At 45.9% G+C, this 57,671-nt stretch carries 52 protein-coding genes, 1 pseudogene and 1 other annotated feature (1 of these 54 running past the window's edge); of the genes and pseudogenes, 10 read left to right on the top strand and 43 right to left on the bottom strand.

Translation table 11 applies throughout. From position 1 onward, the window contains the following. The first annotated feature begins 174 nt into the window (after window positions 1-174). Both GPK58_RS00005 and GPK58_RS00010 read left to right on the top strand, forming a co-directional pair. Window positions 175-2,946 carry a heavy metal translocating P-type ATPase gene (locus tag GPK58_RS00005; RefSeq protein ID WP_256443677.1) on the top strand — a complete coding sequence of 924 codons (2,772 nt, stop codon included), beginning with the start codon at window positions 175-177 and terminating at the stop codon, window positions 2,944-2,946. A gap of 134 nt (window positions 2,947-3,080) precedes the next feature. Further along, window positions 3,081-3,392: an ArsR/SmtB family transcription factor gene (locus GPK58_RS00010; RefSeq protein WP_022427364.1), complete on the top strand. Its 312-nt coding sequence runs from the start codon at window positions 3,081-3,083 to the stop codon at window positions 3,390-3,392. Between the two features lie 80 nt (window positions 3,393-3,472). Here GPK58_RS00010 and GPK58_RS00015 read toward each other — a convergent pair whose 3' ends face one another. The 16 genes from GPK58_RS00015 to GPK58_RS00095 form a co-directional block, all read right to left on the bottom strand. Further along, window positions 3,473-5,590 carry a glycoside hydrolase family 13 protein gene (locus GPK58_RS00015; RefSeq protein ID WP_215637978.1) on the bottom strand — a complete coding sequence of 706 codons (2,118 nt, stop codon included), beginning with the start codon at window positions 5,588-5,590 and terminating at the stop codon, window positions 3,473-3,475. 286 nt (window positions 5,591-5,876) lie between these two features. Further along, window positions 5,877-7,724 carry an ATP-dependent zinc metalloprotease FtsH gene (ftsH, locus tag GPK58_RS00020; RefSeq protein WP_022427362.1) on the bottom strand — a complete coding sequence of 616 codons (1,848 nt, stop codon included), beginning with the start codon at window positions 7,722-7,724 and terminating at the stop codon, window positions 5,877-5,879. A gap of 16 nt (window positions 7,725-7,740) precedes the next feature. After that, entirely contained in the window at window positions 7,741-8,268 is a 528-nt protein-coding gene (hpt, locus tag GPK58_RS00025; RefSeq protein ID WP_015527123.1) for a hypoxanthine phosphoribosyltransferase, read from the bottom strand. Continuing rightward, complete coding sequence (tilS, locus tag GPK58_RS00030) at window positions 8,265-9,707, bottom strand: tRNA lysidine(34) synthetase TilS (RefSeq protein ID WP_215637980.1); 1,443 nt, start codon at window positions 9,705-9,707, stop codon at window positions 8,265-8,267. Before tilS ends, hpt begins: the two co-directional genes overlap by 4 nt. A 25-nt stretch (window positions 9,708-9,732) precedes the next feature. Next, on the bottom strand, window positions 9,733-11,226 hold the full coding sequence (locus GPK58_RS00035; RefSeq protein WP_044960946.1) for a SpoIIE family protein phosphatase: 1,494 nt from the start codon (window positions 11,224-11,226) through the stop codon (window positions 9,733-9,735). Between the two features lie 119 nt (window positions 11,227-11,345). Beyond that, window positions 11,346-11,660, bottom strand: a complete 315-nt coding sequence (locus GPK58_RS00040; RefSeq protein ID WP_021650636.1) for an FtsB family cell division protein — start codon at window positions 11,658-11,660, stop codon at window positions 11,346-11,348. Between the two features lie 111 nt (window positions 11,661-11,771). After that, window positions 11,772-12,053, bottom strand: coding sequence for a sporulation protein YabP (yabP, locus tag GPK58_RS00045; protein WP_044960948.1), 282 nt, complete (start codon window positions 12,051-12,053; stop codon window positions 11,772-11,774). Between the two features lie 90 nt (window positions 12,054-12,143). Next, window positions 12,144-12,383 (bottom strand): RNA-binding S4 domain-containing protein, encoded by a 240-nt coding sequence (locus GPK58_RS00050; RefSeq protein ID WP_015527118.1) that lies wholly within the window; start codon window positions 12,381-12,383, stop codon window positions 12,144-12,146. A gap of 73 nt (window positions 12,384-12,456) precedes the next feature. Continuing rightward, on the bottom strand, window positions 12,457-12,750 hold the full coding sequence (locus GPK58_RS00055; RefSeq protein WP_227573730.1) for an HU family DNA-binding protein: 294 nt from the start codon (window positions 12,748-12,750) through the stop codon (window positions 12,457-12,459). 119 nt (window positions 12,751-12,869) lie between these two features. Further along, a complete protein-coding gene (locus GPK58_RS00060; RefSeq protein ID WP_015527116.1) occupies window positions 12,870-14,603 on the bottom strand; it encodes a phospho-sugar mutase in 1,734 nt (577 codons plus the stop codon). Between the two features lie 101 nt (window positions 14,604-14,704). Beyond that, on the bottom strand, window positions 14,705-15,676 hold the full coding sequence (locus GPK58_RS00065; protein WP_173741780.1) for a hypothetical protein: 972 nt from the start codon (window positions 15,674-15,676) through the stop codon (window positions 14,705-14,707). Between the two features lie 59 nt (window positions 15,677-15,735). Further along, a complete protein-coding gene (locus GPK58_RS00070) occupies window positions 15,736-17,076 on the bottom strand; it encodes a CCA tRNA nucleotidyltransferase (RefSeq protein WP_215637981.1) in 1,341 nt (446 codons plus the stop codon). A 364-nt stretch (window positions 17,077-17,440) separates the two neighbouring features. After that, window positions 17,441-18,880: a proline--tRNA ligase gene (proS, locus tag GPK58_RS00075; protein ID WP_015527114.1), complete on the bottom strand. Its 1,440-nt coding sequence runs from the start codon at window positions 18,878-18,880 to the stop codon at window positions 17,441-17,443. A 158-nt stretch (window positions 18,881-19,038) separates the two neighbouring features. Then, window positions 19,039-19,248 (bottom strand) — a binding site (T-box leader). Window positions 19,249-19,479: 231 nt separating this feature from the next. Next, complete coding sequence (locus GPK58_RS00080) at window positions 19,480-20,637, bottom strand: alpha-L-rhamnosidase-related protein (RefSeq protein WP_252195729.1); 1,158 nt, start codon at window positions 20,635-20,637, stop codon at window positions 19,480-19,482. Window positions 20,638-20,677: 40 nt separating this feature from the next. Next, window positions 20,678-21,403, bottom strand: a complete 726-nt coding sequence (gene sigE / locus GPK58_RS00090; protein WP_015527110.1) for an RNA polymerase sporulation sigma factor SigE — start codon at window positions 21,401-21,403, stop codon at window positions 20,678-20,680. A gap of 16 nt (window positions 21,404-21,419) precedes the next feature. Next, complete coding sequence (locus tag GPK58_RS00095; protein ID WP_059085399.1) at window positions 21,420-22,271, bottom strand: sigma-E processing peptidase SpoIIGA; 852 nt, start codon at window positions 22,269-22,271, stop codon at window positions 21,420-21,422. Window positions 22,272-22,568: 297 nt separating this feature from the next. On the opposite strand from GPK58_RS00095, the gene GPK58_RS00100 reads away from it, so the two are divergent. Further along, a complete protein-coding gene (locus GPK58_RS00100; protein WP_022427354.1) occupies window positions 22,569-23,435 on the top strand; it encodes a shikimate dehydrogenase in 867 nt (288 codons plus the stop codon). A gap of 126 nt (window positions 23,436-23,561) precedes the next feature. Here GPK58_RS00100 and thrS read toward each other — a convergent pair whose 3' ends face one another. The 3 genes from thrS to GPK58_RS00115 form a co-directional block, all read right to left on the bottom strand. Next, window positions 23,562-25,523, bottom strand: coding sequence for a threonine--tRNA ligase (gene thrS, locus GPK58_RS00105; protein ID WP_215637983.1), 1,962 nt, complete (start codon window positions 25,521-25,523; stop codon window positions 23,562-23,564). 421 nt (window positions 25,524-25,944) lie between these two features. Next, complete coding sequence (locus GPK58_RS00110; protein ID WP_215637986.1) at window positions 25,945-26,427, bottom strand: YdcF family protein; 483 nt, start codon at window positions 26,425-26,427, stop codon at window positions 25,945-25,947. Further along, the gene (locus GPK58_RS00115; RefSeq protein WP_015527105.1) at window positions 26,427-26,936 is read right to left on the bottom strand and encodes an SEC-C metal-binding domain-containing protein; all 510 of its coding nucleotides are present in this window, start codon (window positions 26,934-26,936) and stop codon (window positions 26,427-26,429) included. The genes GPK58_RS00110 and GPK58_RS00115 overlap by 1 nt, the downstream gene beginning before the upstream one ends. 431 nt (window positions 26,937-27,367) lie before the next feature. Between GPK58_RS00115 and GPK58_RS00120 the strand changes: the two are divergent. The 4 genes and pseudogenes from GPK58_RS00120 to GPK58_RS00135 form a co-directional block, all read left to right on the top strand. Beyond that, window positions 27,368-28,445: pseudogene (locus GPK58_RS00120) on the top strand (IS1380 family transposase); the annotation flags it as partial. Window positions 28,446-28,662: 217 nt separating this feature from the next. Continuing rightward, window positions 28,663-28,950, top strand: a complete 288-nt coding sequence (locus tag GPK58_RS00125) for a hypothetical protein (protein ID WP_022426145.1) — start codon at window positions 28,663-28,665, stop codon at window positions 28,948-28,950. A 343-nt stretch (window positions 28,951-29,293) separates the two neighbouring features. Further along, entirely contained in the window at window positions 29,294-29,491 is a 198-nt protein-coding gene (locus GPK58_RS00130) for a hypothetical protein (RefSeq protein ID WP_173741609.1), read from the top strand. After that, entirely contained in the window at window positions 29,466-29,840 is a 375-nt protein-coding gene (locus GPK58_RS00135; RefSeq protein WP_215637987.1) for a helix-turn-helix transcriptional regulator, read from the top strand. Before GPK58_RS00130 ends, GPK58_RS00135 begins: the two co-directional genes overlap by 26 nt. Window positions 29,841-29,974: 134 nt before the next feature. On the opposite strand, the gene GPK58_RS00140 is transcribed toward GPK58_RS00135, so the two are convergent. The 7 genes from GPK58_RS00140 to GPK58_RS00170 all read right to left on the bottom strand — a co-directional run bounded on the left by GPK58_RS00140 (window position 29,975) and on the right by GPK58_RS00170 (window position 37,181). Beyond that, window positions 29,975-30,796 carry an HAD-IA family hydrolase gene (locus tag GPK58_RS00140; RefSeq protein WP_015527102.1) on the bottom strand — a complete coding sequence of 274 codons (822 nt, stop codon included), beginning with the start codon at window positions 30,794-30,796 and terminating at the stop codon, window positions 29,975-29,977. Between the two features lie 134 nt (window positions 30,797-30,930). Next, the gene (locus tag GPK58_RS00145; protein WP_022426147.1) at window positions 30,931-32,205 is read right to left on the bottom strand and encodes an adenylosuccinate synthase; all 1,275 of its coding nucleotides are present in this window, start codon (window positions 32,203-32,205) and stop codon (window positions 30,931-30,933) included. A gap of 120 nt (window positions 32,206-32,325) precedes the next feature. Further along, window positions 32,326-33,759: an adenylosuccinate lyase gene (gene purB / locus GPK58_RS00150; RefSeq protein ID WP_173740406.1), complete on the bottom strand. Its 1,434-nt coding sequence runs from the start codon at window positions 33,757-33,759 to the stop codon at window positions 32,326-32,328. Between the two features lie 122 nt (window positions 33,760-33,881). Next, window positions 33,882-34,574 carry an amino acid ABC transporter ATP-binding protein gene (locus tag GPK58_RS00155; RefSeq protein ID WP_021652351.1) on the bottom strand — a complete coding sequence of 231 codons (693 nt, stop codon included), beginning with the start codon at window positions 34,572-34,574 and terminating at the stop codon, window positions 33,882-33,884. 21 nt (window positions 34,575-34,595) lie between these two features. Beyond that, window positions 34,596-35,246, bottom strand: a complete 651-nt coding sequence (locus tag GPK58_RS00160; protein WP_022426149.1) for an amino acid ABC transporter permease — start codon at window positions 35,244-35,246, stop codon at window positions 34,596-34,598. Between the two features lie 229 nt (window positions 35,247-35,475). After that, on the bottom strand, window positions 35,476-36,366 hold the full coding sequence (locus GPK58_RS00165; protein WP_215637989.1) for an amino acid ABC transporter substrate-binding protein: 891 nt from the start codon (window positions 36,364-36,366) through the stop codon (window positions 35,476-35,478). A gap of 92 nt (window positions 36,367-36,458) precedes the next feature. After that, window positions 36,459-37,181 carry a LytR/AlgR family response regulator transcription factor gene (locus GPK58_RS00170; protein ID WP_059085394.1) on the bottom strand — a complete coding sequence of 241 codons (723 nt, stop codon included), beginning with the start codon at window positions 37,179-37,181 and terminating at the stop codon, window positions 36,459-36,461. 167 nt (window positions 37,182-37,348) lie between these two features. Here GPK58_RS00170 and GPK58_RS00175 point away from each other — a divergent pair, with 167 nt between their 5' ends. Further along, window positions 37,349-38,788, top strand: a complete 1,440-nt coding sequence (locus GPK58_RS00175; protein WP_118752549.1) for a helix-turn-helix domain-containing protein — start codon at window positions 37,349-37,351, stop codon at window positions 38,786-38,788. Here the strand turns inward: GPK58_RS00175 and GPK58_RS00180 are convergent. From GPK58_RS00180 to GPK58_RS13010, 3 genes are read right to left on the bottom strand one after another with little or no spacing between them, the layout of a single operon-like run. Next, window positions 38,785-39,564: a hypothetical protein gene (locus GPK58_RS00180; RefSeq protein ID WP_215637991.1), complete on the bottom strand. Its 780-nt coding sequence runs from the start codon at window positions 39,562-39,564 to the stop codon at window positions 38,785-38,787. The two genes, GPK58_RS00175 and GPK58_RS00180, sit on opposite strands and share 4 nt — an antisense overlap. After that, window positions 39,561-40,835, bottom strand: a complete 1,275-nt coding sequence (locus GPK58_RS00185; RefSeq protein ID WP_015527093.1) for a DUF5716 family protein — start codon at window positions 40,833-40,835, stop codon at window positions 39,561-39,563. Before GPK58_RS00185 ends, GPK58_RS00180 begins: the two co-directional genes overlap by 4 nt. Further along, the gene (locus tag GPK58_RS13010; protein ID WP_252195730.1) at window positions 40,832-44,371 is read right to left on the bottom strand and encodes a DUF5717 family protein; all 3,540 of its coding nucleotides are present in this window, start codon (window positions 44,369-44,371) and stop codon (window positions 40,832-40,834) included. Before GPK58_RS13010 ends, GPK58_RS00185 begins: the two co-directional genes overlap by 4 nt. A 181-nt stretch (window positions 44,372-44,552) precedes the next feature. On the opposite strand from GPK58_RS13010, the gene sigK reads away from it, so the two are divergent. Continuing rightward, the gene (sigK, locus tag GPK58_RS00195) at window positions 44,553-45,182 is read left to right on the top strand and encodes an RNA polymerase sporulation sigma factor SigK (RefSeq protein ID WP_059085391.1); all 630 of its coding nucleotides are present in this window, start codon (window positions 44,553-44,555) and stop codon (window positions 45,180-45,182) included. A gap of 54 nt (window positions 45,183-45,236) precedes the next feature. Here the strand turns inward: sigK and GPK58_RS00200 are convergent, their stop codons facing one another. The 9 genes from GPK58_RS00200 to mtaB form a co-directional block, all read right to left on the bottom strand. Beyond that, the gene (locus GPK58_RS00200) at window positions 45,237-46,460 is read right to left on the bottom strand and encodes a peptidase U32 family protein (protein WP_215637992.1); all 1,224 of its coding nucleotides are present in this window, start codon (window positions 46,458-46,460) and stop codon (window positions 45,237-45,239) included. Continuing rightward, window positions 46,420-47,112 (bottom strand): O-methyltransferase, encoded by a 693-nt coding sequence (locus tag GPK58_RS00205; protein WP_021652340.1) that lies wholly within the window; start codon window positions 47,110-47,112, stop codon window positions 46,420-46,422. The genes GPK58_RS00200 and GPK58_RS00205 overlap by 41 nt, the downstream gene beginning before the upstream one ends. Next, window positions 47,109-47,513, bottom strand: coding sequence for an endolytic transglycosylase MltG (locus GPK58_RS00210; RefSeq protein WP_015527091.1), 405 nt, complete (start codon window positions 47,511-47,513; stop codon window positions 47,109-47,111). The genes GPK58_RS00205 and GPK58_RS00210 overlap by 4 nt, the downstream gene beginning before the upstream one ends. A gap of 11 nt (window positions 47,514-47,524) precedes the next feature. After that, entirely contained in the window at window positions 47,525-47,863 is a 339-nt protein-coding gene (locus GPK58_RS00215; RefSeq protein ID WP_015527090.1) for a YlbF family regulator, read from the bottom strand. Window positions 47,864-47,867: 4 nt separating this feature from the next. Next, the gene (locus GPK58_RS00220; RefSeq protein WP_044962008.1) at window positions 47,868-49,502 is read right to left on the bottom strand and encodes a ribonuclease J; all 1,635 of its coding nucleotides are present in this window, start codon (window positions 49,500-49,502) and stop codon (window positions 47,868-47,870) included. Window positions 49,503-49,783: 281 nt separating this feature from the next. Next, the gene (locus tag GPK58_RS00225; protein WP_059086846.1) at window positions 49,784-50,053 is read right to left on the bottom strand and encodes a DUF1292 domain-containing protein; all 270 of its coding nucleotides are present in this window, start codon (window positions 50,051-50,053) and stop codon (window positions 49,784-49,786) included. A 92-nt stretch (window positions 50,054-50,145) separates the two neighbouring features. After that, window positions 50,146-50,598, bottom strand: coding sequence for a Holliday junction resolvase RuvX (ruvX, locus tag GPK58_RS00230; protein WP_092071282.1), 453 nt, complete (start codon window positions 50,596-50,598; stop codon window positions 50,146-50,148). Window position 50,599: 1 nt separating this feature from the next. Beyond that, window positions 50,600-50,872 carry an IreB family regulatory phosphoprotein gene (locus GPK58_RS00235; protein WP_015527087.1) on the bottom strand — a complete coding sequence of 91 codons (273 nt, stop codon included), beginning with the start codon at window positions 50,870-50,872 and terminating at the stop codon, window positions 50,600-50,602. Between the two features lie 185 nt (window positions 50,873-51,057). Further along, window positions 51,058-52,386, bottom strand: a complete 1,329-nt coding sequence (gene mtaB, locus GPK58_RS00240) for a tRNA (N(6)-L-threonylcarbamoyladenosine(37)-C(2))-methylthiotransferase MtaB (RefSeq protein WP_021652336.1) — start codon at window positions 52,384-52,386, stop codon at window positions 51,058-51,060. Between the two features lie 133 nt (window positions 52,387-52,519). Here mtaB and GPK58_RS00245 point away from each other — a divergent pair, with 133 nt between their 5' ends. Further along, the gene (locus GPK58_RS00245; RefSeq protein ID WP_015527084.1) at window positions 52,520-52,756 is read left to right on the top strand and encodes an HPr family phosphocarrier protein; all 237 of its coding nucleotides are present in this window, start codon (window positions 52,520-52,522) and stop codon (window positions 52,754-52,756) included. A gap of 165 nt (window positions 52,757-52,921) precedes the next feature. Here the strand turns inward: GPK58_RS00245 and thiI are convergent, their stop codons facing one another. The 5 genes from thiI to dnaJ all read right to left on the bottom strand — a co-directional run. Then, window positions 52,922-54,103 (bottom strand): tRNA uracil 4-sulfurtransferase ThiI, encoded by a 1,182-nt coding sequence (gene thiI / locus GPK58_RS00250; protein WP_015527083.1) that lies wholly within the window; start codon window positions 54,101-54,103, stop codon window positions 52,922-52,924. A 24-nt stretch (window positions 54,104-54,127) separates the two neighbouring features. Continuing rightward, window positions 54,128-55,282, bottom strand: coding sequence for a cysteine desulfurase family protein (locus tag GPK58_RS00255; RefSeq protein WP_173760390.1), 1,155 nt, complete (start codon window positions 55,280-55,282; stop codon window positions 54,128-54,130). A 3-nt stretch (window positions 55,283-55,285) separates the two neighbouring features. Further along, the gene (locus tag GPK58_RS00260; RefSeq protein ID WP_021652333.1) at window positions 55,286-56,029 is read right to left on the bottom strand and encodes a 16S rRNA (uracil(1498)-N(3))-methyltransferase; all 744 of its coding nucleotides are present in this window, start codon (window positions 56,027-56,029) and stop codon (window positions 55,286-55,288) included. A 4-nt stretch (window positions 56,030-56,033) separates the two neighbouring features. Beyond that, window positions 56,034-56,987 (bottom strand): 50S ribosomal protein L11 methyltransferase, encoded by a 954-nt coding sequence (gene prmA, locus GPK58_RS00265; protein WP_015527080.1) that lies wholly within the window; start codon window positions 56,985-56,987, stop codon window positions 56,034-56,036. 158 nt (window positions 56,988-57,145) lie between these two features. Next, window positions 57,146-57,671, bottom strand: the final stretch of a protein-coding gene (dnaJ, locus tag GPK58_RS00270) for a molecular chaperone DnaJ (RefSeq protein WP_215637993.1). The gene runs 665 nt beyond the window's last position; only the last 526 of its 1,191 coding nucleotides appear in the window; its start codon lies off the right edge, out of view; its stop codon occupies window positions 57,146-57,148.

Raw genomic sequence — 57,671 nt, forward strand, 5'->3', positions numbered from 1 at the left:
ATTTTTTCAGAATATATTAATATTTTCTATATTTCTTTTGCAATAAATTTTACTTTTCTTTGATCCGTTCTTTGAAAAGCTGTTGACAAAGATTTTTATATATGATTAAATAGTCATATGAACATTAATTCATATATTCATATAAAAACAAACGAATCAGCAAGGAGAGTTCATATGGAAGAAAAATTAAAGAAAGATTCCATGAAGTCCGCAGATTCCTGCGGCTGCGGTCACGAGCATGCGCATCACAGCCATGATGAGCATGAAGAACATCACGATCATGAGCACCATCACCATGATGAGCACTGCGTCTGTGGTTGCGAGAATCATGACCATGAAGATCATGAACATGAGCATCATCACCACCATGACGAGCACTGCGTCTGTGGTTGTGAGGATCATGAACATGAAGATCATGAACATGAGCATCATCACCACCATGACGAGCACTGTGGTTGTGGCTGCGAGGATCACGAGCACGAACATCATGCTCACGAGCACCTTCACCACCATGACGAGCACTGTGGTTGTGGTTGCGGAGATCATGAGCACCACGATCACTCCCACAATGCTCTCACCGCAAAGCGTGTCTACATTCTGGAGAACCTCGGCTGCGCTCACTGTGCTTCCAAAATGGAGGAACGGATCCAGGCTCTTGAAGGCGTCGAAAGCGCTACCATTACTTTTGCAACAAAACAGCTTCGCTTAGGGGCTGCAGATCCAGACGCTCTGCTTCCGCAGATCCGCAAGATCTGCACATCCATTGAGTCTGAAGTTAAAGTTGTTCCGAGAAATCCAGCTCCGGCAGCTTCCACTGACACAACAACTAAGACCTATCTTCTGGAGAATCTAGGCTGCGCTCACTGCGCTTCCAAAATGGAGGAACAAATTGCAAACCTTGAAGGCATTTCCGAAGCAACCATCACTTTTGCAACAAAACAGCTTCGCTTAACTGCAAAGAATCCGGATCGATACCTGGAGCAGATCCGTAAGATTTGTACATCCATTGAATCCGAAGTTCTTGTAAAAGAAAAGGATCCGAAGCCAAAGACTCAGTCCCCAACAACAGCGACTCACCAAACCGCTTCCAGGAAGAAATTTTTCTCCAAGGAAAACGTAGATATCATCTGCATTATCATCGGTGCAGTACTCTTCGTTGCCGGAGAGATCATGGAACACAAAGGCTTTGGTACCAGTGCCACTCTTCCTGTATTTGTGATCGCATACCTGGCGCTTGGGGGTGTTATCGTTGTAAAAGCTGCCAAAAACATCTCTCACGGACAGATTTTTGACGAAAACTTTCTCATGAGCATTGCAACACTTGCCGCTTTTGCCATCAATGATTCTGCTGAGGCCGTAGGCGTTATGCTCTTTTACCGCATCGGCGAGCTTTTTGAGGAAAAAGCCGTTGAACGAAGCCGCGGGCAGATCATGGATGCCGTAGACCTTCGTCCGGAAGTTGTAAACCTGGTCACAGGCGATGATATCCAGGTAATTCCCTCTGAAGAGGCTCAGATCGGAGACATTCTTCTGGTCCGTCCCGGAGACCGCATCCCTCTTGATGGTATCGTAATTGAGGGAAACAGCCGTATCGACACTTCTCCGATCACAGGAGAGCCTGTACCGGTTGCTGTAAATGAAGGTGATGAGATCACTTCTGGTTGCGTCAACACTTCCGGCCAGCTTAAGATCCGCGTGGAAAAACCTCTGGAAGAATCCATGGTCACTCGTATTCTGGATTCCGTAGAAAACGCGGCAGCAAGCAAACCGAAGATCGACCGCTTTATCACACGTTTTGCCAGGGTTTATACTCCTTGTGTTGTAGGAATCGCAGTGGCAACTGCCATACTCCCATCCCTTGTTACCGGAAACTGGCATTACTGGATCTACACAGCCATTACTTTCCTGGTAATGAGCTGCCCTTGTGCTCTTGTACTTAGTATCCCGCTGGCCTTCTTCTCTGGGATTGGTGCCGGTTCCAAAAAGGGTATCCTTTTCAAGGGTGGCCTTTCCATCGAAGGATTAAGTAAGCTCGGCGCTGTGATCATGGATAAGACCGGTACTATCACAGAGGGTAACTTCCAGCTTCAGAAGGTTGTTGCCACCGGTAAATACACGGAAAATGAACTCCTTTCCATGTGTGCAGGCTGTGAACAGAACTCCACACATCCTATTGCGAACAGCATCGTTGCTGCCGCAAAGGAACGTGAGATCCAATTTGAAAAACCGATCTCCCTGGAAGAAATTTCCGGTCACGGGATCGTTGCGGAAATGCCGGAGGGAAAAGTTCTCTGCGGAAATCGCAAGCTGATGGATAAATTCGGAGTTACAATCGGAGAATTAAAGGAAGCCGCTTACGGCTCTGAAGTATTTATGGCAGTAAACGGAACCTTCGCAGGATATATGCTGATCTCCGATACCATCAAACCTGACGCAAAGGAAGCCATTGCTTCTCTGAAAAAGCTTGGTCTCCACACCGTTATGCTCACTGGAGACTCCGAAGACAGTGCACAGGCTGTAGGAAAAGATGCCGGGATCGATGAGATCTATGCAAAGCTTCTTCCGGAGGATAAGCTCAATGCCCTGAAAAAGGTCCGCCAGGCACATGGAACGGTTATGTTTGTCGGTGACGGTATCAACGACGCTCCTGTTCTTGCAGGTGCTGATGTAGGTGCTGCCATGGGAAGCGGTGCAGATGCTGCCATTGAAGCCGCAGATGCCGTATTTATGAATTCCAATGTAGATGCGATCCCTCAGTCCATTGCCATTGCACGAAGCACAAACCGTATTGCATGGCAGAACGTAATATTTGCCCTGGTGATCAAGATCGCAGTTATGATCCTTGGTCTTGCCGGACATGCCAACATGTGGATGGCCGTATTTGCAGACACTGGCGTTGCCATGATCTGCGTGCTGAATTCCATTCGTATCCTGTATAAAAAATAAGATCCGTTCTGCAGGGCAGATATCCTGCAGCGGATCCCTGTGCATCCATACACCTCCCCAGTGATGCAGAAAAGAATTTGACCGGTGCGTTTTTTTCAGCTACAATAGAAGTTAACAGTTTGGAGGATGCGCAAATGAAGAAAACACATATAGATTACCCGATCAATGATGATACACTGTACCGGCTTGCCGACCTGTTCAAGGTTTTCGGTGATCCTACCAGGATCCGTATCCTGTACGTACTTTCTGTGGAAGAGCTCTGTGTTCAGGATATTGCCGATCGTCTTTCCATGACCCAGAGTGCCATTTCCCATCAGCTCCGGGTACTGAAGCAGATGTCACTGGTCAAATTTCGAAGAGATGGAAAAACCATTTACTACTCCCTAGCAGACAGCCATGTGGCAACCATCATGAATCAGGGGCTGGAACACGTTACAGAAGAATAACGCATAAAACACAATGCAAAAAGCCAATCCGCTTCCCAATGGAAGAACAGATTGGCTTTTTTCTCTGCCTTACTCGTGCATCATTTGTATTTATCCCTCGCCCTGTGGTGAAGCACCATCGCTCCGTATGCAGGCATCTTCACCTGAAGAATCCCTGCATCTGCAATATATTCTTCCGGCATTTCCGTATAACCCTCTCCGGAAGAAAGCATCAGGCGCTGAAAAGCCGTTGCTTCTTTCCGGCTTACACCGGTTTTCCAGGCTGTTACCCTTATGTCTCTCTCCTGATCCTGATTATTAAGGATCACTATAATCTGTTCAGAATCAGAAAAACGACCATAGCTCAAGCCCTGATGATCGTTCCACAGAAATTCTAGGGAACCCTTTGCAAGAATCGGATATGCCTTGTGTATGCAGATCATACGTTTATGAAAGTCCAGCATCTCCTGGTCTTCTTTTCCCCAGGGATACGTTCTGCGGTTATCCGGATCTGTAAAGCCGCAGACGCCGGCCTCATCCCCGTAATATACCGTAGGCGCACCAGGCCACGTCATCTGGATCACAACAGCCTCTCTCATGATGGCAGAATTGATGCCTGCAGATGCTGCCTCTGCGCCTGCGTAGGAAAGCCTTCCTACTCTGTGATTGGTCCTTGTCAAAAATCTGGAATGGTCATGGTTTGAAAGCTCATTCATGGCTCCATAAAGCGCTCCCATATGCAAAGACTGCATATGATGCTTCATCGCCCCGATAAAGGCCTCACTGTTGCCATAAAGGTCCTCCCGGTACTCATCACTGTGCTTCTCCATTCCGGTCAGGAACCAGGTTACAGGCTCCATAAAAGCGTCATAGTTCATAACCGTATCCCACTCATCGCCGCGAAGCCAGCTTTCCGGATTTCCGTAGTGTTCTGCAAGGATCACTGCATCAGGATTGGCTTCTTTTACTGTCCTCCGGAACTCTTTCCAGAAGTGATGGTTAAAATCATTGCTGTGGCCCAGATCTGCAGCTACATCCAGTCTCCAGCCGTCTACGTTATACGGCGGCGAAACCCATTTTCTGCCCACATCAAGGATCGTCCGGCAAAGCTCCTCAGATTCTTCGTAGTTCAGCTTTGGCAGGGTATCATGGGTCCACCAGCCGTCGTAGGTTGGATTATATGGCCAGCGGTTCTGATCCTGGAAGCAGAAGAAAGAACGATAAGGGCTGTCCGCCGAAACATAGGCCCCCTTTTCGTAGCCTTCCTGATTTTCGTAGATCCGTTCCCTGTCCATCCATTTATTAAAGGATCCGCAATGGTTAAATACCCCATCCAGGATCACTTTCATCCCTCTTCTGTGAATTTCCTCCACAAGCTCCTGAAAAAGCTTATTACTGGCCTCCAAATTCCGTTTATCGGTCACACGGCGGATATACTTAAGGGCATGACTATTGTCACTGTCTCCGGGACTTAACAGACCATCACAGTCCTCTACGATCCTTCCGATATGCGGATCGATATGATCGTAATCCTGACAGTCATACTTATGGTTGCTAGGAGAGACAAAGACCGGATTCAGATAGATCACATCCACTCCAAGCTCCTGAAGATAATCCAGCTTATCCATAACTCCCTGAAGATCGCCGCCATAAAATTCCCGGACACCCATCACAGCCGGAACCTTTTCCCAGTTATCCACTTTTACGGAAGTGTCCCCGATATAGAAATATTCCCCTGTTTCCACATCATTGGAAGGATCTCCGTTACAGAAACGATCCACATAAATCTGATACATCACAGCACCCTTCAGCCACTCAGGCACATGATATCCGGGATAGATCTCAAATTCTGTCCTTTCCTCATGTCTGATGCTTACACCATTTGTATCATAATAACAGGTAACAAGTCCTGAATGGATCTCAAAGTAATATCGTACAAGATCTTTTCCCATTACGATCTGTGCAGTATAATAATCAAAGCTTCCGGAAGTTTTTTCCCGCTTCATTTCCAGATATTCTCCGTCATGCACAAGACAGACGTTGTCCACGTTATTTCTCTGGGTACGAAAACGGATCGTAACTGTATCATCTTCCCGCGGCTCCACAGGTGTACGGTAATATTCCGTCCCGTCACTGAACATTGCGTCTTTATTTAATACCGGACTCATATTGAGTATATACCGCATCTTCTTTGCAGTCTCCATGCTTTCATATAACATTCTATCTTCCTCATTCCGTTTTTAGTACCATGTTTTAAATATATTATCTTAATTTTTTCCATCCCGCAAGCATATATATCTGTTTTCTCCGTAATTCATCTTTTATTTTTGGGCAGTAAAAAAGGCAGCTGGTTAAGCTGCCTTTTTTGGAGAAGGTATTTCTTCTTATGGGGTGTAGCAAAAACTATATAATGTATTGGGGGGTTTTTACGGTATTTATAGTACCATGTGTCCACCAAAAAGTGTGCACAAAGTTCACAAAATTCAATATTTTTTTTTGTGCATTTTATTCGTTTGTTTTTGCAACCTCTTCTTTTTCTGTTGTAAAAAGTGCTTCAAACTCTTCACGATGTATCTTTTCCTTCTCGAGAAGAAGGGCCGCACAGCTGTGAAGAACGCCGATATTCTCACGGATGATGCTCTCTGCATTCTCATGGCACTCACGGATGATACGGGAAATCTCCCCATCGATCTCTCTTGCCACTTCCTCACTGTAGCCTCTGGTATGTGCCAGATCACGGCCGATAAATACCTCATCGTCATCGTTGCCGTAAGCGATCAGACCGATTTTTTCAGACATACCGTATTTCATTACCATAGAGCGTGCAGTCTCTGTGGCACGTTTGATATCATTGGAAGCACCGGTGGTGATATCTCCGAAGATGATCTCCTCAGCCACACGTCCGCCAAGAAGCGTGGTGATATCCTCCAGCATTTTGTTCTTTGTATTAAACATCTCATCATTATCCGGCAGCGGCATGGTGTAGCCGGCAGCTCCCATTCCCGTAGGGATAATGGAAATGGTGTATACCGGATCCATATGAGGAAGTACATGGAACAGGATCGCATGGCCTGCTTCATGATAAGCTGTGATCTTTTTCTCTTTATCAGAGATGACCTTGCTCTTCTTTTCTGCACCGATCCCGACCTTGATGAATGCTTTCTTGATATCCTTCTGCATGATATAAGGACGGCCCTCTTTTGCAGCATCAATGGCAGCTTCGTTAAGAAGATTCTCCAGATCTGCACCTGTAAATCCTGCGGTTGTCTGGGCAATCTGGCGAAGATCCACATCATCTCCCAGCGGTTTGTCCTTGGCATGGACCATAAGGATCTCTTCTCTGCCCTTGACATCCGGGCGTCCTACACCGACTTTACGGTCAAATCGTCCCGGACGGAGGATCGCAGGATCCAGAATATCCACACGGTTGGTCGCTGCCATTACGATGATTCCTTCATTTACTCCAAAACCATCCATCTCTACAAGAAGCTGGTTCAACGTCTGCTCTCTCTCATCGTGGCCGCCGCCCATACCGGTTCCTCTCTGACGGGCTACCGCATCGATCTCATCAATAAAGATGATGCACGGTGCATGACGCTTGCCCTCTTCAAAAAGATCTCGTACACGGGAAGCACCGACACCAACAAACATCTCCACGAAATCGGATCCGGAAATGGAGAAAAACGGAACTCCGGCCTCTCCTGCAACTGCCTTCGCGAGAAGAGTTTTACCTGTTCCCGGAGGGCCCACAAGGATCACTCCTTTCGGGATCCTGGCACCTACCTTGGTATACTTCTGTGGGGATTTCAGGAAATCCACCACTTCCTCCAGATCCTCCTTCTCCTCCTGAAGACCTGCAACATCCTTGAACGTTACTTTCTTATCATCAGGGGACGACATCCTGGCTCTGCTTTTTCCGAAGTTCATCATCTTCGCATTGCTTCCGCCGCCTCCAGACATCTGCCGGTTCATCATCATAAAGAAAAAGAGAAGGATCGCGCCGGTAAGCACTACCGGAAGTACTGTTCCGATCATGGAGCTGTCCTTGGGTACATTGCGGATCGTCGGATCGATATCATGTTCTTCAAGAAGCGCCTCCGCTTCCTTTACATCGGTTACGTAGACTGTCTTCTGACCATCTGAAACAATGTTTGCTGTTACATAACCGGTGGGCACTTCTCTGTTCTGATGGATCACCGCATCCGTCACTTTGTCTTCTTCCAGAGCCTTTTCCAGCTGGCCCATTGTGTAGCTGCCCTGGGTAGATACCTGGTCATTGAGATACAGATATCCTGCGATCAGTGCCACAATAAGCAGAAGGTACAGGCCTATCTTACCTGAATGCTTGCTCACTTGGTTAAATCTCCTTTCAGTCCTGAAGCTCCACTACTCCGATGTAAGGAAGGTTTCTGTATTTCTGGGCATAATCAAGTCCGTATCCTACTACAAACTCGTCCGGAATATTGAAGCAGCAGTAATCTACCTCTACATCTGTCACACGTCTCTCCGGTTTGTCAAGAAGTGTACAGAGTCTGATGCTTGCCGGATGTCTGCCCTTCAGGATACGCAGCAGATAGCTTAAGGTTCTGCCTGAATCAATGATATCCTCTACAATCAAAACATCTTTCCCGTCCAGTGGCTGATCCAGATCCTTGACGATCTTTACAACACCGCTGGATTTCGTATCATCACCGTAACTGGACACAGACATGAAATCCAGTGTTACCGGGCGTGTGATCCTCTTGGCAAGCTCACACATAAAGAAAACGCCGCCTTTCAGAACGCAGATCATGTGTACATCTTTTCCGTCATAATCCTTGTTGATCATATCTGCAACTTCCTGGATACGGGCATCTACCTCTTCTTCACTGAGTAAAACCCTGATTTTTTCGCTCATGCTAAAGCTCCTCCTTGGTAATGTAATTCTAACACTCTCCCTGTAGTGAAAGTGATCTTATACTTCTCGTTCATCCGTCCTCCCGGGATCCAGAGTATCTCAGATCCTACTGCAACAACCGGAAGCCTGTCTCTCATCTCCGCCGGAATCTTCTCATCAATAAAGATCCGGTTCAGCTTCTTTCTTCCGCCTTCACTGTTTACAGTAAGATAATCTCCCTGTCTTCTGGTCCGAACGCATGGACTATTTTTTATTTTATCATAATCAAACCATTTCGTATACTTTTTTTCTTCAATCTTCTGTTTCTTATAAGAAAAAATTTTCGACTCAAAAACTCCGAAAGGACTTTCCAGAATTCCAGGTACCGGAAGCTCCATAGACATTTCTATGAGACCTGCCGATACTTTTTTTTCAGTGGAAGCATCGTTCTCTCTGTCTGATGCAGAGTTCTTTTTCAGACATACCCCTCCGTACTGTCGTATTACCCGCAGCGATTCCGGAAGGTTGATATAACGACCGTTTTCTTTTTTTTGAAGCGAAAGGACCTGGTCCACATGAAGAGATGTAAAGTCCTTACGTTTTCCTGACAGTATCTCAAACGCCTCCATCACCGCATATTCCTGAAGGATAGGATCCTGTGCAAAAAATTTTTCATCCAGAAGATAGCCATTTTCTTTCCGGCAGCCTGCCAAAAGCTCCCTTCCCTTTTTCTGAAGATACGAATCTGCCTCTGCCAGAACCCGTGCGGTTTCTGCCATATGCTCCACCGCTTTTGCATTGATCTTCTGTTCCATAGCTGGAAGAATATGGTTACGGATCCGGTTTCTTGTATAGTCATCTGAAAGATTGCTGCTGTCTGTGATATAGGAAATACCTCTCTCTTTCAGATAATTGACGATCTCCTTCCGTTCTAAACACAAAACCGGCCGGATGATCTCACCATTTACCGCCTGTATCCCGGAAAGTCCCCGGATACCGGTTCCCCTTGCCAGATGATGCAGCATAGTCTCTGCCAGATCGTTGCGATTATGTGCCAGCGCAACCCGGAACTGTCCGTTCTTTTTTGACTGTTCTCCGGAAAAACCAAGTCTCTTTTTTTCCTCCTGAAATGCCTGTTTTCGCACGATCCTTCCGGTTTCTTCTTCTCCCAGCTTCCACTTTCCGGAAAGCTCCGGAACCGGATAATGCCTGGACCGGAAAGGGATTCCCCAATCCCGGCAGATTTTTTCCACAAACTGCTCATCCCGGTCCGCCTCCTGGCCCCGGATCCCATGATGGACATGAACCACTTCCATGGAAAAACCGATCTCTTTCTGAAGACTTTTCAAAATATGAAGCATTGCTATGGAATCCGCCCCTCCGGAAACCCCTGCCACAACCATATCCTCTGCTTTCAGCATCCGATTGTCTCTGATATATTTTCTTACACGTGTGATCATTTTTTCTCCTGTAACCAAAAATACTCTATTTTTTCCACAATCCTGCCACAACTACTGTCATATCATCCCTGGCATGATAATCACTGTATCCCAGGACCCTTTCCAGTATTCCCCGTCCCATCTCCCTGGGCTCTTTTTCCCGGACATCCATAATGATCTCCTTCATGGTTTCCTCTTCCCGTTCTGTAGGAAGTGCATCCAGAACTCCATCTGTCATCATGATCAGATAATCTCCATGATAAAGCTTCCTTGAGGCAGTATCAAAATCCAGCTGCTGGACCAAGCCTGCTGCAAGATTTTCCGAAGCAATGGATTCCACCCAGTGATCTCTTTTAATAAATGTGGAAGACGCCCCTGCTTTCAGAAAATCACAGATCCCGGTATAAAGATCCACCGCACAGATATCGACAGTAGAAAACATCCCTTCCCGTCCTTTCAATAGCAGTGCGGAATTCACCATTCTGGCAGCTGTTTCCTGAGAAAAGCCGGATTCCAGAAATTGTTCCAGAAGTTCTACCACGATCTCGCTTTCTTTAAACGCTTCTATTCCGGAACCCATCCCATCAGACAGACAGAGAAAAAACCTGCCATCCTCTTCCTGACGACAGATATAATTGTCTCCGGAAACCTTTTCCGCTTCTCTTGTAAGCCGCGCTACTCCGTAAAGCATCTGATAACTGACATCCTCCACAAAATGGACCATACGAAAATCTCCATTTACAATACTGCGGCTGCCGGCGTCCGGCGTCATGGAGCTTCCGCAGATCCTGGACAGGATCTGTGCGATCTCTGTCATGGAAACACACTGTCCGCTCCTGGCTCTCAGATTCAGAAATATCTGCCGTCTTCCTTCGATCTTATCCATGACCCAGACATTCTTTACAAGTACATGCTTTTTACGAAGAGCCTTTTTCAGATCTTCCTGAAACTGCGGATCTGCCGGCATGATATCATACAGCTCTTCTGCCATATGATCCATGATCCTCGAGATTTCCGTCAGCTGCTGTGCAACTGCAAGCCGGCTTTCGATCATCCGGTTATCCCACACGAGATTCTGCCTTTCTTCACGAAATCCCTCATTCAGGACCTGAAAATACTGGGCGGAACGGCCACATGCTCCCATCCATTCACTGCGTGCTCTCTGGATACTCTCTTCATTGCCTTCCTCCATGGTACGGATCATATTCTCACTGCCCCGCATGGTTTCCCCGGCACGCTCTCCCCAGCAGATCTCTCTCTGATAACATCTGGAACATACAGCCGCACTGGTGTCCGATATGATACGGTTCAGCTGTCCTCCGCTCAAAAATTCCTTACGGTAAGGCATTCCGTAGAATGTATCCGCAAGCTTCCGGAAGGATGCTGCATACCGTTCCACTTTTTCCTTCTGGGGATGGCTTTCACAAAGCGGCAGCATTTCTTCTTTTTCCTTCGTTTTTCCCGAAAAGACAGTTTTTGCCATGTCCCGGAGTATCAGCAGTATGCTGACTACGAGCATGGCAATGATCCATTCCTGCATATTTTCCCCTCCCCTTATAACCTTCACTGACTGAACATTATAAAGGAAGATCCCTGAAATATCTGTCAAAGCCGCACGAAAATGTCAAAAAAAATTTCGTCGAAACCTTTGATTTTCAGCTATTTTTCTTCCTGAAACACGATCTCGTTGTCTTTCACAAGTCCCAGCTTCTCACGAGCCGCCTCTTCCACATATTCGTCGGTCTTCATATGTTCTTTCTCTGCTTCGATCTCCTTGGTACGTTCCTTCTCACTTTCAATGGACTTCTCCAGTGCTGTAGCTTTGGAATCATAATAATCCCTGCGCCGTTCCAGAGTCTTACTCTGCAGCATAAGGCTTCCCAGCAACACCAGTGCGATCACCATGATCCCCGCCATGCCAAGATAATTATATCCGATCCTTTTTTTTTCTTTTCCATTTTTTGGATTTTTCAATCTGCTGCTCCTTTTTTACACAATCTGATCTCTTTACCTTTTACGAGCTTATACATCCAAATTTTACAACTTCTTCAAAAAAATATCAACCGGTTTGCTGTCATTTTAGCTTTAATGGAACAGTCTTTTTAAAAGGGATCCTTCTTTTTTGTCCTTTTTCCTGCCAAGATAGGTAAGACTGTCGATTTTTCCCTCCAAGCTAAGCTGCCCGCTTTTCAGATCAAGATGTTTTACATGAAGTCCTTCGCCTTTTATGGATAACTTTCCTTCCTCTGTATGCAGCAGTATTTCTTTTTCATCGAAAGAGATCACCTCCCGGATTCCCGTTATGGTGCCGCCTTTCTGCCGCTCCAGCATCAGACTGTGAAATGCTGCCGGTTTCTTCTCGTCCAATCCATACCTCCCTGGGGATGATTTCTCTTTTATTTTATGAAAAATCCATCCGGAATAGACCATCAAGCCCAAACGGCAGCTGTCCCTGCATCAGATATAGCGGAACATGCTTTCCACCTCATCCTTTTTTACCGTTTCCTTAACTTCCAGGACTTCAACCTTTACATTACGGCTTCCAAATTGGATCTCCACAGTGTCACCGGTCTTTACCTGTACAGAAGCCTTGGCCGGCTTGTCATTGACCAGAACTCTTCCTGCATCGCAGGCTTCATTTGCCACCGTACGGCGTTTGATCAGTCTGGATACTTTCAGATATTTATCAAGACGCATAATTTTTCCTCCTAAAAAAGCAGGGGAAACCAAAAACCGGTTTCCCCTGCCGTTATCACTCTGAACCAACAGATTATTTACCGTTGACAACGTCCTTTAAAGCTTTTCCTGCTTTGAACTTCGGAGACTTGGAAGCCTCGATCGTCATGGTCTCACCAGTCTGAGGATTTCTTCCCTCTCTTGCAGCTCTTGTGCTTACTTCGAAAGTTCCAAATCCAACCAGCTGAATCTTCTCGCCTTTTTTCAGTTCATCTGTTACAACATCGATAAAAGATTTCAGAACAGCTTCTACATCTTTCTTGGAAAGATTGGTGTCTTTCGCCATTGCTGCCACTAACTCTGTTTTATTCATGGTGTTTCCTCCTATAATTGATGTTCTCTTATTTTTGACTTTGCTTTATATATATACCGCTTTTGGCTTATAATGTCAAGGTTTTTCGCATATTACAGGCGGAATGTGACCATTTTATCATTTCATGGAATCAATCATTTCATGGAATCAACCATTTCAAGAACCGCCTTGCCCATTGCATCAGATTTCTCGTCTGCATCTGCAAGAGATGTTCCCTTAACGCCATAATAGAATTTAACCTTAGGCTCTGTTCCGGACGGTCTTACGCAAACCCATGCATCATCGGTAAGCTCATAGTAGAGAACATTGGAATTCGGAAGTCCTGTCGGCTTCTTCTCACCTGTTGCAAGATCTGTGATCTCATCCAGCTTGTAGTCACGTACAGCAGTCACCTTATGTCCGGCAAACTCAGCAGGCGGATTCTGACGAAGTGTTGTCATGATCTCCTGGATCTTCTGAAGTCCCTCGATACCCTTCATGGTAACTGCCTGAATGGCATCCTTATAGTAACCAAACTCCTCATACATATCGATCATTGCATCCCAGAGAGTCTTGCCCTGTGTCTTATAGTAAGCAGCAGCTTCGCAAAGTGCCATGGTAGCAACAATGGCATCCTTGTCTCTTGCATAGGTTCCGATAAGGCAGCCGTAGCTCTCCTCAAATCCGAAAAGATATGTACCCTTGCCACTGTTCTCAAATCCGAGGATCTGCTGTCCGATGTATTTGAATCCGGTAAGTACTTCGATAAGATTCACGTTGTATCCCTTGGCAATGGCATCTGCCAGGTTTGTTGTAACGATAGTCTTTACAAGAGCTCCGTCCTCCGGAAGGCTTCCGTTTACAGCCTTTCTCTGGCTCAGCTCATAGTTTGCAAGAAGGCATCCGGACATGTTACCGGTAAGATCATGGTACTCTCCGTTTTTATCCTTTACGCGGACGCCAAGACGGTCTGCATCCGGGTCTGTGGCAAGTACGATGTCTGCATCCACTTCCTTCGCAAGCTTCAGGCCAAGCTCAAATGCCTCTGCTGCCTCCGGGTTCGGATAGCTGACTGTCGGGAAATCCCCGTTCGGAAGCTCCTGCTCCGGTACTACATATACATTCTCAAATCCAAGCTCTTTAAGGATTCTTCTGGCCGGGATATTGCCGGTTCCGTGAAGAGGTGTGTAAACGATCTTCAGGTTCCTGCCCTCTGCCTGGATCGCATCCATATGGATGATCTGTTTCTTAAGCTCTGCCATGTAAGCATCATCGACAGCCTGTCCGATCACTTCGAAAAGTCCTGCCTTTACTGCGTCTTCCTTGTCCATGGTCTTTACGGTATTCCAGTCGGAGATTGCCTTTACCTCGCCCATGATACCGGAATCATGAGGTGGTGTGATCTGCGCGCCGTCCTCCCAGTAAACCTTGTATCCGTTGTATTCCGGAGGATTGTGGCTGGCTGTTACGTTGATACCTGCCACACAGCCCAGATGACGTACTGCAAAGGAAAGCTCCGGTGTCGGACGAAGTGTCTCAAAGATATAAGCCTTGATCCCGTTTGCTGCCAGGCAAAGTGCTGCTTCCTGGGCAAACTCCGGTGACATATGACGGGAATCATATGCGATAGCAACTCCCTGGGATTTCTTGTCAACCTTGGCAATATAGTTGGCAAGTCCCTGGGTTGCTCTTCTTACCACATAAATATTCATACGGTTGGTACCTGCGCCGATGATACCACGCAGGCCTGCCGTACCAAACTCAAGATCCATATAAAAACGCTCTTTGATCTCATTTTCGTCGTCTTTGATCGCTTTCAATTCTTCTTTTGTCGCCTCATCGAAGTATGGGTTTTCAAGCCACTGATTATAGATTTCTTTATAATCCATGTTCCAAAATACCTCCCTGTTTCTTTATATAAGATACTTAATATTATATAACAATTTTCAGAAAAAGGGAAGTTTTGTTTTTGTCACATTCAGAATCATTACTACCTGAAGCACTGTTTTGAAAATTCCTCCCACTGTTTTTTCTGATGGATCAGGGTTCTCAGCTTTTCCACATTTTTTCCGGAGATCACAGCCTTGTTATGTGTATAATAATGATTTGCCAGTTTCCAGTATTTTTCCGGATAACAGAACCGGACTCTCAGGTTCTGCCACTCAGACTCCGAGAGCGGCCGTACGGAATCATATGCAGAAAGCATCTTCTGCGCGAGGTGCAGATCCCAACTGTATTTCTCCAGGATTTTCCGCATAAAGCGGTACAGATCTGCCATCTGCACATCAAAGCTCCAGTGACTGAAATTCGTCACCGCTGTGTTTTTCCCAAGTATCAGCACATTATGCTGATTATATTCGCCATGACAGATACTGCCGCTTTGAAGAGACTGCTGCCGCAGATTTTTATAATCCGTGGTTTCCAGCATAGCTGCCGCTTCTTCTCCTTTTTGCAGAAACCATTCCACGCTTTTCAGATAATCTTTCTCAAAAGAATTGACCGCTCCTTTTTTTCGGATAAAACGGCGTATTTTTTTCATTTCCTGATTATGCCGGATATATTCTTCCTGCAGATTTCTTCCCGCATAATCCATTTCCACAGGAAGCTGCATGATCTTGTGGATCTGTGCCAGAGTCCGGATGCTTTTTAAAATATCGTTTTCGGATCTCGTGTCACATTCCCGTCCCTCAAACCAGATCTGTGCAGTATATGGAACAGAATCTTTGTCCCTGCTTACCAGTACGCCTTCCCTGTTTCTGAGATAGGCGTCCACAAGACAGTTCTGTTCTTTCATTTTTTCAAGAAGTTGCTGCTGCATGGAAAGCTTTTTTTCCGAGCCATGAAATTCCCGGAGTATCACCGGACCTTTTTCTGTCCGGCACAGAAGTGCCCCCCGCACCCTGCCTGAGAATGAAGCCGTAAGCCCATACTGCTCCAGCACGCTCAACCCATAATCATACAAAAAAGTTCCCCCCTGCCTTATTTTACGTTCTATTTTATGCAGGGGGGATTTTTGTTATTCTATTCGGTTTTTATGCTGTCTTTTTCTGCTGTTTCAAGAAGTTTTTCTTTTGTATTAAGGGTTGGATCTTTCAGCACACAGTCAAGAAGTCTTTCGAGCAGTGCTCCCAGTGCCGGTCCGGCCGGATGTCCTGCCTTTATAAGATCTTTTCCGGAAACTGCCAGGGTTTTCAGAGATGTACATTCACCTCTTTCAAGAATCCCCTGATAAGCTTCCGTCACACCGCTTAACCGTGCCAGCTTCTCCTCCCTCCTGTAAGTACTCTGGGATAAAAGATCTGCCTTCTGCACTTTCAGATACAGCGGAAAAAGCTCTTCTCCGATAAGATTCACAGCTCTCCGCACATCCTCAGCGTCCGGAGTGGGACGAAGATCATGATACCGGATCAGACGACAGGTATTTCGGATCGTTACATTATCAAATTTCAGACGGCGCAGGATCTTTCCTGCCAGCTTTTCGCCTGCCGGTCCGTGAGTCTTAAAGTGGTCTCTTCCATTCTCATCTGTCTTTTTTACAACCGGCTTGGCAATGTCATGAAGAAGCATGGTGATACGAAGAAGCCTGTCATTCTCGATCTCCGTAAGGCTTTTCAGGATGTGCTCGCCTACGCTGCAGCAGTGATGGGGGGTATTCTGCGCTGTTTCCATACAGGCATCAAATTCCGGAAGAAATTCCCGGGTAAGGCCTGTCTCCCAAGCTGTCCGGAGGTAATCCGGATGATCGGATACCAGAAGCTTTACAAGCTCTGTCTGGATACGCTCTGCACTGACATGCTCCAGGTTCCCCGACATCCGCGCCAGTGCCGCTTTCGTATTCTCCTCCACAGTAAAACCAAGCTGTGCGGAAAAACGCACTGCACGGAGCATCCGAAGAGCATCCTCTGTAAAACGTTCCACCGGATCCCCGACACAACGGATGATCTTCCTATTGATATCCTCCATTCCGCCAAACAGATCCACCAGTCCATGCCCCGGATGATAAGCCATGGCGTTAATGGTAAAATCTCTTCGTTTCAGATCTTCCTCAAGACTCCTGGTAAAGGTCACGGCATCCGGGTGACGGCCATCATGATATTCTCCGTCCACACGGTAGGTTGTCACCTCAAAGCCCTCTTTGCCCATCATTACAGTTACTGTTCCATGCTGGATCCCCGTATCTACAGTTCTGTGAAAAAGCTCCTTCACCTGCTCCGGAAGTGCGGAGGTAGTGATATCCCAGTCCCCAGGCACCCGATCCAGGATGGAATCCCGGACACAGCCGCCAACAACATATGCCTCATAGCCGGCTTCATTGAGAATATGTAGGATCTGTTCTACTTTTTGTGGTATGTTAATCGTCATAATAACTCCTCTTGATGATCGCTGCTGTCCGTTCAAAACACGTTTACATTTCGCTGTATTATCTCCATGTCAGCAGCCGAATAATATTCTGATATGTTTTCCTTAACGCTATTATAACATAGATTCATAAAAACAGCGGAGCATATTTTGCCCCGCCGTTGTTTCTGCAATATGGTTCCTGTTCACTCCGTTCTCAGTAACACGCTTCGCGATGCACAGAATTTATGCTGATCGCATAAATTCGCGCGGTATGTCTCGGGTTTTCTGTGACCTTCGCTCACACAAAACACCTCGCGGGACATTACCAGTGAACAGTAACGCAATATGATCATCCCACTTTTTTGAAGTGGCCTGCTGTATTTTTTTAGTATGCACGTCCCCAGTAAACCATTTTCTTAGCCGGTTTTCCGCAGCATACGCAAACGTCGCTTAACTGCTCCTGCTCAAACGGCATACATCTGGATGTTGCCTGGAAATCTTCCTTGATCTTGTCCTCACATGCACGATCACCGCACCACATAGCTTTGATGAATCCCGGTTTGCTGTTGATGATCTCACCGAACTCCTCATAATTCTTTGCTACGTAAGTATGTGCCTCTCTGTGTGCACGTGCGCGCTCCAGCATATCATGCTGAATGGTATCCAGAAGCTCTTTTACCTTATCTGCAAGTTCCTCGAAGGATACTGTGTATTTCTCACGGGTATCTCTTCTGCAGAGAACTGCCTGACCGTTCTCGATATCCTTCGGTCCACATTCCACACGAAGCGGGATACCACGCATCTCCTGCTCAGCAAACTTGAATCCCGGGCTCTTGTCTGTCGCGTCAACCTTTGCACGGATACCTGCTGCCTTCAGTGCTGCAAGAAGCTCGTCAGCCTTCTCCATAACCCCTTCTTTACGCTGCTGGATCGGGATGATCACAGTCTGTACCGGAGCGATCCTCGGAGGAAGAACAAGTCCGCTGTTATCACCGTGAACCATGATGATCGCACCGATCATACGGGTTGTCATTCCCCAGGATGTCTGGTGAACATATTTCAGTGTATTATCTTTATCTGTGTACTGGATTCCGAATGCTTTGGCAAAGCCATCTCCAAAGTTATGGCTTGTACCGGACTGGAGAGCCTTACCGTCGTGCATCAGAGATTCGATGGTATAAGTAGCCTCAGCACCTGCAAATTTCTCCTTGTCTGTCTTCTGGCCTTTGATGACCGGAATCGCAAGAACTTCCTCGCAGAAGTCTGCATAGATGTTCAGCATCTGGATGGTACGCTGCTCCGCTTCCTCAGCTGTTGCATGAGCAGTATGTCCCTCCTGCCACAGGAACTCTCTGGAACGAAGGAAGGGACGTGTTGTCTTCTCCCAACGGACAACGGAACACCACTGATTATATACCTTTGGAAGATCTCTGTGGGACTGGATCTCTTTCTGGTAGAAATCGCAGAACAGAGTCTCAGAAGTCGGACGCACGCAAAGTCTCTCCTGCAGCGGATCAAGGCCGCCATGAGTCACCCATGCAACCTCCGGAGCAAAACCTTCTACATGATCTTTCTCTTTATCAAGAAGAGACTCCGGGATAAAGATCGGCATGTAAACGTTCTCTACACCGGTTTCTTTAAATCTGCGGTCAAGCTCATGCTGGATATTCTCCCAGATCGCATAACCTGCAGGTTTGATCGCCATACAGCCCTTAACACTTGTATAGCCACAGAGCTCAGCCTTCTTAACAACGTCTGTATACCACTGAGCAAAATCCTCATCCATAGATGTGATGGCCTGTACTAATTTCTTTTCTTTTGCCATGATAAATCTCCTTTTTCTTGTGATCTGTTACATATTGCCGGCTGTCAGGCAGCCACAGCAATCCGGAATCCTTCCAGCTCACTCTTCTGTCCCATAAACCGTACACTGCATTTACAATCCCGTTTTACGGACAAAAAAATAAGCCATCCAAATCCCTCACAAGGGACCGAATGACTTCGGCGGTACCACCCCAGTTAACAGCCTGAAAAGCTGTTCTCTCAACACCCGTTAACGCCGGAAACACACGCCACGCTTCAATCACGCAGAGCTCCGAGGCCGGTTCCACAGTTCACGCACAGGATCCTTCCACCAAAGCAGATCCCTCTCTGAGATAATTCCCTGTGTACTATTCTCATCATCGCCGTATCTTTGATATATTTTAGGCGAAAACCGCCTCAAAGTCAACCCCAAACAAAAAAATATAACAAGTCTCCCTGCTATGAGTTACTGTTCACTCCGTTCTCAGTAACACGCTTCGCGAGGCACAGAATTTATGCTAATCGCATAAATTCGCGCGATATGTCTCGGGTTTTCTGTGACCTTCGCTCACAAAAAACACCTCGTGGGACATTGGCCAGTGAACAGTAACTGCTATGCTCCTATTCCTTCACAGACACAGCCGGCATCTCCAGATACCTGTTCAGATCTTCTGTGAGAATATGGAGCTTAGTTCTGGTATCCTGTTCCTGGTACGTCAGCCGGCCTGCGATCCTGGTGATATAATCCTCTTCTTCGATGATCTCACAGGTCTCAGGAAAATTAATATCATAATACTGTGCAAGATAAGATACCCAGTAATCCACCGGCACATGTCTATCTGCGGATAACACGGATTCTCTTCTGAGACAGGACTCCCACACTGCCGGTGAGATCAGCCCTTCTCCTGCATCTTTCTCAGAGACTCCCAGCATGGCTTCAACAGACGCCTCCAGCTTTACTCTGCAGTTATCCAGCTTATCGGCATCTCGTATCAGTTTTGCATGGAAAAGTGTTCTTGCATCGTGGATTCCTTCCAGTTTGAAATCACTGTGCTTCCGAATTGCTGCATCAATCAGCTCATCAAATTTATCATCCTCCACGAAACGCCGGATCAGCTTCTCCTCCCCGAAGAGAAGTTCTGCACCGAACACGGCATGATCCATGGTTCCCGGCTCAAAGCTGTGAAATCTACGGATCTGCTCAAAACGGCCAATATCATGAAGCAGACCGATCAGCTCCGCAAGTTCCACATCTTCACCGGAACATTCCATTTTTCTGGCAATCTCTCCTGCGTATTTCACCACGCCATAGGTATGTACGATTTTCAGACAGATCTGTTCATCCTCCCGGTCGTATTCATCCAGATATTTTTCGAATTCCTGTTTTGCATGTGCAATGTCGATCATTCTGCCACACCCCTTCTTCTTTTGTTCATTCTGTAGCCCTGTAAACACTCTGTATTTATTATATCGAAGGTCTCTGACAAATTCTACTGTATTTCCCGGAATTTTAAATCTTCTCGCTGCTGCCGAATGACTTCCCTGCTCAAGGAGCCAATTATCCCCTTCGTTTCCGGAAATGATATCCGGAACAACATGGGCAACACCGCCCTCCTCTGTCTGGTCTGCCTCCACATCACGGAGCCATTTTCGGTAGAAGGAATAGGTATTTTCAAGGAAGCATGCCGTACGGCAGAAGATTTCTGCATCACCGGTCCATCCAAGACGCGCATCTCTCTGTGGTGTCTCAAAAATATTTTTTGGTTTTACTTCCTCCATAAGGGAAACCTGTCCGGTAAACCGTTTTTTCCGGTTTCATCTATTCATACTTTACGATTTCTTTCCGCAGCCGCTTCATGATCCGCTTTTCTAGGCGGGAAATGTAGGATTGCGAAATTCCTAAAAGATCCGCTACCTCCTTCTGTGTTTTCTCGCTTCCTTCCCGGTTTCCGATACCGAATCGCAGACGGATGATCATCTGTTCCCGCTTTGTCAGTTTGCTGATGGCTTTTCCAAGAAGTGCGATCTCCACCTCATCTTCCAGACGTCTGGAGATCACATCGTCATCCGTTCCCAGAATATCCGAAAGCAGCAGCTCATTTCCATCCCAGTCCACATTCAGCGGCTCATCAATGGAAACCTCCATCTTTGTTTTGCTGTTTCTCCTCAGATACATCAGGATCTCATTTTCGATACATCGTGATGCATAGGTAGCAAGCTTGATATTTTTTACCGGATCAAAGGTATTGATAGCCTTTATGAGCCCTATGGTTCCGATGGAGATCAGATCCTCCACACCTACCCCTGTATTATCAAATTTCTTTGCAATATAAACCACCAGCCGTAGATTATGCTCGATCAGAACCGACTTTCCCTCTTTTTCCTTTTCTGTTCCCAGCATTTCGATCACTTCAGCCTCCCGTTCCGCTGACAACGGCGCCGGAAGGATATCATTTCCACCAATATAAAAAACCTCTCCCGGACGATTGAACATAAATTTCCGGATCACCTGAAACGGATAGGATCTTGCAGCTGCTCTGTTCATAACATAAGCCCCCTTCTCAATTTAATAGTCTGGAATTCAAAAGTATCTCGTACTCTTCTCCCAAAGCTGAGGGCTCGGATGTTATGGCAAGCACCGGTTTTCCTACATGTACCACCCTTTCGGGAGTCTGGATCAGAAGTTCATCAAGGATCACTGCCAGCAGCAGTCCTTTTTTTCCATCTGCGGTATGACAGCTCAGAAAATGCGGCTGCAGACTGACAAATCCTGTATTTTCCAGTGCCTCTGGTTTATCTTTAATATCCATCAGTTTTTTCACCTGCTCTTTCGATATCAGGCTTCCCAAAAGTTCCTGTTTGATGATCGATACCGGCTGTTTTTTCACAGGATCCATAAGGAGATTTCCGGTATCATAAAAGCCGTATGTCTGCTGCAGCTTCCCCTGATATTTCAAAGTGACCGGAAAAATATTTCTTCTTCCAAACCGGAAGGTCTCGGTCACACATCCCAGAGTATAAAGTGTGCCATAAATCCCTGCCAGAAAAAGCAGAAATATTTTCACCGTCATGGTTCTTTCCGTTTCCAGTGCCTGATAGATCCCGCCAACCACAAAAGCTGTGAAATACAGAGCCAGAATGGTTTTTACAAGAAGGCCGCCTTTTTTCAGTCGAAAAGCAAACGACGCCATAAAAAAAGCGCAGCCGCCATGGATCAGTACAGCGGCAGGAAAAATGATCTTAAAAGGTGCACATACAAGCAGGCAGGATACAAAAGATCCAAAGGCAGCGGATATCACACATCTTCTGCGTTTCCCGTCAAGATGCAGAAATTTTCCCACAAGTCTTAAAAGCATGTAATCCATAAGGAAATTCGTCATAAAAACGATATCTATGTATATCCTCTGATACATAAGCTTCCCCCACTGCTGTTTCGTCTACCATCGATTCTCAACTTTGGTAAGTGCATTTATTATAGGGCAGGCTCTTTGCATATTTTGTCAAATCCGGATGTCGATTCTTCTAACTTATCGGGTCGTTTCTGTCTGTATCGACATTTATAGATTTTTTCTATGAATCAGCGACAAAAATGTATAAATTTCCGTACAATATTTGTATTTGTTGATTTTCGCACTTTATAGTGCTAAAATATTTTTTATTATATTTCGTAAAGAAATTCTATTATATGAGATACAGGAGGGAATCGAACAATGATCAATATTACCGGACATACCGGGCTTACCGGCCTTCTGGGAAGCCCCGTGGCACACAGCGTATCACCTTTAATGCACAATGAGGCATTCCGTTATCTTGGACTTGATTATGTGTATCTCTGTTTTGATGTAACAGAGGAGACCCTTCCCCAGGCTGTGGAAGGACTGAAAGCCTGTGGGATCAAGGGCTTTAACCTGACCATGCCAAACAAGAATAAGATCGTGGAGCTTCTGGACGAGCTTTCTCCCACTGCCCAGCTGATCGGAGCGGTAAATACCGTACGCAACGACAATGGAAAATTAAAGGGGTTTAATACGGATGGTTATGGATTTACCCAGTCTGCCAGAGATGCCGGCTGTGATGTAAAGGGGCGCACTATCACCGTTATGGGTGTCGGCGGTGCCGGAATGGCGATCTGCGGCCAGTCCGCCCTGGAGGGTGCAAAAAAGATCCATGTTTTTGCACGTCCTACCAGCCGTTACTGGGAACGTGCTGCTGCCATGGCAGAAAAAATGTCTCATATGACAGAATGTGAGATGATCCTTCATGAGATGGATGATCACACTGCGCTGAAGGACGCACTGGAGGAAAGCAATCTCCTCATCAATGCAACTTCTGTGGGAATGGTCCCGGATGTGACAGGCACCGTGATCCCGGACAAGACTCTGTTCCATCCGGAGCTTACCGTAGCCGATGTTGTATATGAGCCAAGAGAAACAAGACTTCTCAGGGAAGCCCGGGAAGCCGGATGTCCGACCTTTAACGGAATGTACATGCTGCTCCACCAGGGTGTAAAGGCTTTCCACATCTGGACCGGACTGGACATGCCGGTTGAACTCGTCAGGGAGAAATATTTTAAATAAAAAATATCCGGCAATACTGACCGCCTCCGCATCACAGCGTGGCCTCAATATTGCCGGATCAAAAATAAAGGCGGCCCGCCTATCACACGGGTCGCCTTTTATTTATCCGTCAATCATCTGTTTTGTTTATTTCTTCTCTTCCTGAACCTCGATCTTACGGATCGTCTTGTTCTTGATCTCTTCTTTGATGAAGTTAATGAACTCACCAAGCTCTTTCATTCCCTCATCGCCAAGATAGCGGCTTCTTACGGAAACCTTACCCTCTTCTTCCTCTTTTGCACCAACGATAAGCATGTAAGGTACTCTCTCAAGACGTGCCTCACGGATCTTGTATCCCATCTTCTCGGAACGTCCGTCTACAGAGCAGCGGATCCCTGCTTCTCTCATCTGGGCTTCAACCTTCTGTGCATAATCGTTATACTTCTCGGAGATCGGGATCACACGAACCTGCTCCGGGCAGAGCCATGTCGGGAACATTCCTGCGTATTTCTCAATAAGCCATGCCAGTGTTCTCTCATAGCATCCCATGGATGTACGGTGGATGATGTACGGACGCTGTTTGTCGCCATTCTCATCGATATAGTACATATCAAACTGCTCTGCAAGAAGTGCATCCCACTGGATCGTGATCATGGTGTCTTCTTTTCCGTATACGTTCTTTGCGTTGATATCAACCTTCGGTCCGTAGAAAGCAGCCTCGCCCACATCCTCTGTGAATGGAATGTTCAGCTCCTCAAGCATCTGGCGGATATGGCCTTCTGTCTCTTCCCATACCTCCGGCTCACCGATGTATTTCTCTTTGTTTGTCGGATCCCATTTGGAAAGATGATAGGTTACATCTTCCTCAACACCAAGTACCTGCAGACAGTACTGGGCAAGTGCGATACAGTCTTTGAACTCTTTTACCATCTGGTCCGGTCTTACGATCAGATGTCCCTCGGAAATAGTAAACTGACGAACTCGTGTCAGGCCATGCATCTCTCCGGAATCCTCATTACGGAACAGTGTGGAGGTCTCGCCGAGACGGATCGGCAGATCACGGTAGCTGTGCTGCTCTGCTTTGTATACATAGTACTGGAACGGACATGTCATCGGACGAAGTGCATAAACCTCTTTGTCCTTCTCCTCATCACCAAGTACGAACATACCATCTTTGTAATGATCCCAGTGTCCGGAGATCTTGTAAAGATCGCTCTTTGCCATAAGAGGAGTTTTTGTTCTTACGTATCCACGCTTTGTCTCCTCATCCTCGATCCAGCGCTGAAGCTCCTGCATCATGATCACACCGTTTGGCATGATAAGCGGAAGTCCCTGTCCGATCACATCTACAGTTGTGAAGATCTTCATCTCACGGCCAAGCTTGTTATGATCACGTCTCTTTGCTTCTTCCATCTGCTCCAGATGCTCTTTCAGCTCATCCTTTGTAGCATAGGCTGTTCCGTAGATACGTGTAAGCATTGCGTTCTTCTCACTGCCTCTCCAGTATGCGCTGGAAGAAGAAAGAAGTTTGAATGCCTTGATGCCTTTTACACTCATCAGGTGTGGGCCTGCACAGAGGTCTGTCCAGTCTCCCTGTGAATAGAAGGAAATCTCTTCTCCCTCCGGAAGATCCTCGATCAGCTCAACCTTGTATGGCTCATTTTTCTCTTTAAAGTATGCGATGGCATCCTCACGGGATTTTGTAAAACGCTCGATCTTTGCGCCTTTTTTGATGATCTTTTTCATCTCTTTCTCAATGGCGTCAAGATCCTCACGTGAAAATGGCTCGTGGTCGAAATCATAGTAGAAGCCTGTATCAATGGATGGTCCGATGGCAACCTTTGCCTCCGGGTATAAGTTCTGTACAGCCTGTGCCATTACGTGAGATGCTGTATGACGGAGAACTGCAAGGCCCTTCTCGTCTTTCGCTGTAAGGATATTCAACTCACAGTCGCTGTCAAGAACTGTACGAAGATCTACGACCTCTCCGTTTACTTCTCCTGCACATGCAGCACGTGCAAGGCCTTCGCTGATGTCATATGCGATATCGATCACAGCTTTTGCTTCTGCATATTCTTTTTTTGAGCCGTCTTTTAATGTAATGATCATTGTTTTTTCTCCTTTCATTTTAAATGAAGTTTCTATGGTACACAGTATGTGTCTGCTTTTGCAAGAGATTCTGCAATAAAAAAATCCCTCACAGTACATCACATACTGTAAGGGACGAGTTCATTCATTCTCGCGGTTCCACCCTGCTTGCTCTGCTGCCCGGTCATGCCAGGATGCAAAGCCTCTCAATTATGATGATAACGGAATCACCGGACCGGATTGGGGCCACTCGGAGGTAGTCTTCGGCTGTTTCCCGATAAGATGTTTCCAGCACTTCACATCTCTCTCTGTAACGTTTCACAGCTTACTCGTCTCGTCAGCGTGTTTTTTATTTCTTTTTCTGTGGTTCATTATAAGCGCAGTATTTTTATTTGTCAACGCATGTTGACAAAATTTTTGAGATTTCTCTTCTCGCACAGATCTACAGATTTCCCATGAGTTTGTCTTTGATAATAGCCAGAATCTCACGGGGAATGTAGATAAAAAGACGCCAGCTTCGATACCTGGAAGGTACCATGGTCACTTCCCGGAATCCACATTTTCTTGCAATGGCTGCTCCTCTCCATACATGAAAATTGTTCGTCACCACGCCTACGGAACAGTCTGTGGTTCCGATCCTTCTGCGGCTGAATTCCAAATTCTCTTTCGTACTGGTAGATTCTTCTTCCCGTATCAGTCTGTCCCCGTTTATTCCGTGACCGGTAAGGTAGCGATACATGGCCTCTGCCTCGGAAATGTTTTCTCCATCGCCTTTTCCTCCGGAGAGCACTGCCTTCGTACCCGGATTTTCTTCAAGATAAAGAAGGGCCCTTCTGGCTCGTTCCAGAAGGGCAAGTGTCATCCGTGTTCCGTCCACATGGGCACCTAACACGATAATGTAATCCAGATTCTTCTTTACGCTCATTATCTTCCGCAGCAGTGTTTGTATTTCTTGCCGCTTCCGCATGGGCACGGATCGTTTCTTCCGACCTTGTGCGGTTTCACAACTGTGCCGGATTTCTTCTGCTCCATGTAGAGGGTTTTCTTTTTCTCTTCTGTGAAGATCTTGTCCCACTGAGGAAGGTTGTAAAGCCAGTCAGCCTTGGCATCTACCATGTTCTTATAGAGTGCCTCTTTATCAAATGCAAGGTTTACCTTGGTATCCTCATCCATAGTCTCGATCGGGTTCGGAACCTTCAGACTGTCATTGATTCCGTCAAGGAAACCAACCATAGTCATAACGTCCTGACCGTATTTCTCAGCAAGCTCTTTTACAGTTCCGGAAACAACCTCATCCGGGTTCTCAAGAAGCTGCTCATAAATATTCTTCTCAATGTTAAAATAATTTGCCCAGAAGCGCTGAAGCTTATTCTTATCTGCATTCTGATTATAAGCAATGGAACGCCACTGCTCAAGAATTGTCATATCGCTCATTGTCTGATCCTCTTTTCCCAAATTTTAGATAAATAAGACGGAGATTTATATTCCGCTTCGCAATTTCTATTTATTATATCATCTTTTGGCGAAGAAATCAAATACATCTGTTTCATATCAGTTTTGAAAGGTAAATTTATTTTATAGCCTACCCATTTTGTGATTTCACATATTTACACATTTCTTATAAATTTAGGAAAGTTATCCACATTGAATGATTACACGGATTCCCTCTCTAAAAAAATGTGCATAAATTTGTGTTTTCCTCTTGGCAGGCATCACCTTCTTTGCTAAAATTAAATCAGTTTAGAACTGCTCTATGTAGCTCCACTTTTATATCTTCCCTGAATCCGTGAAGTTGATTTCTTCACAGGCTCCTTAAATCCTATAATTTCAAGATTTTGCGATACTCTGTTGTTCAATATCATTATTCACCCAACCGGTCTCAGCATCAGATTAAGAACGGTGATATTGTACTCACTTACCTTGGAATGCTTTGCATGGGCAGAATGTTGAGATGCTCCTTACAAACAAAATACAACCGACAGCTCTTGCAAATGGTCTTGTTCCGGTAGATATCGATGTGACACCTATGGATAATTCGAAATCCAAAAAGGAAGGTGTTTCACGAACCTACAAAGAGGTGACGGCTATGCGCCTATGATGGCATATATAGGTACAGAGGGGTACGCCATCAATTTCGAACTCCGTGAAGGAAAACAGCATTGTCAGAAGGGGACGGTTAAATTTCCGCAGGAAACAATAACGCTTTGCCACAAACTGACAGATAAGCCGCTGTTGATTCGCCTTGATTCCGGCAATGACTCCATCGACAATGTTGCTGTTCTGATGGATGCAGGCTGCTTTTTTATTATCAAGCGGAACCTTCGCCGGGAAAACACGGATGATTGGTTTGAAATAGCAAAGCAGTACTGCCAGAATATAAACAGTCCCAGAGATGGAAAAACTGTTTATATAGGCAGTAACTGGAGAACCGTTACCAATAAGCAGTTCAATAAAGAGTTTACACTCCGTACCGGCTACGAGATTACGGAACGAACCATTGATAAATATGGTCAGTTCAATCTGGTTCCCGATGTTGAAGTTGAAACCTGGTGGACAAACCTTGGTGACCCGGATGAGGAAATCATCCGTCTGTATCATGCCCATGGAGAATGTGAGCAGTTTCATAGTGAGGTAAAAACTGACATGGATCTGGAGCGACTTCCATCTGGAAAGTTCACGACCAATGCACTGATACTCGAATTGGGGATGATCGCATATAACATTCTCCGTATGATCGGTCAGGGCACAATTGGAGGACGAACACCTTGTCAGAAGAGGGATGTTAAACGCCGTCGTTTACGCACAGTTATCAGCAGCCTGATCATGATGGCAGGCCATGTAACCATGCATGCACGCCAGTTGATAATCGGCCTTGGAAAAAGCAACGTCTGGCGGCATATATTTTCTGATATCTGTCAGAAATATGCTGTCACAAACGCATAAGTAACAAAGCAATTTTATAGTAGGCTTATTTCGTGTACCTTTTTTTGCCCAATGAGCGCTTGGAGTCACGACATTGGTATTGAAAATAGACAGGGAAGTATATTTTTATCATGGAACCAACTTGCCCTTGGCAGGTTGGTTCACTTAAAGGATGAATTTCACGGATTCAGGAAATTATTTATTCTTATATATGTACATATAGCACGGAGGTGGTTTTATGAAGTATATTCAGGATAATGGGAAAATTAAATTATGTGAAACTGATAATATGGATCATCTTGTGCGGTTAACACAAACGTTGAATGAAAATAATATTCCTTATGAAACCAGATTGAAAAAAGCAACATTTATCAATAATCTTTTTTTCTTGATTTTTTATCATACTTTTGCATCGGGAATTGATCATAAGAATGAAACAACATGTATTTATGTACTAGAAAAGGATTTTGATGCTGCCAAAAAAGCAATAGTAAACTACAGAGAGACTGCGAGAAAAAGTCTGTAAATAAGATTCTTCTATGATAATGAAGGGTGAAAAGTTCTTTCACAGAGCTTTTTACCCTTGCTTTATATATAACAGGTGCAAATCTGCATGTCAAGAGCAGGCGGATTTTCCGCCTGTCTTAACTGTTTCAGAGTTACTGTTCACTCCCAATGTCATTTACTTAAGGAATTTCCTTGTAAAAAAAGGATTTTGATATGGATCACTTAAAAGAACTCTACCATCTCAGATGGTCACAGGAAACAGCATACCGGAATCTAAAATACCCACTATGTTTAAAAGCATTTCATAGCCAAAAGTATGCTTATATTGTACAGGAAGTATTTGCCAGGGTACCCATGTGCTTTTGTTACCGTTAGCAGTAACTGCCCATGTGCTGTACCGCAAGACCGTGGGAAATTATCCGATCTTTCACAGTGGAAATGATGCACAGATCCATGACATGCTGGAAAATCTCTATATCGAATATCTCGGCCACGCAAAATACAGCTGCACCTTTCTCAACTCCATTCTGGGCCATGCTGCTGCGTTTTCACGAAAATGATATTGAATCCATCCTTACAAAGGACAGCACCGGAAATTCTGTAACGGAAATCCTCAACTACCTGAACCGTCACTACCAGAGCGTTACCTTACGTGAAGCTGCGAAGCATTTTGGCTATAGTACTTCCCACTTCAGTACCCTGATCAGGGAAAGTACCGAACGGACATTTTTACAGATCATCCGGGATATCAAGCTGAACCAGGCATGTCATGCTCTGCGTGAAACCTCTCTCAGCAATCTTGCGATCTGTGAACTTGTAGGGTATGAAAGTCCGGAGCATTTCATACGTACTTTTAAAAAAACATATGGAATGACTCCCGATGAATACCGGAAGAAGAACAGGGAATAAAAGATTACAAGATCTTATATATTTTCTGTATAACAGATGCCGTTCCGGGAGATACTTATCATATCCTCCCCTTTAGAATGCAGAGGGCTTCGCGATGGTGCAGGCCCTCTGCATTTCTCTTTTCACACTGAAGGTCATTTCACACCAAGCTTCTCAAGCGCCTTCGCCGCCTGCTTCAGATTCTCAAACTGGATGGTATGAATACCGGCTTTTCCGGCTCCCTCACAGTTCACGGCACGATCATCCAGAAATACCGATTTCTCCGGTTTCAGGCTGTAACGCTTCAGAAGTGTTTTATAAATATCCACCTCAGGCTTGATCTGCTGCACATCACAGGAAAATACCACTCCATCCATATATTTCAGAAAAGACATATCCTGCTTTGTACGATCCAGCATATAAGTTCCGTAGTTGGAAAGGACATAGAGATGATATCCCTGATTTTTGAGATATTTCACCCAGGTTTCCGCATAATCATACAGATGCATACACTCCGGATCACGTCGTACCACCTCACGGATATCTGCTTCATATTCCGGTGCACTTTCCACAAATTTATCTACATACCAGGACTCCTCATGCTGTCCACGGTCCTGTTCCTCCCAGATCGGGTTTCGAAATACTGCATCTGCGATTTTCTGATACTTTTCTTCCGGGAAGTCATAGCTCCGAAGATACTCTTCCCAGTCATAGCCCATCAGCACATTTCCCACATCAAAAATAATATTCTCGATCATACGGTTTTCATCCTCTCTCGGCTTCTTATTTCCCCAGATCCGGTACGCCATCCAGAAAACATACGCTACGATCGGTACCAGAACGGCTGCCGCAAAAGCCCCCCGGAACAAAGCCTGGGCGTTTTCACTGCTTCCCCAGGCAAATGCCATTGGAAGGCAGAATATAAGAAGTAATATGACAACACCTGCAAGTGCCGCGATTCTTTTAAAATTTTTCATTGAGCTTCCTTTCACATGATACATCCGCTATTCTATCTGTTATTTTAACTGAATATCTCTTTGAACCAAAAGGGCGCCGGAGAAATTCTTCCCCGGCGCTTCCTGTTGTCATAATCCTGATACTGTAAAAATAATTATCTGTAAATGATGTCGTTTCTTCCTGGTCCGTTAGAGATCATTGTAATCGGGAATCCAATATGTTTTTCTACGAACTCTACATATTTTCTGCAGTTCTCCGGAAGATCCTCATATTTTTTGATTCCACGGATATCGCATTTCCATCCCGGAAGCTTCTCAATAACCGGTTTTGCTTTCTCAAGCTGCACAGTTGTCGGGAATTCTGTTGTCACCTCTCCGTCGATCTCATAGCCGGTGCAAACCGGGATCTCATCCAGATATCCCAGAACATCCAGTACTGTAAAAGCAACGTCTGTAGCTCCCTGGAGACGGCATCCGTATTTGGATGCAACACAGTCGAACCATCCCATACGTCTCGGACGGCCTGTAGTAGCACCGAACTCACCACCGTCACCGCCACGTTTTCTCAGCTCATCTGCTTCCTCGCCGAAGATTTCAGAAACGAATGCACCTGCTCCAACTGCACTGGAGTAAGCTTTGCATACGGTTACGACCTTCTTGATCTCATATGGAGGCAGGCCTGCACCGATGGCACCATAAGCAGCCAGTGTGGAAGAGGATGTAACCATCGGATAGATTCCGTGATCCGGGTCTTTCAGAGTTCCAAGCTGTCCCTCAAGAAGAACCTGTTTTCCCTCTTTCAGTGCATTCCAGAGATAGAGCGATACGTCGCATACGTATGGCTCAACCATCTTCTTGTATTCCATCAACTCATTCATGATGTCTTCCGGTTTCAGAAGAGGCTTATGATAGAGATGCTCAAGTGTTACGTTTTTGGTCTCGCAGATACGTACAACCTTCTCTTTCAGTGCTTCCTCATCAAAAAGCTCACTTACCTGGAAGCCGATCTTTGCATATTTGTCAGAATAGAACGGAGCGATTCCGGATTTTGTGGAACCGAAAGCCTTGCCTCCAAGACGCTCCTCTTCATACTGATCGAACAGAATGTGGTAAGACATTACCATCTGTGCTCTGTTGGAGATCAGGATCTTCGGTGCCGGTACTCCACGGCCTACTACTTCGTTGTACTCCTTGAAGAATACCGGAATGTTCAGTGCAACACCGTTTCCGATGACACTGGTCGTATGTCCGTAAAACACACCTGACGGAAGTGTATGAAGTGCGAATTTACCGTAATCATTTACGATGGTGTGGCCCGCATTGGCTCCACCCTGAAATCTTACGATGATATCAGCTTTCTCAGCAAGCATATCTGTGATCTTGCCTTTACCTTCATCTCCCCAGTTTGCTCCTACTACTGCAGTTACCATAACACAGTTCCTCCTTGTGTCTTTCTCTATTATTCGGAACGACATGTTCTCTGCCTGTAATACACAGAGACACGTCATTCCTGTCTGTGTTCATTTCTTAATGTTTATAACATCTTGGAATTATACGTTGATCTCAACCTTAACGCCAAGCAGATCCTTATGTGCATCCAGAACCGGCTGTACCACATTGGCGATAAATGCCTCTGTCTGCTCTTTGGCACGTCCTGTATATCTGGACGGATCCATGGATTTCTGAAGATCCTCAAGAGTCAGGTTAAATGCCGGATCCGCTGCGATCAGCTCAAGAAGATTGTTATCTTTACCCTCTACCTTCACGTTCTTTCCTGCTTCCATGGAAAGCTCACGGATACGCTCATGAAGCTCCTGACGGTCTCCGCCTGCCTTAACTGCATCCATCATGATATTCTCAGTTGCCATAAATGGAAGCTCAGACATCAGTCTCTTCTCGATAACCTTCGGATAAACAACCAGTCCGTCTACAACATTGAGGCAGAGATCCAGGATTCCGTCGATCGCAAGGAATCCTTCCGGAACGCTGAGACGCTTGTTTGCAGAGTCGTCCAGAGTTCTCTCAAACCACTGTGTCGCAGATGTGATCGCCGGGTTCAGTGCATCAATCATCACATATCTGGACAGGGAAGCGATTCTCTCACTTCTCATCGGATTTCTCTTATATGCCATAGCGGAAGATCCGATCTGGGATTTCTCAAATGGCTCCTCTACTTCTTTCAGATGCTGAAGAAGACGGATATCGTTGGACATCTTATGTGCACTTGCAGCGATTCCCGCAAGGATATTCAGCACACGGGTATCAACCTTTCTGGAATAGGTCTGTCCGGAAACCGGATAGCAGGATCTGAATCCCATCTTCTCTGCGATCATCGGATCGATCTTGTCGATGGTCTCCTGATCCCCGTCAAAAAGTTCCAGGAAGCTAGCCTGTGTACCGGTTGTTCCCTTGGAGCCAAGAAGCTTCATAGTGCTTAATACATACTCAAGGTCCTCAAGATCCATCAGGAATTCCTGAGTCCAGAGAGTTGCTCTCTTACCTACGGTTGTCGGCTGTGCCGGCTGGAAATGAGTAAACGCCAGAGTTGGCTGGTCCTTATACTGCGCTGCAAACTTGGAAAGCTCTGCGACCACGTTCACAAGTTTCTTGCGGACAAGTTTCAGTGCCTCTGTCATAACGATGATATCCGTATTATCTCCTACATAACAGGAGGTCGCTCCCAGATGGATGATACCTTTTGCCTTCGGGCACTGTACACCAAACGCATACACGTGAGACATTACATCATGGCGAACCTGACGCTCACGCTCCTTAGCCACATCATAGTTGATATCATCCGCATGAGCTTTCATCTCGTCAATCTGCTCCTGGGTGATGTTAAGGCCAAGCTCACGTTCCGTCTCAGCAAGTGCGATCCACAGCTTTCTCCATGTGCGGAATTTCATGTCCGGGGAAAAAATGTACTGCATCTCTTTGCTTGCGTACCGCTCTGACAGCGGGCTTACATATCTGTCTGTATTCATTATTATCCTCCTGATTACATACATCCGGGCCGGAATGGCGAATGATCCGTTATCTGCCCGAATCTGGTTAATTCACGCCTCTTGAAATTATATAACATTGCCTCTTTAAAAGCAACCGTTTGTTACTCCATACCCTGATGGAATTTTCCCAAAAATTCCTTCATTCTGCCATTTTCGGAAGAAAATACCTCCTGCGGCGTTCCCTCCACTGCGATCACACCCTTATCCATAAAGATGATACGGTCGGAAATATCTCTTGCAAAATTCATTTCATGAGTAACGATCACCATGGTAATATGCTCCTGAGCAAGATCCTTGATAACCTTCAGGATCTCACCGGTCAGCTCCGGGTCAAGTGCAGATGTAGGTTCATCAAAAAACAGGATCTTCGGATTCATACAGAGCGCACGGGCAATGGAAACTCGCTGCTGCTGTCCTCCGGAAAGCTGAAAAGGATATGCCTTCTCCTTGTCTGCAAGGCCCATTTTCTTAAGAAGGCTTCTTGCCTGGGCGTAAACCTCATCTTTCTTTCTCTTCTGCACCTTCAGAGGTGCATCCACTATATTTTTCAGTACGGAAAAATGCGGAAACAGATTGAACTGCTGGAACACCAGTCCCACATCACCGTTTTTGATGATCTCGCCGCTGTCCGGCGTCTCAAGTCCTGTGGCACAACGCAGGATGGTTGACTTGCCGGAACCGGAAGGACCGATGATACTTAAAACTTCTCCCTCTTCCACGTCAAGAGAGATATCTTTGAGAACTTCCAGTCCGTCAAAGCTTTTTTTGATATGTTTCATTTCAAATAATTTCATATTTTATACTCTCCATTCCGGTTAGCGGTAGTAATTCATACTTTTCTCAACCTTCTGCATCACAACAGCCACGATCAGGTTGAACACATAATAAAATATCGCAGCGATCACAAATGGCATCATTGTTGTCTGTGCACTTGCGATCTGCTTGGCAATGGTAAACATCTCCGCAACTGCCACAACAAACGCAAGGGAAGTATCCTTGACCAGCGTAATGACCTCATTTGTAATAGACGGCAAAATCCTTTTGATCACCTGTGGAAGAATGATGCGGAAAAATGTCTGCACCTTATTGTATCCAAGGATCTTTGCAGCTTCATACTGTCCCACCGGCATGGATTCAATGCCGCCGCGATAGATTTCTGCAAAGTAAGCTGCATAGTTGATGGCAAATGCGATAAATACAGCGATCAGACTATATCCCATGGAAATACGGATCCCAAAGATAAAATAAGGGCCGAAATATACCACCATCAGCTGCAGCATCAGCGGCGTTCCTCTCATGATGGATATGTACCCGGATACAATGGTACGGATCACTTTGTTTCTGGACATTCTGCCAAAACAGATCAGAAGTCCCAGCGGCAGAGAAAACAGCAAGGTTACAAAAAAGATCTCAATAGAGACCAGCATTCCTCCTGCCAGCTGCTGGAGCATTACACTAAAACTCATTTTTTTCCTCCTGGTTCGGAGTATCAGTCCCATTTATCGGACTGATACCTGTAATTCCTGTAAACAACAGGAAATGAGCGTGTACGGCAGCTCTTTCTGCGCCGAAGCACCCTCATTTCCTTTTTATGCGGAAGCTTCAAAAGCTTCTGCTATGTTTCTTATTTCTACTGCTGTTGGATAGCTTAAAAAAATATCTTCACAGCTTTTACTGTACCGGATCTGTACCGGATCATTTGGATTCAGAATCGTTTTCTTTCTCTGTGCTGTCTGCACTTTCTTCTGTGTCAGCTTCTGCTGAATCAGAATTCTCTATCTTATCCTTGTCCTCGCTGATGCAGAGCATGCTCTTATCCAGTTCATACTTATCTGCAAGCTTGTCAACCTCACCGGACTCGTCAAGCTTCTTGACCTCATCCCATACGAGATCCTTCAGCTCATCATTTCCCTTCTTGAATCCGATGCCATACTGCTCGTTCTGGATCGGCTCGTCAAGGATCACATATTTATCCTTGCCTCTCTGGGAAAGCTGATAGTTAGCAACACCGATATCAACAGCAACAGCGTCTGCAGCTCCGGAATCAATATTCATAAATGCAGTGTTGTAGTCCGGATTCTCTGTAAGAGATGCAAAGCTGTCCTTCAGTTCCTTATTGTCATCGCTGTTCAATGCGTCCAGTGCAGCGGATGCAGCCTGTACAACTACGTTCTTGCCCTTAAGATCCGCAAGCTTCTCAATTCCGGAATCCTTGGCAACTACGATCACCTGCTCATTGTTGATGTATGGATCACTCCATGTATAGTCATCCTCACGTCCGTTGATAGTAAATCCATTCCATATACAGTCGATCGTTCCGGAGTTCAGCTCCATATCCTTGGAATCCCAGTTGATAGGCTTCTTAACAAGTTCCCAGCCAAGATTATCACATACTTCCTGGGCAAGGTCAAGGTCAAATCCTACATATTCTCCGTTATCATCCTTATATCCGAACGGAGGATATTCAGCATCAAATCCTACGATCAGGGTCTTATCCTCAACACCTGCCTGTACACTCACTCCTGTTACCATCATTCCTATTGTCATCGCTGCCGCCATTACTACTGCAACTGTTCTTTTCTTCATGGTCATTCTCCTTTTTTCGGTTATCTCTTTATCACATGGTCACTCTACCACGCGAAAGCGTATGGTTATAGTAACATACCCCAAAGGAGCTGTCAAGAGCAAACCTTCTGCTCTGCCAGATAATCTTTGTATTTCTTTCTGGCCGTTTTCAGATATGTTCTGGAAATTGGGATTTCCGTCTGTCCGACCACAAAACTGTTCTTCTTAAGTGAAGTTACCTTCTCCATGTTAATACAAAAGCTCTGATGACATCTCAGAAAGCTGCTGTCTGACAGCTGTCCCGAAAAATCCCCCAGCCTGGCTCTGCAGCTGATCTTTTTTCCATCGGTAAGATGAAATGTCACACTGTGAAGACTACTGGATATATATGCCAGATGATCGTGCTGCAGTGTATAAACCTGTTTCCTGTAGCGAAAATACAGCGCTCTTCCGCCTTCACGCCTGCATACCTCCAGGATATGTACCAGAACATGTTCCAGTTCTCCACTTTCAACCGGTTTGACCAGATAGTTATAGGCAAACACTTCAAATGCTTCTTTATAGAATTTTTCATTCTCTGCCACCAGCACAACCGGGATATAATGTCCTTTCAGGCGCATTGTCCGTACAGTTTCCAGACTCCTGCCCTGATCACCATCCAGCCCCAGAAATATCAGATCGCAGATCTTGTGTCCCTCTGCCAGTCCTTTCAGAAGACTCTCTCTGGTCCGATACAGAAGGAGCTCTGCATCAGGGACCAGTGTGGAAAGCTGCCTGTACAGCTTCTGTGCATCCTTTCGTATTTCATCACATATCGCGATCGTCATCACTGCCATTGCCGTGTTTTCCTCCCTCATGCTCTTTCTGATATTAACATTTTATTTTCAAAGAAAGACCTGCGCAATATGTGCTTCTAATTGTGCCTTGTTTTTTTGCAAATTATTGTAATTCATGATCTGTTTTCGTATAATAATGTCATATAAGCACCAAAAGGAGTACTACTATGTCTGATTTCAGCAACAAATGCCGGGAATACCTAAAGGATACAGGAGAAAACGTTTATCAGTTATCTGCTTCTTCGGGACTTGACCGTACCTCGCTACAACGTATGATCACAGGGAAACGTCTTCCCGGTATTGATTTTGTGCGCCAGTTCTGCGATTCCCTCCGGATCAATCCTTCCCAGCGCAGGGAACTGATGGAATTATATAAAATAGAAAAAATCGGAAAAGAAATATATTACAACCGCAAATATATACAGGAGCTTCTGGGTGTTATCAGCTCCCAGCAGGTCATTTCCCGGGAGGGTTTTCTCAGGCTTCCATCCTTTCCCTTTTACCGTGGAACTTTTTCTCTTGATGTGGAAAAGAAGGTCCTGAGCCTTTTTGAGGACATCCTGTCTTCCGGTTCTTCTGAAACGATCCGTACCAACCTTCCGGCCAACTGCCGGCTTCTTGTACAGATCTTTTCCCATCTTTATCCCAAATATGAGAAACTGCCACCGGTGATCCAGATCCTGCCGCTTCACCAGAACCCGTCCGCCTCACCGGATTACAACATGAATCTGGAAACCTTTCTCTGCACACTCCTTCCGATCCTGTCGGGTTTTGTGGGCTACCAGCCATATTATTACTATACTCAGACAGGCCGAGAGTTTTCCAGCTATGAACTGTTTCCTTTTTTCTTACTCACTGAAAAAAAGCTGCTGCTGTTATCCTCGGATATGATGACCTGTATTTTTACTGAAAATCCGGAAGCGATCCACGCATATCAACAGGAATTCCAACGGGCTCTTGAGAATTCCAGCCAATTCTTCCTGCAGTCGGATTCTCCGGACAGGATCCTTAATATCTTTGGTTCTATCATGCAGACAAAGATCTCAACAAATTTTGCACTGGAATCTCATCCCTGCCTTGCACTGATGTCCTATGGTCCGGGCTTTATTCAGTCATTGTTTGATAACAGGGATATCGATCTTTCCGATCCGGTCTATACCCAGCTGGCAGCGGTTCTGAACCAGACTTCCTTTTCTTTTACAGAAGCTGCCTTTTCCTGCAATTATTTTACACTGAGCGGGATCCGAAAATTTGCCCGTACCGGACTCCTTGACGGACCTTATTCCTACCATCAGACCCCTCTTCCGAAAGAAGAACGAAAAAAAGCCCTCAAGCATCTTCTTGACACAGATATGGGACATGAAAAATGCAGGATCCTGAAGCCTTCCATACTTCCTGAAACCGGGATCCATCTGGAAGTTCTGTCTGACTATTCCGTTTTTCTCTGCTTTCTTTCCGAAAAAGATACTTTTCTCTGTATCTATCTGAAAGAGACTAGTATCGGACAGGCCCTGAATGATTACCTCTGTTCCCTGTCTGAGGAAGAATCCGTATATACAAAAAAAGAAGCCCGGCAGATCCTGCTGGGACTTCTTGAACAGCTTTAAGAGCCGGTACTTCTGTGATATTCTCTTGTGAGATCCTCCAGGATCCTGTCGGTTTCTCCGGATGCGATATGCTGCTCCGGAAGACCGGCAAAGCTTTTCAGAGCCTGGTCTGTTTCCTGCCTTACCATTTCATCTGTCTTCAGATCTTCCTGTCGTTTCCTGTATTCTTCTTCACTGTGAACACTGCGGTAGGCCAGAAGATAAACCTTCATCGCTTTCTCTGAATGATTCTCCTTCCATGCTTTCCAAAAGCAATCCAGCGCTTTATCCATCTGGAACAGGTAACTGTATGCGCATCCCTGATTATGCAGGATCCTTTCACGCATCTCTCCGGTGATTTCTTTCCCGCCATGCTCCAGAAGCTTCTGATAAACACGGAGTGCATTCACATACATCCGATTCTCCATCAGCGCATCACCTTTGCGTTTCTCCCGTATTTCTTCAGATTCACGTTTTCTGGCTTCAATGCGCCCGTTTAAGGTCTTAAGCTCTTCATAAGCCAGATAATTGATCTCTTTAAATATCGGATACAGTACTTCTTCAAGTCCGGCCTCTCTTCCAATATAAGGTTTCAGCTTGGCCGCAAGCTTCGGAAGCTCCAGTTCTTCCTCCAGCCAGGTACAGAGCTTACTGCTGATCAATGAGCTGTCCACAAGATAAAGATTGTTATAAAGATAATAGCAGAGTTCTTCTATAGAATAGATATTGGTACTGATATTTTCGATATAAAACGGCTTCTCTGCCTTTTTTACCTGACATAAAATATATCCGCTCATGCCTGCTTCCTTTCTTCCTGCTCATCCCATCGTACCAGTTCCCTCCAGATCTTCCCACTGGAAGGATACATTTCGCCAAAGCCCAGATCCTCTACTGTGATCTCACAGTCTCTCGGCGATACGTATTTCAGCGTGAGGGAAAGCCTTGAAGTCCGATTAGGCCGCTTTGGCAGACCCTCAAGTGCCATGGCCACACGTTTCTTCTCGGTTTCTTCCGGAATACTTACTACAAATACCAGTTCACTGGTATCATCCAGGATCAGCTCGCAGGATGCACTGCATTCATACCAGTTGCTGCCGCTTTCGATCAGCGAATAGTAAGCCGGAGAGCCCATCACCCGCATATCCATTCCTACGTCCGCAGTCACCAGCGAATCACTTAAATAGCGGTAACCTTTGAGTTTTTTATCCTCCAGCCTGTCCTTACCGGCTATACAGGCTCCCTTTGCAAAAAGATTGTTTCCGTAAAAAACCTTCCGTCCCTGATGACACAGGAGCTTTACAGACTGCTGTGCCCACTGCTGGTCAAATCCTTCTCCCGTGATCTGCACACTGGAGAAGAGCTCTTTGCCGAGAGTCTTACTGATAAAACGGTAAAATTCCACATCACGGATCTCTTCTTCCGGTTCAAGCTTTGTACTGACCGGATCCTCCAGTTTTACAAGCACCGGTCTGGAAGAGCCGTTGATGGTCAGCTTCCGGAAGGTTACCGTATCGCCTGCAAAGGCATACCAGCCTACACTTCGATTCCAGGTTTCCCGCTTCTGTCCCAGTGCATAATAATAAAAGCTCTCGCCATAGTCCATAAGCATATATTTCTCACGGGAAAAACCTGCAAGGCTGCAGGCCTTCTGATAATTCCGTACCTGAAGTGTACTAAGCTCCGGCGATGTGATACAAAGGCACCGGGTATTCTTTACGATATCCTGGATTCCCAGAAATTTCAGGATTCCCCTTAGAAAATGTGCTAGAAGCTCTGCCGGCTCTTTTTCCTCTCCTGCCACCTGGATCTTTTCTTCCTTCTGACAGATATCATAAATATTTCCGATCATGATCCCGCCCTTTTCCCTGGCAAAATACTCTGCTTCCAGGCCTACGCAGTAATCACCGTGATCGGTACGATAGCAGATACAGCCCGGAGCTTCGTATTGACTGGCTCCTACCTTCATGGAAAGAGAACGGGCTTCTTCTGCTTTTCTGTCATAATAACAGATCTGTGTGTATTCTTTTCCAATATCAATTCCTATGATCAAGTCACGAATTTCATTCATCTTTCCGGTTCCTTCTCTATGACAAACATTTCATTAACGTACTGTTCCTGCCGGAGATACTGTGCCAGCTTCTCCTTCACTTCCGTGTCTTTCTCCAGTTTCCTTGCACAGAGTATCTGATTGATCAGCTGATATTTGCTGGATGCCTGGTCATTACTCTGGTTCATGGTCAGTATTTTTTCTTCCGTTTTGTGTACACCGGTTTCATCTTCTGTCTGGAAATAATATCGCAGGGTCTCTCCATAAAACAATGTAAATGCTCTGGCAAAAATTCCCTCATAGATATTTTTGAGCGGTTCACTTTTATAGTCCGGTACAGTTCCAAGTCCTGTATCCAGGGAATAATACAGTGTGACCAAAGTCTCCGGTGAAGTATGATACTCTACAAAAGTCTTATCATCCAGCTGATACGGTCGCAGGATACTCTGATCCAGATTCCGGAAAAACTCAAATAGCATTCCTTCCTTTACACAGGAAGAGAGGATTTTTTCCTCCATTTCCAGATTTTCTTCATCAGCAGTTTTTTCTTCGGAAAGCAGTTTCAGAAGGGTCAGGTCACAGATCCGGTCTCCGGGCCACTCCTTTTCTCTGCGATTTTTCAGATACTCCTTAAGTCCAGGCATCTCCGGCATTTCTTTTACAAACATTCCGTAAGACATCAGAGTCAGATACGCACCGATCACACTCTCTTTTCCGGAATGGCGGATATATGCTTTCAGGATATCCGCACCCTCTGGCCGATAATCCCAATTAAACATCAGAAGAGAAAGGATCCTCTCCTCCAGATTATAGGTATCCATATCAAACCCACAGGCACTTTTCCAGATATCCAGAAGTTCATCCACAGGTCCAAACCGGAATTTCATCAGATACATGAGGATCACTTCATCATAGATTCCCTGTCGGTATACATGAGAGGAAAGTGCGATCAGCTCTTCGTCTTCCGCACAGTCACAGCGGATGATCATACGGCTTACCAGCTTCAGAAGAGCACGCTCCTCTACTCCTTCAAATCCAAATGCTTCCACCACGCTCATAGCCTGCGGAAACAGTCCCCGCTGGATCAGGATCTCCAGAAGGGTTTTCCGGTCGACCATGGCATATTCCCGATAATCCATCATCTCCAGACAGGCATCCAGATCTTCTCCCTGCACGTGATCCCGATAATAATCCAGGATCTTTTTGCGGATCAGCCTCTTATATTCATCGGTAAACGCCGGTGAAAGGACCAGTTTCTGAAAAATTCCCAGATTCTTACGACTGATCTCCTGACCCTGACAGTAATACAAAAGCACAGCCGGTTCATCCGCTCCTTTTTCCAACACTGCCGGAACCATCTCACGATCATCAAAAAGTGGTGTCAGATTATAATCTACCGTAGCAGCATAACGTCTCTGTTTTTCATCCTGAAATACAACGGCCGCATCTTCGCTGCAGATCCTTGGGTAAGCGATTCCATGGATACACGGATAGATTTCTTCCTGTTTCATCTGTCTGTGACGGACGATCACACTGCGGACCTTCGGATCATCCGTATACAGCCGGCAGGTAAACATTCTGGAGGCGATCACCTGCGCTTTTTCGCTGTCCGATGGTTCCCGCATGAATTCCTGATAAACAGCGGCATAATTTTCATTCATCCGGCCTTCCCGTAACTTACGGAAAGCAAATTCCTCCATGCTTTCACGATAACTTTCGTATGTCTGTGGATCACGTTCCTTCCCTGCAATGATGCATGCATACAGATAGGCACGCTTGGAATCACCGAGAGTATTGTTGTTATAGGTAAAATACATCAAAAGCGGTTTCGGCAGGACTCTCCGATAAGAAGTATCCAGTGTTTCCACATAATATTCATACAGCCGTGTGATCCGGATCCCGCGGTCCACGGCAGCGGAAAACCACTGAAAATATTCCGGTTTTCTTGGATTTCCCTTCATAATATATTTACAGATAGCTTCCACGGTATCATCCGACGGAAAGGCTTCACATCCCATGGCCATAGCACGGTACAGACTTTCGTTAAAAGCTTTCTCATAACCGGAAAGATATGCCAGGCGCATGACCAGCTCTTCCGTCAGCATCTGTTCTTTTCCTGCAAAAAGGAATACCTGGGCCCAGAACCCATTGATTCGATGCAGCAGAGACATATCTGCACAAATACGGTTCCATGCTTCCAGATACAGAAAAGGACTTGTACATCCCCGCTCAAAAAGTTCCTCCATCAGAAAGATCTTTTTTGACGGAGAAAGCGTATGATCCATTTCAAATACCAGTTTCAGAAGGATAAAGCTGTCTTCCTTCTGCATCTGGAAATTCTGTACCTTGCGGAGGGCCTGTTCCTTATCCCGGTACAGCCCGGTCTGTGTACACAGATACAGATAAATCCCTGCCAGTTCCAGTTCATTGTGATGAAAGGATTTATTCTGATAACGCTCAAGGATTTCTGAAGCCTGGTCATCTTCTCCTTCCAGATGAAGAAGATAGGCTTCCAGAAGCTGATATTCCGGATATTTCAGTCCGTTTTCGCCCATACGGTCAAGCTTCTCATGAGTAGAGGCTGTCCAGGCCTGAAAATCTGTTCTTTTACAGAGATATCCCAGGTATTCCTTCATCAGAGATATCCGGTACTGTTTTTCCAGAAGATCCAGGTTCACGGCACTCTCAGTTCCTCTGGATGCAAGAACGTGATATACCAGTTTCTGGTATGGGGTTTTTACAATGATCTCGCCGTACTGATTTCCTTTTCCCAGTTTTTCCTGGCGGATCACATAGTTTATTTCACAGGTACTTCCGATAAAATCCTCTTCTGTGACCACATGCTTGCCTGCCTCCAGAAAATCCCCGTTTACCTCAATATCTGCCCGCAGGTGTCCCCATCCGCTCCTGTGGATATAAAGGGATTCCTGAACAGATTCACTGACATCATAAAAACTCGCCTCTTCTCTGTTCAGACTCAATGTCACCTTTTCTTTGGCACCGGCTGCGATCAGAAATTCCTCCAGATGCTGATAGGTCACCGGCTGCTGTGACATTCCTGCATAAAGAGAACGGATCTTCTCGCTCTGATCACTCAGGATCAGGGAAAAATGGCGTTCTGTAAAGATCCGGTAAGCCTCATGGAAATCTTCCCTTGCAATGTGCAGAAATTCTTCCAGAGAAGATACCTTTCTGCCTGCACTCTTCACCTCTTCCGTCTGTACCTGTACAGTGAACGGCAGCTTATATTCTCCGATACTGGTAGTAAAACACAGCCAGCCTTCAAAGCTCTCTCCCGGCTTCATTCCCTCTGCATCTACCCCATAAGGCATGCGCACTGTGGTTCCGGAAAAGCGGTCAAATCCGGGCACCAGTCTCCGGTCAGATGAAGTCACAAAGCCACTGATCCTGCGGTTGTCATCGGTACCGAAATAAATCTCATCCTTTGTAGTCTCTCCTGCCTTCAGCGTAGCGAAAATACGGTCCTGTGAAAACAGAAGCTTAGGCTGTTCATAAATAAATTTTCCGTTAAGAAGCTGTTCTATCCTCTTTTTCAAAATATATACTCCTCATCAATATACACTGATTGTTGTCACTCGTATTTTATGATTATACACCAGATCAGAATGTGGCGCAACAGGTGTTCGCCTCTGTCCTTTTTATAAAGTTTCTGTTGGAAAAGCACGAAAAGCACGTCCGGCTCATAAGCTATAAGGAAATCCCCTTTGAGGTGAATCCTTGAAAACCTTTCTGAAACCGCTTTCTTTTGCGGAAGAGCAGTTCTATCTTCTACAGCTCCAAAGGGGCGATCCGGAAGCAAAAAATATCCTTATCGAACACAATCTCCGCCTCGTAGCACATGTTGCAAAAAAATATCAGGGATGTGACGAGGATCAGGATGATCTAATCTCCATAGGCACCATAGGTCTGATCAAAGCCATTTCCACCTTTGATCCCAGCCGGACTTCCAAGCTTTCCACTTATGCTGCACGGTGCATTGACAATGAGCTTCTCATGATGTTCCGTGCCCGCAGGAAACGTTCCAGAGAAGTTTCTCTCTATGAACCCATCGGCACAGACCGGGAAGGCAACGAGATCAGCCTTCTCGATATCATTGAAAGTCCACCCGTTGATGTTGTGGATGATTGTTTCAAAAGGGACAGCATTTCCTATCTTCTCCGTTATATCCGGACAGTACTCTCCCCAAAGGAATACCAGGTGATCTGCTGCCGCTACGGTTTGAATGGTCAGGAGCCACTGACCCAGCGAGAGATTGCTGAAAATCTCTCCATCAGCCGCTCCTATGTATCCCGTATCGAAAAGAACGCTCTTCGAAAACTCCGTACTCTTTTTCCTGAAAATCAGTAAAGGGGAGAACGTTCTTTTCGTTCTCCCCTTTACTCTCTTATCCACCCTTTCGGATCATTCACCTCTTCGGAGAATATCAAATACCTCCGGCATCTCAGTCAGTTTCACATAGATCCTCTGCTGAGCATGTGGTGCACTCTCCATAGCTTCGCCCTCTTCATTATAAATGGCTTCCACTGTGACCGAAATATTCCTTCCGTCCGGTTTCATGATCTCGATGGTCTCTCCTACAGAAAACTTGTTTCTCTGTGTCAGTCTTGCCAGACCTCTCTCATCGATCTCTTCTGCAAATCCAAGATATGTGTATTCTCTTACATATGTGTTGCTGTCATAGATCTGGGTATTCTCATCCGGCTTTCCGTAGAAAAATCCGGTGGTAAACTGACGGTAGGTACAGTTTGAGATCTGCTCCTGATACCACGGCATATTTGCATGATATTTTTCCGGACTTTCCATACAGTCATCAATGGCTTTGCGGTAGGTTCTTGCCACTGTTGCCACATAAAGAGCTGTTTTCATACGTCCTTCGATCTTCAGGCTGTCAATACCGCTTGTAAGGATATCTTCCATATGTTCTACCATACAGAGATCCTTGGAATTAAAAATAAAAGTTCCTCTCTCATTTTCAAATACCGGCATGTATTCTCCCGGACGCTTCTCCTCCACAACAGAATATTTCCATCTGCAGGGATGGGTACAGGCTCCCTGATTGGCATCTCTTCCTGCCATAAAGTTACTGAGAAGACATCTTCCGGAATAGGAAATGCACATGGCACCGTGAATAAACGTTTCAATCTCCATATCCTCCGGAATATGTGCCCGGATCTCCCGGATCTCTTCCAGAGAAAGCTCTCTTGCACTTACCACACGTTTGGCACCAAGGTTATACCAGAAACGGTAAGTCTCATAATTGGTATTATTTGCCTGTGTACTGATGTGACGCTCGATCTCCGGGCAGATTTCCTTTGCATACATAAAGATTCCCGGATCTGCGATGATCAGTGCGTCCGGTCCGATCTCCTTCAGTTCCTGAAGATATTCCCTTACACCCTCAAGATCACGGTTATGCGCCAGGATGTTTACTGTCACATAAACCTTTACACCATGGGAATGGGCAAATGCGATTCCCTCACACATATCTTCTTTTGAAAAATTCTTAGCCTTTGCACGAAGTCCAAAAGCTTCTCCGCCGATGTAAACAGCATCTGCACCATATATGACGGCAACCTTTAAAACCTCAAGGCTGCTCGCCGGAACCAATAGTTCTGGTCGTTTCATAAACCTGTTCTCCTGTTTTTACACTTACAGCCGCTCCGTCTCCAAGAGGAAGCACCGATGTACGAAGCACCGGACTGTGAGTCAGCTGCCAGAGATATTCTCTCATTCTTTTATAGATTGTACGGTTACGCCGTTCCACAAGATAATGAGATTCAATAATATCCCCTTCCTGCAGCACGTTGTCAGATACCAGCACGCTTCCCTCTTTCATCAGTCTCAGCACGTCAGGAAGCCAGTGGATATACTGGCCCTTGGCTGCGTCCATGAAGATCATATCAAAGGTTCCGGTAAGATTCTTCAGAATCTCTCCGGCATCTCCCTCCAGAAGCGTGATCTGTGACTCTCTTCCTGCGCGCCTGAAATTATCCTTTGCGACAGGAATTCTTTTTTCATAATTCTCTATGGTAACAATTTCCATATCTTCTGGCCCATACTCACACATAAGAAGTGTGGAGAAGCCTACGGCAGTCCCCACCTCCAAAATGCGCTTCGGTTGTTTCAGTGCCAGAAGCATCCTCATAAAGCTCTGCATATCTCTCCGGATGATCGGCACCCGGTCTGCAAGTGCCTTTGTCTCCAACTCCTGCAGAAATGGAGTATTCCCCATATCCAGTGAATTGATATAGGTCTGCATGCGTTCTTCTACGATCACTGGCTGTTCGATCCTTCCTTGCTCTCTTCTCCTGACAGCACTGCAATGATCCTAGTCGGTGTATAAGCTGTACTGAGAAGGTATGTACCTGCTTTGATCTGTCCGTGATATGCGGACATTCTTTCCTGTATGGTAAATGCAAGCGCATCCTTGATAAGACCCTTCTGCTCCAGTGTCTTGCCTACTTTATATGCAGAGGCACCTTCTTTTATGACTACCGTGACCTGCTGTCCCTCTCCCGGGCTCATAGCCTGCTGGTTAAACACATCGTAGCCAAACTGATATGCTGATTTTCCAACCCAGATCAGAAATACGATAATAAAGATATATACAGCGGTTTTAAATACCCCTCCAGCCAGAAAAACGCCGGCCCTGCCAACCTTGTCTCTTGTGTCTGCCATAGTCTTTCCTCCTATAAGTCAGGAATCTGTATGTCGATCCCGTCCACCAGCGTCCTGCATATCCGCTGCATCAGTCTGCACAGCGCAAGCTCTGCGTCGAGATAGGCATTTACTTTCAGGTTCTGTCTCAGACTTGCAGACTCCTGATTGAGCTGTTCCGCAATATGGAACAGCTCATCCTTGTCTGAATGATTCTGCAGTCTGAAATTATCTCCACGGAATCTCATCACTCTGGCTTTCAGCTCAGGATCCGCTTCAAGCTGGGCTGCCTGTTTCTGATATTCCTGATATTCATCGCTTCTGTGCACAGCATCGAGAAGCTTCTCGATCTCCATGCTGATCTCATCCATGAACCTACGCCTCCATAATGATAGGCAGGATCATAGGATTTCTCTTGGTCCGTTTCCACAGATACTCTCCAAGGGCATCCTTGACCTCGGTTTTGATCTTGCCCCAGTCCGTGATATTGTTCTCCAGGCAGGAATCCAGTGCAGTTTCCACAACCTGTCTGGCATGCTCCATAAGATCCTCAGATTCTCTTACATACACAAAACCTCTGGAAACGATATCCGGACCTGCGAGAACTACATTACTGTGGCGCTCCAGTGTCATAACTACGATCATGATTCCATCTTCAGACAGGTGCTGACGGTCACGGAGTACGATATTTCCCACATCGCCAACGCCAAGTCCGTCTACGAAGATCGCACCTGTATGAACGCTTCCTGTCACCTTGGCATCCTGTCCGTCCAACTCCAGAACATTTCCGGAAGAAAGGATAAAAATATTCTCCTTCGGGATTCCCAGATCTTCCACAATGTGTTTCTGTGCAGTCAGATGACGGTACTCACCATGGATCGGAATGGCATATTTCGGTTTTACGAGGGAGTAGATCAGCTTGATCTCCTCCTGGCAGGCATGTCCGGAAACATGGACATCCTGGAAAATAACCTTGGCTCCCTTCATAGACAGTTCGTTGATGACCTTGGAAACTGCCTTTTCATTTCCGGGGATCGGATTGGAGCTGAAGATGATGGTATCGTTAGGCTTGATCGTGATCTTCTTATGGATATTGGCTGCCATACGGGAAAGTGCCGCCATGGACTCACCCTGACTTCCGGTTGTGATCAGAACCACCTTGTCGTCCGGATAATTCTTCACCTGATCGATCTCGATCAGTGTGTTCTCCGGGATCTGCAGATAGCCAAGCTCTGACGCTACGGAAATAACATTGACCATACTGCGGCCTTCCACAGCAACCTTTCTTCCGAACCGGTATGCAGTGTTAATGATCTGCTGCACACGATCCACGTTGGATGCAAAGGTTGCAATGATGATCCTGGATGTACGGTACTCATTAAAAAGATTATCAAATACATGTCCCACTGTACGCTCGGACATTGTAAATCCCGGTCTCTCTGCATTGGTACTCTCACACATCAGTGCAAGCACACCCTTCTTGCCGATCTCTGCAAAACGCTGCAGATCGATGGCATCTCCAAATACCGGTGTATAATCAACTTTAAAGTCTCCTGTGTGTATCACGATTCCCACCGGTGAATAAATAGCAAGTGCGGATGCATCCTGGATACTGTGATTCGTTTTGATAAATTCCACAGCGAAATCCCCAAGATTGATCACCTGCCCGTGTTTTACCTCTTTCAATTTGGTAGAACGCATAAGGTTATGCTCTTTCAGTTTGTTGCGGATCAGTCCCAGTGTCAGTTTGGTAGCATAGATCGGAACATTGATCTCTTTCAACACATACGGAAGAGCTCCGATATGATCCTCATGTCCATGAGTGATCACAAATCCCTTCACCTTGGAAATATTTTCCTTAAGGTATGTTACATCCGGAATGACCAGATCGATTCCCAACATATCGTCCTCAGGGAAAGAAAGACCACAGTCTACAACTACAATACTGTCGCCATACTCAAAAGCGGTAATGTTCATTCCGATCTGCTCCAGACCGCCAAGTGGTATGATCTTAAGCTTGGATGTTGTTCTGCGGCCGGTTTTCCGACCGGATGGCCTGCCGCCGGTCTTTGCCGGTTTCTGTGTGTTTCTGCTGTTTTTTACAGCGCCACCGGCTGCTGTTTTCTTTGCTGTTGGCCGGAAAGGCTTATCCTGACGGTTTTTGCTGCCACCACGATACTGTCTTGTTCTTGATCCGGCATTCTTTTGTCTTGCTGCGGTTCTTCTGGCACCGCCTGCGGAAACTTGTACTCTGCTCTCCGCATTTTTGTTGTCATCGTTGTTCTCGCTTTTCAAAAATCGCTCCTCCATTCAAAATTCACGTCATCCAGCATCTGCTGAAAAACTGCATATACAGCCTGAAGTTCGTCATCATCCTCGACCATCTCATAACAGGCTTCTGTGCTTCCCGGAGCTGAAATATCCTTCAGAATATATGCGTCTGCTTCCTCATCCTGTGAATCGGACACCAAAAGATAAGTCACACCCGCAATATTGGTCTGCTCCTCTACGTAAAACTCAGCAGCTGTGCCGTCGTCTGACTGAAATATTATTTTTTCCATATTTAATTCTTCCTTATCCGTTCTTGTCAAGCGGATATTCACAATCCGCATTTGCTACCTGATCCGCTCAAAATATCTATTTGCGTTTCCGATCATTCTTCCACGCCTTCCTGCTGCTCTCTTCTGTGTGCGGCAGCATCCAGATATCCCTGCAGGATAAAGACTGCTGCTACCTGATCCAGATACTGTTTACGGTCTTCCTTATGCACACCGGTCTCCTCCAGAGTACGGTCTGCCGCCATGGTAGTCAGTCTCTCATCCCACATAACAACAGGCAGACCCGTACGTTTCTCCAGCATTTCCTTAAACTCCAGAGATTTCTCGGCCCGCTCTCCTACTGTATTGTTCATATTTTTCGGGTATCCCAGAACGATCTCCGTAACCTGATACTCCGAAATGATCTCTTCAATACGTGCCAGAGTACGACGAAGCTTGTTTTCCTGCTTGCGCCATACGGTTTCCACACCTTGGGCTGTTAGACCAAGGGGATCGCTCACTGCAACCCCAACGGTCTTCGAGCCATAGTCCAGTCCCAGTACTCTCATATTACCGTTCCCAGGACTTATTCTTGATATACTCGGTGAGAAGCTCCTCTACCAGCTCATCACGCTCCACCTTCATGATCATGCTTCGCGCACCCTTGTGGCTTGTGATGTAGGTCGGGTCTCCGGACATAATATATCCTACGATCTGATTCACCGGATTGTAGCCCTTCTCATCCATTGCATTGTACACCAGATCCAGGACTTCTTTTACCTGAAGCTCCTGATCCGGTTTTGTTCTGAAATACTGTGTATTTCCCAGATTATTCTCTGCCATTGTCTCTCACGTCCTTAAAATATATTCTTTTTTATTTTAATATAAATTTACATAAATTACAATCTTAAATTTAACGAGGATTGCGAATACAAACTGTCAACGTTACTGTTCACTCCGTTCTCAGTAACACGCTTCGCAAAATATTACCAGTGAACAAACAACCTTTCAACATACGATCCCGTTCTTCACTCCACGGCTTCACCGGTCATGATATGCTCTTCAAGAAAGCCTTCTGCCTTTACGATTACGATATCATTTACGCCATAAGCTTCCGATTTCGGTACAGCAGTTTTTATATACTCCCGGCTGTGTCCCAGATACCAGGTCCGTCCATCCTTTGTATACTCTTCCTCGATCAGTACCTCCAGGTTTTTGCCAAGCATGGATTTCTCATAATCCCCTGCATGACGATGATGCAGCTCGATCATCTTCTCACTGCGGAAGGATTTCTCCGCCTCTGTCAGCTGTCCGTCCATGGCAGCTGCCTTTGTTCCCTGTCTTCTTGAATATTTGAAGATATGAGTCTCGTAAAAACGGATGCTGTCCACAAAATCATAGGATTTCCGGAATTCTTCCTCCGATTCCTGCGGAAAGCCTACGATCACATCCGTTGTCAGTGCCGGATTTCCATACACTTCTCTTAAAAGCTCACAGCGTTCTCTGTATTCCCCGCTTCTGTATCTGCGGTTCATCCTCTCCAGGGTCTCATCACAGCCACTCTGCAGAGAAAGATGGAAATGCGGGCATACCTTCGGCAGCGCCGCGATCCCTTCCGCAAATTCTCTTGTAACGATTCCCGGTTCCAGCGATCCCAGACGGATACGCCTGATTCCTTCGATCTCATGCACAGCACGGATCAGAGAAAGCAGTGTCTCTTTTTTCTCCTCCGGGAAATCCACTCCATAGGAGCTTAAATGGATTCCTGTAAGGACCACTTCCTTATACCCTTTTTCCGCAAGTGCACGGACCTCCTTCAGCACACTTTCAATATTCCGGCTTCTGACACGGCCTCTTGCATAGGGAATGATACAGTACGTACAGAACTGATTGCATCCGTCCTGAACCTTGATATATGCCCTTACATGTTCTGCTGTATGATCAATGGAAAGTTCCTCATACTCTTTTGTCTGATTGATCTTGATCACATGGGAACCATGGCCCGGTTTGTTTTCCGCATATTCGGCCAGTGCCTCCACAATATTGATCTTCTGGTTATTTCCCAGAACAAGATCAATGGCTTCGTCTTTTTCCAGTTTCTCGCCACCGGTCTGTACATAACAGCCCGTTGCCACCACGATCGCTTCCGGATTCATTTTTTTTGCTTTGTGGAGCATCTGTCTTGATTTTCTGTCTGCAATATTGGTTACTGTGCAGGTATTGATCACATAAATATCCGCTCCCGGCTCAAAAGGCACGATCTCATATCCCGCCTCCTCCAGAAGCTGCTGCATGGCCTCGATCTCATAGGCATTTACTTTGCAGCCCAGGTTGTGTAATGCAACTTTATTTCCCATTTTTCCTCACTTTTTTTACACTTTAACTAATTATTAAAACAATTTTTATCTCTTTTCACCTTGACTTTTTGGGTACTGACAGGTAAGATGAAAGCTGTAAAACAACAAAAATTTATCAAGGGAGGTTATTATAATGAAAACAGCTAAAATCTCACTGAATTCCATCGATAAGGTGAAAGCATTCGTAAACGAGATCAGCAAATTCGACTGCGATTTTGATTTAGTATCCGGAAGATATGTGATCGATGCAAAATCCATCATGGGTATCTTCAGCCTGGATCTTTCCAAGCCGATCGACCTCAACATCCATGCAGATGGTGCTGCTCTGGATAACGTAATGCAGATTATTTCCAAATATACAATCGACTAATCTATACTGTATATTTGAGAGGAACTGTATCGGATACAGTTCCTCTTTTTTCATGCTTTCAGAATCCTTCTGTTCTCAATGAACTCCCTTTTCCTGATATATCGGTAATTCCAGGGAACCTCTGCAGCGAGGTTCCCTGTTTGTTTTTTCTTAGCTAAAAACGGATCACTGAATTTCAATGATCTCTGTGGTATTCAGAGCCGTTTCCATAAGCTCATCGATCTTCTCAGAAAGCTTCTGCTCAGAACGGCGGATCACCTTAAGATTCGGCTTTGTTACAGGATGTTTCGCTACAAAGATGGTACAGCAATCCTCAAACGGCTGAATAGAAGTCTCAAAGGTATCGATCTTTCTGGAAATACGGACGATCTCCTCTTTATCAAAGCCGATCACCGGACGATATACCGGAAGTGTGCAGACCTCATTTGTAGAAGCAAGGCTCTGTAAGGTCTGGCTTGCAACCTGTCCAATGCTCTCACCTGTGATAAGTCCGAGACAACGGTCTTTTTTAGCGAAATGCTCGGCAATACGCATCATATATCTTCTCATGATAATAGTAAGCTCATCATGAGGACACTGATCATAAATATAAAGCTGTATATCTGTAAAGTTAACTACATGGAGACGGATCGGTCCGCTGTATTTGGCTACCAGGCGGGCAAGATCCACTACCTTCTGTTTTGCGCGCTCACTGGTGTAGGGCGGTGCATGGAAATATACCGCATCGATCTTGACACCACGTTTTGCGATCATATAGCCGGCAACCGGACTGTCGATCCCACCGGAAAGAAGAAGCATGGCTTTTCCGTTTGTTCCGATGGGCATTCCGCCTGCGCCCGGAATGGTCTGGGAATATACGTAAATCTTGTCACGGATCTCAACAGAAAGATCCAGCTCCGGATGATGAACATCTACACTTGCCTCCGGGAACGCATCCAGGATACGTCCACCAAGCTCAGCGCTGACTTCCATGGAGCTGATCGGATAGGATTTCTTTGCGCGGCGTGTCCAGACCTTGAAGCTTCCGTTAAAGTCCGGATGCCACTGCTTCATATAACCCACAACATCTTCGGCAAGCTTCTCAAAGCCCTGTTCTTCATAGATCATAACCGGGCAGATGCCTACAATACCGAATACATGCTGCAGCGCATCTACAGCCTCATCGTAATCATAATTCTCCGGGCAGAATACATAAACTCTTCCCTGCTCTTTTTTTACTTCAAAATCTCCCTCGATCTTGGAGAGTGCGATCTCCATCTGATGTACGAGAGCATCTTCAAAACGATAGCGGTTTTTTCCCTTAAGGGCAATTTCCGCATATTTGATCAGAAATGCATGTACTAACATAAAAATCCCTTTCTTCTGTATTCTCTATCGACGTGCATACCTGCGCAGCATCGGAATTGTTTTTCCCAGTGCTTCCAGGCAGTAATCTACCTCTTCAAAGGTATTTTCCTCACAGAAACTGATGCGGACGGTACTCTCCACATCCGCTCTTGAAAGTCCCATAGCTGTCAGTGTTGCACTTGGTTTTCTCTTATGACTGGAGCATGCACTTCCTGCGGAAATATATACTCCGAATTCTTCCAGCGTATGGAGAAGAACCTCACTCCGTACTCCGTGGAAGGTTACACTCATGATGTGTGGCGCTCCCTCCATTAACGGCATTCCGTTGACAGTGATATCGCCAAGCTTTGAAAGCCCCTCTGCCATCCGCTCCTTCAGAGCATAGAGGTGCTGTATCTTTTTATCAAAATCTGTGTATACCATATCTGCGGCAACGCCAAGGCCTGCGATTCCCGGCACATTGTCTGTTCCGGAACGCATACCGTTCTGCTGTCCGCCGCCAAGGATCTGCGGCTGTACTCTTACTTTTTCGTTGATGTAGAGGAAGCCCACACCCTTTGGTCCGTGGATCTTATGGCTGCTTACAGATAAAAGGTCGATTCCCAGTTTTTTCGGGTAAATACGGTACTTTCCGAATGCCTGGATGGCATCTACATGAAAAAGTGCTTTCGGGCTTTTTTCGTGGACGAGCTTTCCGATCTTTTCTACCGGCATCACAGTTCCCACTTCATTGTTCACATACATCACAGACACCAGGATCGTATCCGGGCGCAGAGCTGCTTCCAGTGCATCCAGTTTCACAACTCCCTGATGATCAACAGGAAGAATGGTCACCTCATAGCCCTGTTCTTTCAGATAGGCAAAAGGCTGGGCCACTGCCGCGTGCTCCACTGCCGTTGTAATGATATGGTTTCCCATACGCTTGTTGGCTTCCACGCCGCCGATAATAGCAAGATTGTCCGATTCTGTTCCACCGGAGGTAAAAAGAATCTCTTTTTCATTCACTTTCAGTAATTTTGCAATGGTCTGGGCACTTCTGCGGACATAATTCTCCGCTTCCATTCCCTTTTTATGCATGGCAGAAGGATTTCCGAAATCTTCTGTCATGGTTTTGCAGACAATATCCTTTACTTCATCGAAGCATCTCGTTGTCGCGGAATTGTCAAAATATGCTTCCATAGTTTATTCATCCTCCAGTTGAAACATCAGAACAGAAAGTACTGCGAGTCCCGCAGTTTCTGTCCGTAAGATCCGGTGTCCCAGGGTGATGGGTTTCGCACCGGCTTCCATGGCATCTGCCACTTCCTGCTCTTCAAAACCACCCTCCGGGCCGATAAAGACACCGATGCTTTTTCCCGGTTCGATCGACCGGATCAGTTCTTTCGTCTCTTTCATTCCCTTTGCAAGCTCATAAGGGATCAATAGAACGTCCAGTTCTTTTGCATAGACAAGGGCTTCTTTAAAGGTCATCACAGAATGTACCTCCGGCACCAGCATACGCTTGGACTGTTTTGCCGCACTTTCTGCGATCTGCTGCCAGCGGGATACTTTTTTTTCTGCTTTTTTGTTATCCAGTTTTACCACGCAGCGCCTGGTTGAAACAGGAACTACGGAATATGCTCCAAGCTCTACTGCCTTCTGGATGATCAGCTCCATCTTATCAGCCTTCGGCAGTCCCTGAAAAAGATAAATACGGTTCTGCAGCTCATAATCTGGCTCCTGTACATAGAGGATATGAAGCAGGACTTCATTCTCCCCTGCGTTTTCGATCACACAGTGATATTCTTTTTCCTTATCGCTGATCCAGAGCTCCTCGTCTTTTTTCATGCGGAGCACATTGACAATATGATTGACATCATTTCCTGTGATACGGATCTCATGTCTGTCCCTGTCGATCTGATGAGGTTCCACAAAAAATCGCTGCATGAGATCAGTCCTTTCTTGCTGTCACAGATACCCACTCGCCCTGATGAGTCACCTCAACAAGCGTCAGTCCGGCGTCTTTTACAGCCTTCACTACGACATCCTCCTTTACATCCAGAATGCCTGATGTAATGTAGTAAGCGCCTTTTTTCATCTGTGCAACGATCACCGGAGTCAACGGTACCAGAACATCTGCCAGGATATTTGCAGTTACGATATCATATTTCTCATATCCGACCTGTTCCTGAACTTCTTTGTCATCGATGATGTTTCCGATCATCATGTCAAAGGATTTCTCCTCGATCTGGTTGGCCTCCTTGTTCTCAGATACTGCCGGAACTGCACAGGGATCAAGATCTGTACCAACCACATGACCTGCACCAAGCTTCAGTGCAACGATTCCCAGGATTCCACTTCCGGTTCCCACATCAAGGATCTCCATTCCCGGCTTCACAAATTTCTTCAGCTGACGGATCACAAGCTGTGTGGTCTCATGCATTCCTGTACCAAAGGCAGTTCCCGGATCAATGTGGAGGATCATCTTGTCCTTATCTTCTGCCTTCACTTCTTCCCAGGACGGTACGATCAGAATATCGTCTACATAGAACTGATGGAAGTACTGTTTCCAGTTATTGATCCAGTCCTTGTCCTCTGTCTGGGATTCTGTGATGGTTGCCTCTCCGATATCCACAAAGCTTCTCAGATCCTCCAGTGCAGCCTTCACATCTTTCAGGATTGCCTCGGTATCCGCATCCTCTTCCAGATAGAAGTTCAGATATGCGATCCCGTCATCTGCTGGTCCTTCCGGCATAATATCCACAAACATCTGTGCCTTATCCTCATCGGTCAGCGGCTGCTTGTCCTGGATCTCCACACCTTCAATTCCCACCTCGGCAAGTGTACAGATCACAATATCCTCTGCCTCTGTTTTTGTCTTAAGTGTAAAACGGTTCCATTTCATCTTTTATATCTCCTTATGCTGTATACACATTTACGGATTTTCATTCCAGTCTGTCGCCTGTTTTCTATTGTCCCGAAAACGGGCACTTCTTTTAATATACACGAATACAGAAAAAAAAGAAAGAGGCATTTTGTGCCTCTTTCCTGTTTTCACTTTATTTATTCCTCAAACATTTCCTTAACTTTCTCACGGAAACCTTTTTTCTTCTTTTCGGTTTTTTCGGAAGTCTCGGATGTGCTGTCCTCTGACGGACGGTTTCCACATGCCGCATCAAAAGCTTCCAGAGCTTTCTTTGCTTCCTCATTGAGATTTGTCGGAGTCTGGACTACCAGTGTTACATAGTGGTCACCACGAACGTTCTTGTTACGTAATGACGGAACACCTTTGCCCTTCAGGCGGATTCTTGTATCCGTCTGTGTTCCCGGTTTCACCTCATAGGAAACCTCACCGTCAACGGTATTAATACTCATCTCACCGCCAAGTGCAGCCTGTGCAAATGTGATCGGAGCTGTTGAAAAGATATTCATATCCTGTCTCTGGAAGATCGGATGACGGGCTACATTTACCTCAACCAGCAAATCTCCTCTCGGACCGCCGTTGGTTCCCGGCTCACCTTTTTCACGGATACGGATGCACTGGCCATTGTCGATACCGGCCGGTACAGATACCTGGATTTTCTTTCTG

The sequence above is a fragment of the Blautia sp. MCC270 genome (assembly GCF_018785605.1).
In the GTDB taxonomy this organism is placed as follows: domain Bacteria; phylum Bacillota; class Clostridia; order Lachnospirales; family Lachnospiraceae; genus Blautia_A; species Blautia_A fusiformis.

Excerpts from the sequence above, each read along its gene's own strand:
- GPK58_RS00005 (WP_256443677.1), top strand. The coding sequence starts at position 175 with ATGGAAGAAAAATTAAAGAAAGATTCCATGAAGTCCGCAGATTCCTGC.
- GPK58_RS00010 (WP_022427364.1), top strand. The coding sequence starts at position 3,081 with ATGAAGAAAACACATATAGATTACCCGATCAATGATGATACACTGTAC.
- GPK58_RS00015 (WP_215637978.1), bottom strand. The coding sequence starts at position 5,590 with ATGTTATATGAAAGCATGGAGACTGCAAAGAAGATGCGGTATATACTC.
- hpt (WP_015527123.1), bottom strand. The coding sequence starts at position 8,268 with ATGAGCGAAAAAATCAGGGTTTTACTCAGTGAAGAAGAGGTAGATGCC.
- tilS (WP_215637980.1), bottom strand. The coding sequence starts at position 9,707 with ATGATCACACGTGTAAGAAAATATATCAGAGACAATCGGATGCTGAAA.
- GPK58_RS00035 (WP_044960946.1), bottom strand. The coding sequence starts at position 11,226 with ATGCAGGAATGGATCATTGCCATGCTCGTAGTCAGCATACTGCTGATA.
- GPK58_RS00050 (WP_015527118.1), bottom strand. The coding sequence starts at position 12,383 with ATGCGTCTTGATAAATATCTGAAAGTATCCAGACTGATCAAACGCCGT.
- GPK58_RS00060 (WP_015527116.1), bottom strand. The coding sequence starts at position 14,603 with ATGGATTATAAAGAAATCTATAATCAGTGGCTTGAAAACCCATACTTC.
- GPK58_RS00070 (WP_215637981.1), bottom strand. The coding sequence starts at position 17,076 with ATGACGATTAACATACCACAAAAAGTAGAACAGATCCTACATATTCTC.
- proS (WP_015527114.1), bottom strand. The coding sequence starts at position 18,880 with ATGGCAAAAGAAAAGAAATTAGTACAGGCCATCACATCTATGGATGAG.
- GPK58_RS00080 (WP_252195729.1), bottom strand. The coding sequence starts at position 20,637 with ATGGAGGAAGTAAAACCAAAAAATATTTTTGAGACACCACAGAGAGAT.
- sigE (WP_015527110.1), bottom strand. The coding sequence starts at position 21,403 with ATGAACAGAGCAGCTGCAAGATCCTATCCGTTTCAGGTGATCCGGAAA.
- GPK58_RS00095 (WP_059085399.1), bottom strand. The coding sequence starts at position 22,271 with ATGTATCAGAGGATATACATAGATATCGTTTTTATGACGAATTTCCTT.
- GPK58_RS00100 (WP_022427354.1), top strand. The coding sequence starts at position 22,569 with ATGATCAATATTACCGGACATACCGGGCTTACCGGCCTTCTGGGAAGC.
- thrS (WP_215637983.1), bottom strand. The coding sequence starts at position 25,523 with ATGATCATTACATTAAAAGACGGCTCAAAAAAAGAATATGCAGAAGCA.
- GPK58_RS00110 (WP_215637986.1), bottom strand. The coding sequence starts at position 26,427 with ATGAGCGTAAAGAAGAATCTGGATTACATTATCGTGTTAGGTGCCCAT.
- GPK58_RS00115 (WP_015527105.1), bottom strand. The coding sequence starts at position 26,936 with ATGAGCGATATGACAATTCTTGAGCAGTGGCGTTCCATTGCTTATAAT.
- GPK58_RS00125 (WP_022426145.1), top strand. The coding sequence starts at position 28,663 with ATGAAGTATATTCAGGATAATGGGAAAATTAAATTATGTGAAACTGAT.
- GPK58_RS00135 (WP_215637987.1), top strand. The coding sequence starts at position 29,466 with ATGCTGCTGCGTTTTCACGAAAATGATATTGAATCCATCCTTACAAAG.
- GPK58_RS00140 (WP_015527102.1), bottom strand. The coding sequence starts at position 30,796 with ATGAAAAATTTTAAAAGAATCGCGGCACTTGCAGGTGTTGTCATATTA.
- GPK58_RS00145 (WP_022426147.1), bottom strand. The coding sequence starts at position 32,205 with ATGGTAACTGCAGTAGTAGGAGCAAACTGGGGAGATGAAGGTAAAGGC.
- purB (WP_173740406.1), bottom strand. The coding sequence starts at position 33,759 with ATGAATACAGACAGATATGTAAGCCCGCTGTCAGAGCGGTACGCAAGC.
- GPK58_RS00155 (WP_021652351.1), bottom strand. The coding sequence starts at position 34,574 with ATGAAATTATTTGAAATGAAACATATCAAAAAAAGCTTTGACGGACTG.
- GPK58_RS00160 (WP_022426149.1), bottom strand. The coding sequence starts at position 35,246 with ATGAGTTTTAGTGTAATGCTCCAGCAGCTGGCAGGAGGAATGCTGGTC.
- GPK58_RS00165 (WP_215637989.1), bottom strand. The coding sequence starts at position 36,366 with ATGAAGAAAAGAACAGTTGCAGTAGTAATGGCGGCAGCGATGACAATA.
- GPK58_RS00170 (WP_059085394.1), bottom strand. The coding sequence starts at position 37,181 with ATGGCAGTGATGACGATCGCGATATGTGATGAAATACGAAAGGATGCA.
- GPK58_RS00175 (WP_118752549.1), top strand. The coding sequence starts at position 37,349 with ATGTCTGATTTCAGCAACAAATGCCGGGAATACCTAAAGGATACAGGA.
- GPK58_RS00180 (WP_215637991.1), bottom strand. The coding sequence starts at position 39,564 with ATGAGCGGATATATTTTATGTCAGGTAAAAAAGGCAGAGAAGCCGTTT.
- GPK58_RS00185 (WP_015527093.1), bottom strand. The coding sequence starts at position 40,835 with ATGAATGAAATTCGTGACTTGATCATAGGAATTGATATTGGAAAAGAA.
- GPK58_RS00200 (WP_215637992.1), bottom strand. The coding sequence starts at position 46,460 with ATGAAACGACCAGAACTATTGGTTCCGGCGAGCAGCCTTGAGGTTTTA.
- GPK58_RS00210 (WP_015527091.1), bottom strand. The coding sequence starts at position 47,513 with ATGGCAGACACAAGAGACAAGGTTGGCAGGGCCGGCGTTTTTCTGGCT.
- GPK58_RS00215 (WP_015527090.1), bottom strand. The coding sequence starts at position 47,863 with ATGGATGAGATCAGCATGGAGATCGAGAAGCTTCTCGATGCTGTGCAC.
- GPK58_RS00225 (WP_059086846.1), bottom strand. The coding sequence starts at position 50,053 with ATGGAAAAAATAATATTTCAGTCAGACGACGGCACAGCTGCTGAGTTT.
- ruvX (WP_092071282.1), bottom strand. The coding sequence starts at position 50,598 with ATGAGAGTACTGGGACTGGACTATGGCTCGAAGACCGTTGGGGTTGCA.
- GPK58_RS00235 (WP_015527087.1), bottom strand. The coding sequence starts at position 50,872 with ATGGCAGAGAATAATCTGGGAAATACACAGTATTTCAGAACAAAACCG.
- mtaB (WP_021652336.1), bottom strand. The coding sequence starts at position 52,386 with ATGGGAAATAAAGTTGCATTACACAACCTGGGCTGCAAAGTAAATGCC.
- GPK58_RS00245 (WP_015527084.1), top strand. The coding sequence starts at position 52,520 with ATGAAAACAGCTAAAATCTCACTGAATTCCATCGATAAGGTGAAAGCA.
- thiI (WP_015527083.1), bottom strand. The coding sequence starts at position 54,103 with ATGTTAGTACATGCATTTCTGATCAAATATGCGGAAATTGCCCTTAAG.
- GPK58_RS00255 (WP_173760390.1), bottom strand. The coding sequence starts at position 55,282 with ATGGAAGCATATTTTGACAATTCCGCGACAACGAGATGCTTCGATGAA.
- GPK58_RS00260 (WP_021652333.1), bottom strand. The coding sequence starts at position 56,029 with ATGCAGCGATTTTTTGTGGAACCTCATCAGATCGACAGGGACAGACAT.
- prmA (WP_015527080.1), bottom strand. The coding sequence starts at position 56,987 with ATGAAATGGAACCGTTTTACACTTAAGACAAAAACAGAGGCAGAGGAT.